At 39.9% G+C, this 57,671-nt stretch carries 57 protein-coding genes, 2 pseudogenes and 2 riboswitches (2 of these 61 cut by a window edge); of the genes and pseudogenes, 50 read left to right on the forward strand and 9 right to left on the reverse strand.

What is annotated here, in order from left to right; translation table 11 throughout:
- The 7 genes and pseudogenes from DFO73_RS16685 to DFO73_RS16715 all read left to right on the forward strand — a co-directional run.
- On the forward strand, nucleotides 1–2,758 hold the 3' portion of the coding sequence (locus tag DFO73_RS16685; RefSeq protein ID WP_110065855.1) for a hypothetical protein. 1,706 nt of this gene lie to the left of the window's left edge; only the last 2,758 of its 4,464 coding nucleotides appear in the window; its start codon lies off the left edge, out of view; its stop codon occupies nucleotides 2,756–2,758.
- A gap of 291 nt (nucleotides 2,759–3,049) precedes the next feature.
- A riboswitch (cobalamin riboswitch) is annotated at nucleotides 3,050–3,228 on the forward strand.
- A gap of 180 nt (nucleotides 3,229–3,408) precedes the next feature.
- A pseudogene (locus DFO73_RS16690) lies at nucleotides 3,409–3,639 on the forward strand (nitroreductase family protein); the annotation flags it as partial.
- A gap of 12 nt (nucleotides 3,640–3,651) precedes the next feature.
- Nucleotides 3,652–4,191: a cob(I)yrinic acid a,c-diamide adenosyltransferase gene (locus tag DFO73_RS16695; RefSeq protein ID WP_110065856.1), complete on the forward strand. Its 540-nt coding sequence runs from the start codon at nucleotides 3,652–3,654 to the stop codon at nucleotides 4,189–4,191.
- Nucleotides 4,192–4,255: 64 nt separating this feature from the next.
- Complete coding sequence (locus DFO73_RS16700) at nucleotides 4,256–5,092, forward strand: class I SAM-dependent methyltransferase (protein ID WP_110065857.1); 837 nt, start codon at nucleotides 4,256–4,258, stop codon at nucleotides 5,090–5,092.
- Entirely contained in the window at nucleotides 5,089–6,129 is a 1,041-nt protein-coding gene (locus DFO73_RS16705) for a FecCD family ABC transporter permease (RefSeq protein WP_110065858.1), read from the forward strand. Before DFO73_RS16700 ends, DFO73_RS16705 begins: the two co-directional genes overlap by 4 nt.
- Nucleotides 6,130–6,131: 2 nt before the next feature.
- Complete coding sequence (locus tag DFO73_RS16710; protein ID WP_110065859.1) at nucleotides 6,132–6,896, forward strand: ABC transporter ATP-binding protein; 765 nt, start codon at nucleotides 6,132–6,134, stop codon at nucleotides 6,894–6,896.
- A 23-nt stretch (nucleotides 6,897–6,919) separates the two neighbouring features.
- Nucleotides 6,920–7,906 (forward strand): ABC transporter substrate-binding protein, encoded by a 987-nt coding sequence (locus DFO73_RS16715; RefSeq protein ID WP_110065860.1) that lies wholly within the window; start codon nucleotides 6,920–6,922, stop codon nucleotides 7,904–7,906.
- A gap of 276 nt (nucleotides 7,907–8,182) precedes the next feature.
- Here the strand turns inward: DFO73_RS16715 and sufU are convergent, their stop codons facing one another.
- The 4 genes from sufU to DFO73_RS16735 form a co-directional block, all read right to left on the reverse strand.
- Nucleotides 8,183–8,542: a Fe-S cluster assembly sulfur transfer protein SufU gene (gene sufU, locus DFO73_RS16720; RefSeq protein ID WP_309043626.1), complete on the reverse strand. Its 360-nt coding sequence runs from the start codon at nucleotides 8,540–8,542 to the stop codon at nucleotides 8,183–8,185.
- Nucleotides 8,543–8,662: 120 nt separating this feature from the next.
- Nucleotides 8,663–9,652, reverse strand: coding sequence for a CobW family GTP-binding protein (locus tag DFO73_RS16725; protein WP_110065861.1), 990 nt, complete (start codon nucleotides 9,650–9,652; stop codon nucleotides 8,663–8,665).
- Nucleotides 9,653–9,665: 13 nt separating this feature from the next.
- Nucleotides 9,666–10,058: a (2Fe-2S) ferredoxin domain-containing protein gene (locus DFO73_RS16730; protein ID WP_110065862.1), complete on the reverse strand. Its 393-nt coding sequence runs from the start codon at nucleotides 10,056–10,058 to the stop codon at nucleotides 9,666–9,668.
- Between the two features lie 173 nt (nucleotides 10,059–10,231).
- On the reverse strand, nucleotides 10,232–11,179 hold the full coding sequence (locus DFO73_RS16735) for a CobW family GTP-binding protein (protein ID WP_110065863.1): 948 nt from the start codon (nucleotides 11,177–11,179) through the stop codon (nucleotides 10,232–10,234).
- Between the two features lie 253 nt (nucleotides 11,180–11,432).
- Here DFO73_RS16735 and dcd point away from each other — a divergent pair, with 253 nt between their 5' ends.
- On the forward strand, nucleotides 11,433–12,005 hold the full coding sequence (gene dcd, locus DFO73_RS16740; RefSeq protein ID WP_110065864.1) for a dCTP deaminase: 573 nt from the start codon (nucleotides 11,433–11,435) through the stop codon (nucleotides 12,003–12,005).
- A gap of 103 nt (nucleotides 12,006–12,108) precedes the next feature.
- The gene (folE2, locus tag DFO73_RS16745; protein WP_110065865.1) at nucleotides 12,109–12,999 is read left to right on the forward strand and encodes a GTP cyclohydrolase FolE2; all 891 of its coding nucleotides are present in this window, start codon (nucleotides 12,109–12,111) and stop codon (nucleotides 12,997–12,999) included.
- A gap of 39 nt (nucleotides 13,000–13,038) precedes the next feature.
- Here folE2 and DFO73_RS16750 read toward each other — a convergent pair whose 3' ends face one another.
- On the reverse strand, nucleotides 13,039–13,986 hold the full coding sequence (locus DFO73_RS16750) for a CobW family GTP-binding protein (protein WP_110065866.1): 948 nt from the start codon (nucleotides 13,984–13,986) through the stop codon (nucleotides 13,039–13,041).
- A gap of 353 nt (nucleotides 13,987–14,339) precedes the next feature.
- Between DFO73_RS16750 and rpsN the strand changes: the two genes are divergently transcribed.
- The 13 genes from rpsN to DFO73_RS16815 all read left to right on the forward strand — a co-directional run bounded on the left by rpsN (nucleotide 14,340) and on the right by DFO73_RS16815 (nucleotide 25,148).
- A complete protein-coding gene (rpsN, locus tag DFO73_RS16755; protein ID WP_110065867.1) occupies nucleotides 14,340–14,609 on the forward strand; it encodes a 30S ribosomal protein S14 in 270 nt (89 codons plus the stop codon).
- A gap of 23 nt (nucleotides 14,610–14,632) precedes the next feature.
- Complete coding sequence (locus DFO73_RS16760; RefSeq protein ID WP_110065868.1) at nucleotides 14,633–14,884, forward strand: type B 50S ribosomal protein L31; 252 nt, start codon at nucleotides 14,633–14,635, stop codon at nucleotides 14,882–14,884.
- A gap of 32 nt (nucleotides 14,885–14,916) precedes the next feature.
- Entirely contained in the window at nucleotides 14,917–15,276 is a 360-nt protein-coding gene (locus DFO73_RS16765; protein ID WP_110065869.1) for a hypothetical protein, read from the forward strand.
- Between the two features lie 55 nt (nucleotides 15,277–15,331).
- On the forward strand, nucleotides 15,332–16,498 hold the full coding sequence (locus DFO73_RS16770) for an FAD/NAD(P)-binding protein (protein WP_110065870.1): 1,167 nt from the start codon (nucleotides 15,332–15,334) through the stop codon (nucleotides 16,496–16,498).
- Between the two features lie 26 nt (nucleotides 16,499–16,524).
- A complete protein-coding gene (gene rpmG / locus DFO73_RS16775) occupies nucleotides 16,525–16,674 on the forward strand; it encodes a 50S ribosomal protein L33 (RefSeq protein ID WP_095312352.1) in 150 nt (49 codons plus the stop codon).
- Between the two features lie 353 nt (nucleotides 16,675–17,027).
- The gene (gene cntA, locus DFO73_RS16780) at nucleotides 17,028–18,647 is read left to right on the forward strand and encodes a staphylopine-dependent metal ABC transporter substrate-binding lipoprotein (protein ID WP_110065871.1); all 1,620 of its coding nucleotides are present in this window, start codon (nucleotides 17,028–17,030) and stop codon (nucleotides 18,645–18,647) included.
- Between the two features lie 71 nt (nucleotides 18,648–18,718).
- Nucleotides 18,719–19,651, forward strand: a complete 933-nt coding sequence (gene opp1B, locus DFO73_RS16785; RefSeq protein ID WP_110065872.1) for a nickel/cobalt ABC transporter permease — start codon at nucleotides 18,719–18,721, stop codon at nucleotides 19,649–19,651.
- Entirely contained in the window at nucleotides 19,652–20,548 is an 897-nt protein-coding gene (gene cntC / locus DFO73_RS16790) for a staphylopine uptake ABC transporter permease subunit CntC (protein ID WP_110065873.1), read from the forward strand.
- Nucleotides 20,549–20,551: 3 nt separating this feature from the next.
- On the forward strand, nucleotides 20,552–21,358 hold the full coding sequence (gene cntD, locus DFO73_RS16795) for a staphylopine uptake ABC transporter ATP-binding protein CntD (protein ID WP_110065874.1): 807 nt from the start codon (nucleotides 20,552–20,554) through the stop codon (nucleotides 21,356–21,358).
- A gap of 2 nt (nucleotides 21,359–21,360) precedes the next feature.
- Entirely contained in the window at nucleotides 21,361–22,107 is a 747-nt protein-coding gene (locus tag DFO73_RS16800; protein WP_110065875.1) for an ABC transporter ATP-binding protein, read from the forward strand.
- Between the two features lie 45 nt (nucleotides 22,108–22,152).
- Nucleotides 22,153–23,331: a staphylopine family metallophore export MFS transporter CntE gene (gene cntE, locus DFO73_RS16805; RefSeq protein ID WP_110065876.1), complete on the forward strand. Its 1,179-nt coding sequence runs from the start codon at nucleotides 22,153–22,155 to the stop codon at nucleotides 23,329–23,331.
- Between the two features lie 298 nt (nucleotides 23,332–23,629).
- Nucleotides 23,630–23,736, forward strand: a riboswitch (SAM riboswitch).
- 153 nt (nucleotides 23,737–23,889) lie between these two features.
- Entirely contained in the window at nucleotides 23,890–24,726 is an 837-nt protein-coding gene (locus DFO73_RS16810) for an O-methyltransferase (RefSeq protein ID WP_258309552.1), read from the forward strand.
- A 38-nt stretch (nucleotides 24,727–24,764) separates the two neighbouring features.
- Complete coding sequence (locus tag DFO73_RS16815) at nucleotides 24,765–25,148, forward strand: PH domain-containing protein (RefSeq protein ID WP_110065877.1); 384 nt, start codon at nucleotides 24,765–24,767, stop codon at nucleotides 25,146–25,148.
- Between the two features lie 98 nt (nucleotides 25,149–25,246).
- Here the strand turns inward: DFO73_RS16815 and pdxR are convergent, their stop codons facing one another.
- The gene (gene pdxR / locus DFO73_RS16820) at nucleotides 25,247–26,617 is read right to left on the reverse strand and encodes a MocR-like pyridoxine biosynthesis transcription factor PdxR (RefSeq protein ID WP_110065878.1); all 1,371 of its coding nucleotides are present in this window, start codon (nucleotides 26,615–26,617) and stop codon (nucleotides 25,247–25,249) included.
- Between the two features lie 92 nt (nucleotides 26,618–26,709).
- Between pdxR and DFO73_RS16825 the strand changes: the two genes are divergently transcribed.
- The 3 genes from DFO73_RS16825 to DFO73_RS16835 all read left to right on the forward strand — a co-directional run bounded on the left by DFO73_RS16825 (nucleotide 26,710) and on the right by DFO73_RS16835 (nucleotide 29,670).
- Nucleotides 26,710–27,282 carry a GNAT family N-acetyltransferase gene (locus tag DFO73_RS16825; protein ID WP_110065879.1) on the forward strand — a complete coding sequence of 191 codons (573 nt, stop codon included), beginning with the start codon at nucleotides 26,710–26,712 and terminating at the stop codon, nucleotides 27,280–27,282.
- A 414-nt stretch (nucleotides 27,283–27,696) separates the two neighbouring features.
- A complete protein-coding gene (locus tag DFO73_RS16830) occupies nucleotides 27,697–28,899 on the forward strand; it encodes an aminotransferase-like domain-containing protein (protein WP_110065880.1) in 1,203 nt (400 codons plus the stop codon).
- A gap of 117 nt (nucleotides 28,900–29,016) precedes the next feature.
- Nucleotides 29,017–29,670 carry a DUF1801 domain-containing protein gene (locus tag DFO73_RS16835; RefSeq protein WP_110065881.1) on the forward strand — a complete coding sequence of 218 codons (654 nt, stop codon included), beginning with the start codon at nucleotides 29,017–29,019 and terminating at the stop codon, nucleotides 29,668–29,670.
- Between the two features lie 594 nt (nucleotides 29,671–30,264).
- Here the strand turns inward: DFO73_RS16835 and guaC are convergent.
- Nucleotides 30,265–31,254 carry a GMP reductase gene (guaC, locus tag DFO73_RS16840; RefSeq protein WP_110065882.1) on the reverse strand — a complete coding sequence of 330 codons (990 nt, stop codon included), beginning with the start codon at nucleotides 31,252–31,254 and terminating at the stop codon, nucleotides 30,265–30,267.
- 708 nt (nucleotides 31,255–31,962) lie between these two features.
- On the opposite strand from guaC, the gene nikA reads away from it, so the two are divergent.
- From nikA to DFO73_RS16870, 6 genes are read left to right on the forward strand one after another with little or no spacing between them, the layout of a single operon-like run.
- The gene (gene nikA, locus DFO73_RS16845; protein WP_110066026.1) at nucleotides 31,963–33,459 is read left to right on the forward strand and encodes a nickel ABC transporter substrate-binding protein; all 1,497 of its coding nucleotides are present in this window, start codon (nucleotides 31,963–31,965) and stop codon (nucleotides 33,457–33,459) included.
- On the forward strand, nucleotides 33,456–34,397 hold the full coding sequence (nikB, locus tag DFO73_RS16850) for a nickel ABC transporter permease (protein WP_110065883.1): 942 nt from the start codon (nucleotides 33,456–33,458) through the stop codon (nucleotides 34,395–34,397). The genes nikA and nikB overlap by 4 nt, the downstream gene beginning before the upstream one ends.
- Complete coding sequence (nikC, locus tag DFO73_RS16855) at nucleotides 34,394–35,215, forward strand: nickel transporter permease (protein ID WP_110065884.1); 822 nt, start codon at nucleotides 34,394–34,396, stop codon at nucleotides 35,213–35,215. The genes nikB and nikC overlap by 4 nt, the downstream gene beginning before the upstream one ends.
- Nucleotides 35,215–36,012: an ABC transporter ATP-binding protein gene (locus DFO73_RS16860; protein WP_110065885.1), complete on the forward strand. Its 798-nt coding sequence runs from the start codon at nucleotides 35,215–35,217 to the stop codon at nucleotides 36,010–36,012. The genes nikC and DFO73_RS16860 overlap by 1 nt, the downstream gene beginning before the upstream one ends.
- A gap of 26 nt (nucleotides 36,013–36,038) precedes the next feature.
- Nucleotides 36,039–36,824, forward strand: coding sequence for an ABC transporter ATP-binding protein (locus DFO73_RS16865; protein ID WP_110065886.1), 786 nt, complete (start codon nucleotides 36,039–36,041; stop codon nucleotides 36,822–36,824).
- A gap of 12 nt (nucleotides 36,825–36,836) precedes the next feature.
- Nucleotides 36,837–38,192, forward strand: coding sequence for an MATE family efflux transporter (locus tag DFO73_RS16870; RefSeq protein ID WP_110065887.1), 1,356 nt, complete (start codon nucleotides 36,837–36,839; stop codon nucleotides 38,190–38,192).
- Between the two features lie 88 nt (nucleotides 38,193–38,280).
- Here the strand turns inward: DFO73_RS16870 and DFO73_RS16875 are convergent, their stop codons facing one another.
- Nucleotides 38,281–38,679: a nuclear transport factor 2 family protein gene (locus DFO73_RS16875; RefSeq protein WP_110065888.1), complete on the reverse strand. Its 399-nt coding sequence runs from the start codon at nucleotides 38,677–38,679 to the stop codon at nucleotides 38,281–38,283.
- 311 nt (nucleotides 38,680–38,990) lie between these two features.
- On the opposite strand from DFO73_RS16875, the gene DFO73_RS16880 reads away from it, so the two are divergent.
- Nucleotides 38,991–39,305 carry an alpha/beta fold hydrolase gene (locus tag DFO73_RS16880; protein WP_309043545.1) on the forward strand — a complete coding sequence of 105 codons (315 nt, stop codon included), beginning with the start codon at nucleotides 38,991–38,993 and terminating at the stop codon, nucleotides 39,303–39,305.
- Nucleotides 39,306–40,079: 774 nt separating this feature from the next.
- On the forward strand, nucleotides 40,080–41,522 hold the full coding sequence (locus DFO73_RS16890; protein WP_110065890.1) for an alkaline phosphatase PhoX: 1,443 nt from the start codon (nucleotides 40,080–40,082) through the stop codon (nucleotides 41,520–41,522).
- Nucleotides 41,523–41,755: 233 nt separating this feature from the next.
- Here DFO73_RS16890 and DFO73_RS16895 read toward each other — a convergent pair whose 3' ends face one another.
- Nucleotides 41,756–42,364 (reverse strand): TetR/AcrR family transcriptional regulator, encoded by a 609-nt coding sequence (locus DFO73_RS16895; protein ID WP_110065891.1) that lies wholly within the window; start codon nucleotides 42,362–42,364, stop codon nucleotides 41,756–41,758.
- Between the two features lie 176 nt (nucleotides 42,365–42,540).
- Between DFO73_RS16895 and DFO73_RS16900 the strand changes: the two genes are divergently transcribed.
- The 17 genes and pseudogenes from DFO73_RS16900 to DFO73_RS16980 all read left to right on the forward strand — a co-directional run.
- Nucleotides 42,541–43,278: an SDR family NAD(P)-dependent oxidoreductase gene (locus tag DFO73_RS16900; protein ID WP_110065892.1), complete on the forward strand. Its 738-nt coding sequence runs from the start codon at nucleotides 42,541–42,543 to the stop codon at nucleotides 43,276–43,278.
- A 188-nt stretch (nucleotides 43,279–43,466) separates the two neighbouring features.
- Entirely contained in the window at nucleotides 43,467–44,252 is a 786-nt protein-coding gene (locus DFO73_RS16905; RefSeq protein ID WP_110065893.1) for an SDR family oxidoreductase, read from the forward strand.
- Between the two features lie 356 nt (nucleotides 44,253–44,608).
- Nucleotides 44,609–44,716, forward strand: a pseudogene (locus DFO73_RS16910) (dihydrodipicolinate synthase family protein); the annotation flags it as partial.
- Nucleotides 44,717–44,827: 111 nt separating this feature from the next.
- Nucleotides 44,828–45,877, forward strand: a complete 1,050-nt coding sequence (locus DFO73_RS16915; protein WP_110065894.1) for a LacI family DNA-binding transcriptional regulator — start codon at nucleotides 44,828–44,830, stop codon at nucleotides 45,875–45,877.
- Nucleotides 45,878–45,963: 86 nt separating this feature from the next.
- Nucleotides 45,964–47,238, forward strand: coding sequence for a Gfo/Idh/MocA family protein (locus DFO73_RS16920; RefSeq protein WP_110065895.1), 1,275 nt, complete (start codon nucleotides 45,964–45,966; stop codon nucleotides 47,236–47,238).
- 215 nt (nucleotides 47,239–47,453) lie between these two features.
- Complete coding sequence (locus DFO73_RS16925) at nucleotides 47,454–48,704, forward strand: ABC transporter substrate-binding protein (RefSeq protein WP_110065896.1); 1,251 nt, start codon at nucleotides 47,454–47,456, stop codon at nucleotides 48,702–48,704.
- A gap of 105 nt (nucleotides 48,705–48,809) precedes the next feature.
- Entirely contained in the window at nucleotides 48,810–49,712 is a 903-nt protein-coding gene (locus DFO73_RS16930) for a carbohydrate ABC transporter permease (protein WP_181396044.1), read from the forward strand.
- A gap of 14 nt (nucleotides 49,713–49,726) precedes the next feature.
- Nucleotides 49,727–50,560 (forward strand): carbohydrate ABC transporter permease, encoded by an 834-nt coding sequence (locus tag DFO73_RS16935; RefSeq protein ID WP_110065898.1) that lies wholly within the window; start codon nucleotides 49,727–49,729, stop codon nucleotides 50,558–50,560.
- Nucleotides 50,561–50,888: 328 nt separating this feature from the next.
- A complete protein-coding gene (locus DFO73_RS16940) occupies nucleotides 50,889–51,620 on the forward strand; it encodes a GntR family transcriptional regulator (RefSeq protein WP_110065899.1) in 732 nt (243 codons plus the stop codon).
- 143 nt (nucleotides 51,621–51,763) lie between these two features.
- Nucleotides 51,764–52,690, forward strand: coding sequence for an ROK family protein (locus tag DFO73_RS16945; protein ID WP_110065900.1), 927 nt, complete (start codon nucleotides 51,764–51,766; stop codon nucleotides 52,688–52,690).
- A gap of 20 nt (nucleotides 52,691–52,710) precedes the next feature.
- Nucleotides 52,711–53,886 carry an SIS domain-containing protein gene (locus DFO73_RS16950; RefSeq protein ID WP_110065901.1) on the forward strand — a complete coding sequence of 392 codons (1,176 nt, stop codon included), beginning with the start codon at nucleotides 52,711–52,713 and terminating at the stop codon, nucleotides 53,884–53,886.
- Between the two features lie 12 nt (nucleotides 53,887–53,898).
- Complete coding sequence (gene agaV / locus DFO73_RS16955) at nucleotides 53,899–54,372, forward strand: PTS N-acetylgalactosamine transporter subunit IIB (RefSeq protein WP_110065902.1); 474 nt, start codon at nucleotides 53,899–53,901, stop codon at nucleotides 54,370–54,372.
- 20 nt (nucleotides 54,373–54,392) lie between these two features.
- Nucleotides 54,393–55,169: a PTS N-acetylgalactosamine transporter subunit IIC gene (gene agaW, locus DFO73_RS16960; protein ID WP_110065903.1), complete on the forward strand. Its 777-nt coding sequence runs from the start codon at nucleotides 54,393–54,395 to the stop codon at nucleotides 55,167–55,169.
- Complete coding sequence (locus DFO73_RS16965) at nucleotides 55,159–56,034, forward strand: PTS system mannose/fructose/sorbose family transporter subunit IID (protein WP_110065904.1); 876 nt, start codon at nucleotides 55,159–55,161, stop codon at nucleotides 56,032–56,034. The genes agaW and DFO73_RS16965 overlap by 11 nt, the downstream gene beginning before the upstream one ends.
- Nucleotides 56,035–56,053: 19 nt before the next feature.
- Nucleotides 56,054–56,476 (forward strand): PTS galactosamine/N-acetylgalactosamine transporter subunit IIA, encoded by a 423-nt coding sequence (gene agaF / locus DFO73_RS16970; RefSeq protein WP_110065905.1) that lies wholly within the window; start codon nucleotides 56,054–56,056, stop codon nucleotides 56,474–56,476.
- Nucleotides 56,476–57,648, forward strand: coding sequence for an N-acetylglucosamine-6-phosphate deacetylase (nagA, locus tag DFO73_RS16975; RefSeq protein ID WP_110065906.1), 1,173 nt, complete (start codon nucleotides 56,476–56,478; stop codon nucleotides 57,646–57,648). Before agaF ends, nagA begins: the two co-directional genes overlap by 1 nt.
- Nucleotides 57,627–57,671 carry the 5' portion of a tagatose bisphosphate family class II aldolase gene (locus tag DFO73_RS16980; RefSeq protein ID WP_110065907.1) on the forward strand. The gene runs 819 nt beyond the window's last position, so only the first 45 of its 864 coding nucleotides appear in the window; it begins with the start codon at nucleotides 57,627–57,629; the stop codon falls past the right edge of the window. The genes nagA and DFO73_RS16980 overlap by 22 nt, the downstream gene beginning before the upstream one ends.

A 57,671-nucleotide genomic window follows, 5' to 3' on the forward strand; every position in this document is an offset into this window, starting at 1 on the left:
GTTAAAGATCAAATATGAAGAGCAAAAGCAAAAAGAAGCGAAGCTGGCCGATAAACTTCATGCTTTATTGGATGATGTGACGGCACCGTTCACGAACGCTCTTTTATCAAAGTATGCTTTACAAATCGAAGAGCTCCTTGTTCAAAATCGGGAACAGGGGGAAGGAATCAAAAAAGAGCTTTGGGAAACACAGCTGGATTATGCCTTGAATGATGAACATTTCTGGATTGCGAACAATGATGTAAAGGAAATGAAGGAGTGGATTGATGAGAAGACGGGAATTGACGTGTTTTACGGGTCCCAATATCTCCAATCTTTAAGACATGAGGAAATGGCGAACCATTTGCTTACGCATCCGCTCCTTCCTTACGGTTTAGTCGTCAGCAAGCCGCAATGGGAGAAAATTAATCAGCAGGTTTTGGCAGGAAGAATGTTTAAGAGTCCGGTACCGATTTTTATGCGGGAAGAAATGACGAGCGAAAATCAGCAGGGTTCCTTTGTGATGATCACCGGTACGGAGAAGGAACTGCTGACGGATAAAAATCAATTCACGAACTGGAAAATTAAGATTACGAAACAAATAGAAGAAAAGAAAGATACACTTGCAGAGATCGAAAAAACGGAAACATCTTTACGCCGAATTTTAAAAGAAATCGACCGCTTCCTGGCCAATGACCTTGCCAGTGATATCGATCGGGCACTGAATCAGGAACAGGAAGCGATGATTGCCAAGAAAACTGAATTACAGGCAATCATCGTGCGAGAGCAAAAAGAAAAAGAATTACAGCTGGGACTTAGAGAACAGCTGGAGAAGACTAAAGAAAAGATTGAAAAACTATCAAAAGATGTGGAAACACTTGAGGAATTTGACCGTGAAAAGTCGCTGTATAAGGAAAATAAACGTGTAAAGCTAGAAAAAGAGAAACAAAAGGATACATTCGCAGCCGCCCAGCAGGAGATTGCCAGCGAGCACCAAACCATCGTCGATCTGCAGGAAAAGTGGAGTCAAACGTATCTGGAATGGAAGCTATCAACCGAGCAAAATATTAAGGAAATTAGCTTCTTTATTGAAAGTGCGGCTTTTCCTGCATCTAATAAAGCTGAAGCTTCTGAAGAGGTCCCGCGTTTATCATCGCAGATTTTAGAAGAGGTCAACGGAAACATCGATGAACTGAAACAGCTTCAAAAATCGAAAGAAGAACAAGCCAGTGAATTGCTGGCGATTCAAGCGACAAGAGAATCCGAACAGAAGCAGCAAAAGAAGCTGGAGAAAAAACTTACTGCTCTAAACGAAGAGTGGAAGGAAGCTTCGGAACCAGATGAACCAATGAGTATTTTAGAAAACATGGTACAGACGGCTGCAAGGGAAACAAAGGGAGCTGAGAAAGAGGAACGCGAACAGGGAACGGCCGTAACCGTTGCTGAAACGTCTTTAAAGCATGCGATTGATCAGCGTAAAAAGTCAGCAAAAAAAGTGGACAAGCATGACAAACAGCCGGAAGAATGGGAAGACTTTGATTTGGAAGTAAAGACCGTTGAAATTACTGACCAGACAAAACAAACGAATGCCGAGATCAAGCAAACGGAACAGCGCAAAAAAGAAACCGAACAAAACATAGCTGGTTTTGAAGGCGATCTGTTAACTCTATCCGTTATCCTGAAAGAGGAAGCGGCTGCCTTTACGGAAGAAGATGTTGAGAAAATTAAGAGTCATGGAAGGCAAAGTATCATATCCTGGAGTGAAAAACATCAAGATATTCAGGAAGAAGGCCAGGAGAAGCACGCGAAAATTGAACAATCCCTACGTAATTTAAAGCTTAATATTGAAGGAAAGGATTGGGAGGTCCGTTTTAAGAATGAAGTCTTAACTACGCTCGATCACATGGATACAAGGCATTATGCGCATATTCAAAGTGTCGTTCAAAACATGAAGCGCTTTTCACAGAGTGGTCTGGAGCAATTGGAACGTGACAAAGAACGGGCAGAAAAAGCGCAAAACTTCTGGGCCAGCCGTGCAAGCATGAAGGTGATGAGCATTTCAGAGGCGATTCGCTCCATGATTGCGAAAATGAAGCTGAAGAATGAAAGGGGATCTTTCCCGCTTGTTCAGCTAAAAGAAGATATCCTGCCTAAAAAAGCGGAAGAGGTTGAACCGCTGCTGAAGCAGCATTTTGTTTCAGCGATAAACAAAATTACGAAGCGTTTTGAGATGATTGATGACAATAATCTGGAGCTGGATCGGGAAATCAAGCAGCTCATCAGTGATGAGCAGATTTTATTTGTTTCCCTCAGAAATCGCTACCCAGAGCTTTTGGTTTATAACATGCGAACAGACAATGCCTTCATGTACGGAAAACCGCAGCGCGAGCATTATTCAACCTGGCAGACGATCAATCAGGGTTCGAAGACGAAATCCGATGGCAGTGGAGGCCAAAAGCTATCTGCTCGTATGGTCATGATGATGATGCTCTTATCCGTTAAAAGTGAAACCGACCAAAGCTGGGTTCCGTTAGTCTGTGATAACCCGTTTGGACAAGCAGCATCAGCCCATGTGCTTGACCCGATCTTCGCCGTAGCCGATAAACTAAAGTTCCAATTCATCGTCGTCACCCCGCCTGAACTGGTGAAAACAGAAATCAGCCAGAGGTTTGATGCGTATTATAAATTGGATTTTTTTCGGGAAAAAGGGAAAGAGATTGTGTCGGATACAATTGTTCCGGCGTTTCGGATTTATCAGGGGGAAGAGGTTGTTCAATAAGAGGATTTAAACGTAAAACTATCCACTATCCACTAATTAACTTGAAATGTTCTCTTGAGGGGATATGGTGGATTGTAGATAGGGCATTAGTCTGTGAGCTCCAGCTGTAGGAACACAAAGGACATCTATCATCCATCTCTATTAAGCTATTCTAGCACCCAATATTCAGTTATTTTTCTTTATAAGTGAGTGTCTGTTCCTCAAGGTAAACGGTTTATTGAATCTTCTCTATAATTTTTCAAAAAAATAATATGACAAATTTGAAAATGATATGTTATAGTAGAAAAAAATAATAGATCAATTTAAATAAGTGCTCACATTAGGTGAGGTAAAAGGGAAACTAGTGAAAATCTAGTACAGCCCCCGCTACTGTAAGAGCTGATGAAATTACAATGCCACTGAGAAATCGGGAAGGCATAAGAGTAGGATGAAGCTTAAGTCAGGAAACCTGCTTATTTAAACGACACTTGCTTTTCGGAGGGAGAAGCATAGGCCGGACAATTGATGCCAATTGTTTTTGAGTTTCAGTATGTATGCTTATTTTATACTGTCATTTCATATGCCTGTATTCCTTTGAAAAGGAGTGCGGGCATTTTTTATTTGGTAAGTAAGCAGAACGATGAGAACTGTCTAGCGCAAGCGCATTGGATGCAGTAGGCAGTGCCATCATATCGATGTGGCTGATGGCCGAACAGCTGGGTTTAGGCATGGTATGGCGTACACGAGGTGTTGGCTTGGTGCATGATACAGCACAGCATGATTTTATTGGTGCATCGGAGCAAGAGCAATTAGTGGGGACGCTATGCATCGGCTACCTGGCAGAAGAAATCACTTCCGAGAAGAAGCGTACACCATTTGCTGAAAAGACAACTTGGCTTTAAGGAGGATTGTTCATGGCACAAAAAGGGATGCTGTTAGTTTATACAGGCGATGGCAAAGGAAAAACAACTGCCTCGCTTGGTGTCGCATTAAGGGCAATTGGCCGGGGCATGAAGGTGAAATACTACCAATTTATTAAATCACCGGAACGTACATATGGTGAACAGCTGGCCCTCAGGAAACTGGGTGTTGAAACCGTGCAGCTGGGAATCGGGTTTACATGGACGAAAACAGCGGAGGAGCACCGTGAAGCACTTGCGACCGCCTGGCAGACAGTAAAAGAAGAATTAAAAGATGAAACAACAGATGTCTTAGTGCTTGATGAACTGAATAATGCTTTGGCTATCACACGATTTCCCATTGACGATGTGCTGCCATTACCTGAAGTGCTGGATGCCATTCAAAACCGTCCAAAAACGATGCATCTGGTGATCACAGGGCGTTCTTCAAACCCTGCCATTCTCGAATTAGCCGATCTAGTGTCTACCATTGATGCCACTAAACATTATTATGCCGAACAGGATGTTAAAGCCATGAAGGGGCTGGAGTTTTAAGCAGCCCTCCCGAGTATTTAGGATCCTGCATCTATTTAGGTTTTGGAAATTGAGGAGAATTTTAATGATAAAAGAATCCCCTTTGCTATACGATTTTGAGAAGCTCTGGAAGGAAGGCATGCTGGATTGGCATGGCAAGATTCCGGAGCGAATGGTAGATGATGAGCTGGAGGAAGCCTTTTGGATGCAGTCCATGAGGAAAAAGAAATACAAGCAGACAGATGAGTATGCCAAAAGGATCTACGAAAAAATGAAGAAGCATATCCCGGAAGACTCAAGCTGTATTGAATTCGGTCCGGGATGGGGCAACTATACCTTTCCGCTCAGCCAGGATGTCAGAAGTTTAACACTGGTGGATGGTTCAAAGAGTGTGCTTGCTTATTTAAAGCAGTACTTTGAAGAGGAGGCCCCTATCCAATTTGTCCACAGTAAATGGGAAGAAGCACAATTGGAGCCGCATGATGTCGTGGTTGGGGTGAACTGCTTTTATCGAATGTATGAAATGAATGAAGCACTGAAGAAAATGAACAGGCTGGCAGCAAAGCGTGCCATAATCGGCTTAACGACTGGCCCTATTCAGCCGCATTACGTCCTATTGGATGAGCAGTTTGGCTATGACATTAAATACCCGCGCCGGGATTATATCATGATCGTCAACATGCTGTACCAGTTAGGCATTTATGCAGATTGTGAAATGATAAAGCTTGAGCGGGAGCATCGATATGATACATGGCAGCAGTTAATTGATGCCGGGAGCAAGAAAATCTTATCTCCCCGGTTTGAACAAGCAAATGTGGAAGCTTCATTGGAACGATTTATTTCCAAAGAGGACGGCCAGTTTGTGTACCGTTATCCTTTCCATGCGGCAATCATCAGCTGGGAGCCTGTGAATCATATATGACTAGGCCCCGTTTTATATTACTGATAGCTGTATTGGCCGCGGGGCTGCTTGCTTCGATGACTTTTGCCGTGATGGTAGGATCTGTGGACATTACCCCACGCCTTATTTGGGAAGTACTCTTCTCAAAGCTGGGTATATTCATAGTAACAGATGCTTCTAAGGCACAGATGGTTATTATTTGGGATATACGATTCCCCCGAATTGTACTTGCGGCCATTGTAGGTGCCGCACTGGCCATTTGCGGGGCAGCCATTCAAGCTTTAGTAAAGAATTCAATCGCAGATCCTTACATTCTGGGTGTATCTTCAGGTGCTTCTGTCGGAGCTGCATCTGTTATTTTACTCGGTGCATTCAGCGTTCTGGGGGAGTATGCTATATCCTTGGCCGCATTTTTAGGGGCTATCCTTTCGGTCATGATCGTGTTTTTTCTAGCGCGTGTCAATGGACGCATCTCTGTCATTCGTCTGCTTTTGGCAGGGATTGCCGTTTCGATGGTGTTATCCGCCATTACCAATTTTATTCTGATGATGTCCAAGCAGCAGGGCGGTATTCAAGCGGTCATGTATTGGATGCTCGGCAGTCTGGCAGGCGCAAAATGGTCCAATCTGGGCATCCCATTTTTTTCACTTCTGCTGGTTTTTATTCTGCTGCTCATGAATTATCGGCAGCTTAATGCTTTATTGCTTGGAGAGGAAACGGCCGCGACACTTGGCGTTAATCTGGACCGGTTTCGAATTTTTATCATTCTCTTTGTATCTCTTCTGACTGGTGTGGTCGTCGCAGTCAGCGGAAGCATTGGCTTTGTCGGACTGATTATTCCTCACATCGTGCGGATGATGGCAGGGTCTAATTACAAAATGGTTCTCCCGATAAGCGCCCTCACGGGTGCCATTTTCTTAGTTTGGGCGGATATGGCCGCACGTATGGTGCTGGCGCCCGAAGAAATGCCAATCGGGATTATTACTGCCATTTGCGGAAGCCCATTCTTTATTTGGATGCTTAGGCGAAAACGTTATTCTTTTGGGGACGGTGAATAAGGATGCTCCAAGTCAAAAATATGGCCTTTTCAATGTCAGACAAGCAAATCTTAAACAATATCACTTTTTCCGTTAAACAAGGAAAATTTGTCGGCATCATTGGACCGAATGGAAGCGGAAAATCGACGATGCTAAAAATCATTTATCGTCATTTAAAACAATCGAGTGGTATAGTGACGCTATATGAAAAAGAGATCGGACTTATCCCGCAGAAAAAACTTGCTCAGGAAATAGCGGTTGTGAGTCAGGAAACACCAGTACTCTTTGATTTTACCGTAAAAGATTTAGTCATGATGGGGCGGACACCGTACAAAAAATGGCTTGCCGCTGATAACCACGAAGACGTTGCCATCGTCGAAGAAAGCATGCTGCTTGCAAACGTGCTTCACTTAGAAGACCGCACCTTTAGCCAATTATCCGGCGGCGAGAAGAAACGGGTGATGCTCGCACGCGCTCTTGCACAGCAGGCAAACATTTTAATTTTGGATGAACCGACCAATCACCTGGATATTGAACATCAATATCAATTAATGGATTTAGTAAAGGATCTGCCGATAACCATTGTGGCAGCCCTCCATGATTTAAACTTGGCAGCTGGGTATTGTGATGAACTGCTTGTCATGAAAGATGGGGCTCTTTATATGGAAGGAACACCGGAGCAGGTCCTGACAGAAGAGACATTGAAGGAAGTCTTCCATATGCAGGCTGGTGTTACGAAAAACCCATTTACCCAAAAACTTCATTTATTTTTTTACACAAACGATTAAATTGAATTGAGGGACCTATTAACATGAAAAATAGCAGAATTTGGGCTTTCCTGTTCTTAACTGCAGCACTATTATTAGCCGCATGCTCAGCAGAAGAGGCAAACACGGCAAAGGTGAATAGTGAACAAGCGGAGCAAACGGAGAAAGTAGTTATTGAAAATGAAGGATTTGTGAATGAATACGAAGAAGCGCCAAAGCGTGCTATATCATTAAATCAGCATGTGACTGAAATCATGCTGGCACTTGGTTTAGAAGATTCAATGGCTGGTACAGCATTTTTGGATAACGAGATTTATGAGCCATTACAGGAGGCATACGACAAAGTTCCCGTATTAGCAGAAAAGTATCCATCAAAAGAGCAAGTCATATCAGAGGAAGCAGACTTTCTATATGGCGGCTGGGAAAGTGCCTTCAATGAGAAAAACATTGCAACACGTGAAGAACTAAAGGAATTAGGCATTAACAGCTACTTACAATCTTCATCTGTTAAAGTGGCACCCACCCTGGAAGATATCTATAGTGACATCCGCAATATCGCAACCATTTTCCGGGTGGAAGAACGCGGAGAAAAACTAGTTGCTCAAATGAACCAAGAGATTGAAGCCATTACATCACAATTGCCTGATGTAAAAGAGCCGCTGGATGTTCTGGTTTACGACAGCGGTGAAACAGATGTATTCACAGCGACACAAAACTTCATGAATACACTTGTCACAATGGCAGGCGGCCACAATGTCTTTGGAGATGTAAAAGGAAACTGGGCGACCGTCTCAAAAGAAGATGCAGTAGAACGCCAGCCTGATGTCATTGTAGTGATTGATTATGGTTCCACAACTGCAGAACAAAAAATTGAGTTCCTTAAAAAAGACCCGGCCTTAAGCCAGACACCTGCCGTACAAAACGAACGCTTTGTCATCCTGCCTTTATCAGCAGCATCTGAAGGAGTTCGTGTCGGGGAAGCGCTGGAGGTTTTGGCAAAAGGTTTTTATCCGGAAGCTTTTAAAAATTAGGTTGTCTGTAAGGGTTTAGATTTCAAAATAGATTTATCCGCTGAGCTGATTGGAGCGGAGGGCACTTGATCCTCGAAAATACATTCGCATTTTCTTCGTGCGGTGTTGATTCAGGGAAGATTATTCAATGTCCTGCGGGAGGAGAGGGAGCGGGAGACCCCGCAGGTGAAGCCGAGGAGGCTCCCGTTCCTCCCCGGGGAAAGCAACAGCTAATTTAAATTTTCCTATTTGAAAAGAAAAACTATTCGTTTCCATACGTCCCCCTGAAGTGTGTATTCACAAAAAGTTTGTATACTCCTGGTGATCCTTTAATACGCGATCTAATGCTTGCCAAGTCATCAAAGCGCAATTATGTCTGGCTCTCAATGCATGAACTCCTTGTAATGCCATACTGTCTCCTAAATCTATGGATTCAGGTATGTGGCCTCGTCGAATTAAATTTTCCATGGCTTTTCTATAAGAAGCTGCTTCAGTAAGCGTTTTATTTTTTAACAGTTCTGTCATCATGGATGCTGAGGCCATACTAATGCTGCAGCCCTCACCGCGAAATGCTGCTTTCTTTATGGTTCCGTTGTCCACTTGTAAATATAAATTCATTACATCTCCACAGGTAGGGTTTTTATAGTGGACTTTTATTACATCCTCCCCCTAGAGCTCTTCAAAATTCTTTCTATTTTTATAATGATCAATGATGACTTGACGGTACAGATTGTCAAGCATAGGGCTGCATTCCTCCCTTGTGGAACAGATTTTGTATTAATTGGCAATACAGTTTTTGAATTGCCGTTCTAATTCCTCTTTATTTAAGTCCTTTCCAATAAACACGAGCTCACTCATTTTGCTTTCGTTTTCCTTCCATTTCCGGTCGGGAAATCCTGAGAACAGCATGTGTATGCCTTGAAAAACAACCCGTTTTTCTAAGCCTTTGATATGGAGAATCCCTTTATATCGGAGCAGGTCTTCGCCCTTTTCCTGAACAAGATAGCTCATCCATTGGTCTACCTTGTTCATATCAAGAGGTCTTTCCTCCCGAAAAGCGATGGAAGAAACCTTATCGTCATGGTGGTGATGATGATGGTCTTCAAGGAAATGAGGGTCGATTTCAAGCTTGCGGCTCACATCAAAAGTATGTATTCCCAGTATATCGGCCAAATTTATTTTGCAATTCTTACTATACAGCCTTTTAGCAGCAGGGTTCATATTTGCGATTCTGCCCTCTAGTACAGCCAGCTCATCCTCTGAAACCAGATCTGTTTTGTTTAAGATAATTACATCAGCGAAAGCAATCTGTTCCTGTGCTTCATCATGTCCATCCAAATGACGGGTGATGTGTTTGCTGTCAATCACCGTAACAATGCTATCAACCTGGAATTTTTCCGATAAGAGGTCATCCATAAAGAACGTTTGGGCAACAGGTGCAGGGTCAGCCAGACCGGTCGTTTCAATTACGACACGGTCAAACTTTACATGACCTTCTTCCATCGAAAAAACAAGCGTTCTTAAAATACGGATTAAATCTCCGCGGACTGTACAGCAAATACAGCCATTGTTCATCTCCAATATTTCTTCATCAGAGTTAACCACCAGCTGGTTGTCAATTCCAACTTCGCCATACTCATTCACGATGACAGCCACTCTCTGACTATGCTTCTCTGTTAGAATGCGGTTTAATAATGTGGTTTTTCCAGCCCCTAAATAGCCGGTTAGAATGGTTACGGGTATTTTTTTGTCTTGCAGGAAATTCATGTTTTTCCCTCACTTATAAAATTTTTGAAGCCTTTTTTACTTTTTCCTTATCCTTTGACACGCCTCTATTGGTGCCTGAACTCCGAACAAAACCCTCAAGCGTAAACGTATGGCTAACTTTTTCTGTATAATCCTCTTCCTCGAGAATTGAATCAATGAAGGGAGAAGTATCTTCAGCTTTCAAGTCTTTGTACCATGTTCCTTTTGGGTAATGAATGGAGACACATTTATCATGGCAGCGGCCGTTGCATCGCGTACGAGTGGTATGGATGACATCATCAAGGTCTCTTTTTTGAATTTCGTTCCGGATCGCTTGGGTCAGTTCTTCTGCTCCGGCTTTGTTGCAGCTGCTTCCATTGCAGATAAGAAGGTGATGCTTTGTATTGCTTAAATCCCAAGTTGCCATTTTTAAATACCTCCCAATGTTAATTGATGCGAAATTTTTTGAGCAACGAAGATTTCTTGGCATTTTCCAGCCATCCGTCCCAAAAACAAATCGTAATGATTACGGTTTATGGTGTAATTTTATATGCTTTTTATTTTAAAAGCAAATAGAAAAGAAAAATGACAATCGGCAAGTCACATTTGGCGGGGGGCATGTTCAAGCTGTAATAACGATTTTCTCAGTACTTCATGCTCCAATTCATCACCGATAAAAACCAGCAATTCCTTCATCTTTATTCCAGCGTTTGTATGATAGGGAACTCCATAAGCATACTGAAAGAGGAAAGTAGCTGGATCTCCTTCAAATCGTATGTAGCCCTTGATCCGATAAATGTTCTCTGGTATATTTCTCAGGAATTCTTCAAATCGATTTTTATTGACCGGATTTTCAAAGGTATGGACATATGTTTTTATATGGAGGTGCTCGGTTGCATGAACTTTTTCTCTTGCCGCATCCTTTGATGTTTTTCTTACTGTCATGCTATCAATATCAATATTCGTAAATTCAGCTGTCACTATTTTGCCTGTTTGATTTAAAGCATGCAGCTCATTCATGATTTCTTCCTGTTTTTCATCTGAAATGAGATCTACTTTGTTTATCACAATTACATCCGCATGTTTGGCTTGTTCGGTTATTAATTTTTGCAGCGGACGCTTAAAGCTATGGCGATTGGACCAGCCTGAAGCATCTATGACACTAATAATTGTTCCTATGTTTAACTTGTCTGCAAGAAGAGGGGACAAACAAGCATCCAAAACCTCCAGAGGATGAGCCACGCCTGTTGTTTCAATATAAACCACATCAAGATTATGGTTTTCCAATAAATCATACATTTGGACTTCCAGTTTGTCTGATAGCGTGCAGCAGACACAGCCATTCAATAGTTCTTTTAAAGGAGTGTCCTTTGGCACTGTGGCCGAATCAATTGAAACCTGGCCAATTTCATTCATGACCACTCCCACTTTTCTTTTCCGTTTCTCTTCATTTTTTAATAACCGCTGGAGAAGTGTGGTTTTCCCGGAGCCAAGAAATCCGGATAGTATATTTATTTCTGTTTTTTTTCCTTGCTCATGTTCAATCATTCCTTTCGCTTAAATAGTAATTATTACGATTTAGTATAAAAATAATCAGTAATCTGCACAAGCGATACAACTAAAAAAAATTGCTGCTTGTTTCCACATAAAATTGATGGTAAATTAACTATAAAAAACCAAATCGTATTCATTACGATTTATCCGGTGTTAAGGAGTTTATTTTCAGATGATATTACAACGCACATGGAGTCAGTCTTATAAGAGTTGAAAAGGATTAAAACTGTAAAGGAGCAATATACAGATGATTTTATCTCGAAAAACCATTGAAAAGAAGATAAGAAAGCGAGAGCTTATTATAGAACCCATAACCTCCGGACAGCTTCAGCCTGCTTCAGTAGATCTACGCATCGGAAGTCACTTTTTGCAGCTGGATGAATATGCAACTTCCTTCATTTCTTTTGAAAAACCTGCAGTTTATAAGGATATTTATAAGGATCGCATCCTTATACCTCCAAATGCATTTGTATTGGCTACAACTATGGAATATATTCAGCTGCCAAACAATATTACTGCCTTTGTGGAAGGGAGGAGCTCGATTGGCAGGCTAGGACTTTTTATTCAAAATGCAGGCTGGGTTGATCCTGGGTTTGAGGGACATATCACATTAGAGCTTTATAATGCAAATAGAGTACCAATTGAACTTATTTCAGGAAGAAGGATTTGCCAGCTGGTCTTTGCTGCCTTAGATCAAGAAAGTGTGCCTTATAAAGGAAAATACAATGGCCAGGAAAAATCTACGAGAAGCAAAATTTATGAGGATGCTGATACAGAGCAAATACATAATCAAATCAACAAGTTTAAAATTTTTGATTAATAGATTAGAGCTTTGTAATGCTTTTTACGGAAAAGGCGGCTCAGTAAAAATGGTTAACTGAGTAATACGTATTGAAATTAAACGAAAAAATAAGGATGAGTTTATGAACTTAAAATTACCTTCAAAACAAGAGCGGCATAAGCTGTTTGGGTCGGTTCAGCCCGGGGAGAAGCTGAAGCCTGCAATTAAAGATGAAATGGTTGATTTACAGAGCCAGAAAAATGATTTTTTGTTTAATATTGATAGCGTTGGTATAAGCAATGTTAAAATTCCAGTAACCATTAATAGCTTTCTTGAACCTGTTAAACAAGGAACCATCGCTGCCTTTACGCTGACTTCTAGCATACCCGGTAATCAGAAGGGGACAAATATGAGCAGGTTTATTGAACAGCTGGAGGAGTACAGGTTACGGGGATTTACAATGGAGCAAGAACAGCTGTATCAGTTTGTCAGTGATCTTTCAGCACGGCTAGGGCAAAAGAATGTCAGATTAGAAGTCGAATTTCCTTGGTTTTATGAGAGAAAGGGCCCTTCTTCAGAGCTTTCCGGACTGAATCATGCAACTGTCAGAATGACAGTTCAACAGGATTCTGATAAAAATTATAAAATAAGCGGTGAATTGTCATGCGCGGTTACGACACTTTGTCCATGCTCAAAGGAAATCTCAGAGTACAGTGCACATAACCAAAGAGGGATTGTAAAGATTTCTGTTGATCCAACAGTGTTGAGTGAGAATTGGAAAGAACAATTACTTTATGCCGCAGAATCGAATGCCAGCGCTTGTATACATCCACTGTTAAAAAGAACTGATGAGAAGATTGTGACAGAAACAGCATATGAAAACCCAAGATTTGTTGAAGATATGGTTAGGCTTGTAGCAGCAGACTTATATGAGAAGGAATGGATAAATGGATTTACAGTCGAATGCAGAAACGAAGAATCAATCCACCTTCATGATGCAATTGCGACATTGACCTATAAAAAAGAAAATTAAAGTTGAACAGCCCGACAAAAAAAATCGGGCTGGTGTCATTTAGTTAACAAGTTTTCGTCTGTCGACTTTTTCTATGAAATCTTCTTTTAAATCTTCTATTTTTGTTCCATTTCCAATTAGTACGATGATAGGTTCTCTATTAAATCTTACGGGACTGATAGCCAGTTGGTTGGCTGCATACTGAAATGAATAAAACTGTTTATCCTCCTTAAAAGTAATAATCCCTTTTGCTCTTAAGAGATCAGGCTGATTATTAAACCAATCTATGAAAGTCTGCCTCTCAATGTTTTTAATCCCTTTTAACTGGACAGCTTTAATTCCAGAATGGTGTACGGGATGTTTAATCTCATTTTCATTCCCTTTATCTGTTTTAAGTCTCAGAATCGTCGATAAAGGAATAGCCGCGTGTGTGGTTTTATGAATTATCGCACTGGATTGTACATCTTCATTTAATTTAGCTATTACTTTATCCAACTTGACTTGCTTTACTAAATCTGTTTTGTTTACACAGATTAAATCCGCAGAAATGATTTGCTGCCGCATTAATTCACGTTCATTTTTACTTGTCCATAAGATGCTCTTAAAATCTAAAAAATCGCTTGCATCAACTAAAGTGACAAGCGAATGAAATTCAAAGTACTTTTTGAACTCATCCCTTATGACAACATTTTTTAATTCTAAAGGATTAGCAACACCTGTCCCTTCTATAAACAAGATGTCAATAGGGGTGTGTGCTTGCTTAGTCAAAAGCTCCTCGAAAACCTGTTTTAAGGAACTTTTCAACGTGCAGCAAATACATCCGCCTAAAATTTCATATAATGGATTCCCACTAAACAAATGATCCTCTACATTTTCTTCACTTAATTCGTTCAACACCACTCCAGGCTTAAGCTTGTTTTCAATGCATTGTTCAATCATAATTTGCAGAAATGAGGTTTTGCCGCTTCCTAAAAAGCCGCTAACAATAACAACAGGAATTTTTTTCATTCGATCCTCTCCTTTACTGTTATATTAGAACGTAATCATTACGATTTAATTACGATATTAACTATATGAATATGAGATTCAAAGATATTACTTACTTTTTATATACTGTCTTTTATTAAAGGTTGTAAGTAATCCAGGAAACGTATATTAACTAATCGGAAGGAAAATGCAAAACGATTTTCAAAAACCTCATGTGAAATGACCCTTCATGAGTTTGTGCTATTTAAGAAGCGAATCTAATGTTTTTTGATCAGACAGGATTGTTGCATAAATAAAATATTTGTGATTTAATAGCTTTATTCAACAAACAAATCGTAATTGTTACGATTTAAAATAAAAGAGGAGTGAATTCATTGGCAAAAAAATCAAAAGTAGCAAAGGAAATAAAACGTCAAGAGCTTGTATTAAAGTATGCAGAATTACGGAAGGAATTGAAGGCAAAAGGGGATTATGATGCTTTAAGGAAGCTGCCAAGGGACTCTTCACCTACACGTTTGAAAAATCGCTGCCAGGTGACCGGAAGACCTCGGGGATATCTCCGTAAATTTAAAATGTCCCGAATCGCTTTCCGGGAATTTGCACATAAAGGACAAATTCCAGGAGTAAAAAAATCCAGCTGGTAAAATAAAATTTGGAGGTAACGAGAATGAAGGAAAATACTCATCCAGATTATCATAAAGTTGTATTCATGGATATGAACAGCGGCTTTAAATTCTTGACAGGATCCACAAAGACAGCCAGTGAAACAATTGAGTGGGAAGATGGAAACACATATCCGTTAATCAAAGTTGAAGTAAGCTCAGATACTCATCCGTTTTACACAGGGGTTCAGAAATTCACAGATCGCGGTGGCCGCGCAGAACGTTTTATGAAGAGATATAACATGAAGAAAAAGTAAGGTTCTTCCACTTAGCAAGGTGAGGTAAAAGGATGAATTCGCATCTGATGGAAATTATTTCAAGGGAGATCATAAAATCACTTCCTCCAAAGCAAAGGGAGATTTATGAATTTGTCATTGGGCTGGAAGATGAATTGGCTCAAAAGGCTTCGACAACAGAAGAATTTATGGCTCTTCTTGTGAAGCATTCACCTCATAGGCAGGCCGCAAAGCATTTTAACCTTTCATTTGGACAGCTAATGATGACCATGCATGAAATTGAGGACATTATAAACAGGCAGCTTGAGAAGAAATTAAAAGATGTAACATGGGTCGAATTAACAGACAGTGCCCGAGCAAGAAAGAAAAATAATAAAATAAAATACTTTTATTTCTCCATAAACGATCGTTAAAAATTTTTTAACTTTTAAATCGTAATGATTCCGTATTAAAAAGCAGGAGGCATATATGGACTATGAGTGGGTCGTGGTAGGAGGCGGCATTCAGGGCAGTACCATTGCAGCCTTCTTAGTAAAGAATAATAAGGTATCACCAGATAAACTGCGCATTATTGATCCGCATGAAATGCCATTATTTAAGTGGACCAAAAGTACAGAACGGATTGGCATGAAATTTTTACGCTCACCCTTTGTGCATCACCTCGATGTCGATCCGTTTAGCTTAAGAAATTATGCGGTGAACCACCATAGGAAGAAAAGTGAGTTCTATGGTGTCTATAAAAGGCCTTCGCTGGAGATTTTCAATGAGCACAGTCAATCACTGTTTCAAGATCTCGGCTTAGAGGCAAGCTGGCATCAAGGATATGTAAACGGAATCGATAGGGAGAACGAAATGTGGTGTATCAGCACAGACAGCGGAGAACGTCTAGAAGCAAATAATGTCGTATTGGCGCTAGGCATAAACGATCAGCTAAATGTACCTGAATGGGCAGATTCTATTAAGCTTGGCCAAAATCAGCTGTTTCATATTTTTGATGATGCCGCAAATATTTCGAAATTGCGGCCGCCAGTTGCCGTTATTGGAGGAGGAATTACAGCAGCACATTCAGTAATCAAGCTTTCAGCACTCTACCCGGGTCAAGTCACTTTAATAAAAAGGCATCCCTTTAGGGTTTGTGACTTTGACAGTGATCCAGGGTGGCTGGGACCCAAATATCAAAAATCTTACCTGCGAATCATGGATTATTCCGAACGAAGAGAAGTAATCAAAAAGGCAAGAAACCGGGGATCTTTGCCGTCAGAATTATTTCATAAGCTTAAGAAACTTGAAAATAATCAAACGATAAAGGTGGTAGATGGGGAAATCTCCTCCGCAAAGGAAGAGGAAAACCAGGAAATGATCCTTTCAGTGGACACGCAAGAAGTCAAAGTGCATTCGGTTGTTTTTGCGACGGGGTTCAGGCCATCAAGACCTGGCGGAAGCTGGCTTGAAAAAGCAATTGAAAAGTTTGGCCTTCCTTGTGCAAATTGCGGATACCCGATTGTCAGCCAATCTCTCGAATGGTGTCCTCATCTATATGTAACAGGTCCTCTGGCAGAATTGGAAATTGGGCCGATTGCCCGAAATATTTCAGGGGCACGCCAGGCTGCAGAAAGAATTGTCCGAAGTGTTTAAGAACTAAATATCAGGAGGAGTTTAAAATGAGAGTAAAGATCACACTTGCTTGTACAGAGACAGGGGACAGGAATTATATTACCACCAAAAATAAGCGGAACAATCCTGACCGGATTGAATTAATGAAGTATTCACCACGTTTAAAGAAACATACTTTGCACCGTGAAACAAAGTAAGGATTACATTGATTTATATTCTTAACGCTTTTTAGAAGTTAAAAGGTAAGGGTGGGGGTGTTTGAGGTGAAGCCCCTAAACTCTTCCACCCTTAAAATGATGCTGAGGTTACTGAAATAAATAGGAAAACATGTATGCCGATTGGTTCCTTTCTTCGGGGGCAGAAATCGGCTGCTTTTCTTTAAAGAGTCTTATAGAGTCTAGTTTTATATAACTGCGTTTGAGCTGTTTCCCTATGGTTCAGGAACACAAAATAAATCGTAATGGTTTCGCATTTTTGGAAGGGAGTGTTCAAAATGTAATTACATAAATGTTTCAAGAGATCCGTACATATCCAAAATGGGGGAATGAATATGAAATTTAAAAAAGTGAACTTACTTGCCTTAATGCTCATTTTAATGCTAATGCTTGCAGCCTGTTCAGGTGACAAGAAACAAGTCAGCAATACTCAAGATTACAAGACTGCAAATCAAAACGAACTAATTTATGCTGCATCAAAGGATATTAATGATATGAATCCCCATTTATATCCGGGCTCTATGCCGGCTCAAGGTGTGGTATATGAATCTTTGGTCGAAAATACTGAAGAAGGAATTAAGCCATTGTTAGCTGAATCCTGGGAGATATCAGAAGATGGGAAGGTATATACATTTAAGCTAAGAAAAGGTGTAAAGTTCCATGATGGAGAACCCTTTAACGCCGAGGCAGTAAAAAAGAATATCGAAGCTATCCAGGAAAATGCAGAAAAGCATGCTTGGATTAAACTATCAACCAAAATTAAAGAGGTCCATGCAATCGATGAATACACAGTGGAATTAGTTCTAACAGATGTATATAATCCTGCGCTGGTTGAACTTTCGATGACAAGGCCATATGTGTTTATCTCTCCTAAAGATTTTAAAGATGGCGGCACAAAAGATGGTGTGAATGGCTATCATGGAACAGGGCCTTACATACTGAAAGAGCATAAGACCGATGAGTATGCCGTTTTTGAGGCTAACAATCAATATTGGGGCGGCTCTCCTGATATTAAGAAGATCACCGCCAAAGTTCTTCCAGCTGGGGAAACCACATTTCTAGCAATGCAAAAAGGAGAAGTGAACTTTGCATTTACTGATGATCGGGGTGCAGACAGTATTGATGTAGAATCAATTAATTTACTAGTTGAATCTGGTGATTTTCAATTGGTGAGAAGCGCACCAATGAACACGAAAATGATTGTTGCAAACAGCAGCAAAGCTGATAATCCTGCCAGTGAGACTGCCGTGCGTGAAGCAATATGGCACTCTATTGACAGGGAGACCATAACAAAAGATATCTTAGGCGGCACCGAGACAGTGGCCAACTCATTGTTCTCATCTAATGTGAATTATGCAGATGTTGACTTAAAGAAGCGTAGTTACGACTTGGAAAAAGCAAAGGAACTATTAGAAAAAGCAGGATGGAGATTAGAAAATGGTTCTAAGGTTAGAGCAAAGAATGGAAAGAAACTAACGATGGCACTCTACTATGATAGCAATTCCTCCTCACAAAAAACACAGGCTGAATTCATCCAATATTCATTAAAGGAAATCGGAGCTGAGCTGAAGATTATTGGTGAGGAATCTACTTCTATTGCCAATAGAAGATCTACGGGTGAATATGATTTATTATTCAACCAGACATGGGGACTGGCTTATGATCCTCAAAGTACTATTAATGCCTTTACATCTGACTCATCTTACTTACATACAACAAAGGGAATTGCAGAAGCAGATGAACTTTATAAAAAGATTGCTGATGTCATGGTTTCTAAAAATGAGAATGATAGAAAGTCGCAGTATGCTGATATATTAACCATTGTTCACGACGAGGCAGTATTTATTCCAATTTCGAATGGAAACGTCACAGTCATTGCGCCTAAGAATTTAGCGGGTATCGGCTTTAAGCAAACTCAATATGAGCTGCCATTTGAAAAAATGCACTTTGAATAAAACTGTAAAAAAAGGGGGGTGTCCCCCTTTTTTTAAACAATGTAAATAGCATTACCTTAAAGGAGATCGATATGGGAAGTTATATTATTAAAAGGCTCATCACATCCATCCCTTTACTGTTGATTATTTCACTAATAACGTTTGCATTAATTAATCTCTCTCCTATGGATCCGGCTAAAGTGGTATTAGAGGCGCAGGGGGTCCCAAAGATAACAGAGGAATTAATTGCTCAGACGAAAGCAAATTTGGGGATGGATAAGCCATTTATCATTCGCTACTTTGATTGGGTGGTCGCATACCTGCACCTTGACTTTGGAATTTCATATGTAACAGGCAAACCTGTTTGGTCATTATTAGGGCCAGCTTTTCTGAATACATTGAAGCTGACAATGGTTTCATCTGCAGCCATTATCGTTTTATCTATCCTGTTGGGTGTCGCTTGCGCTTTGACGGCAGGTAGATTAATAGATAAGTCGGTAAGAGGATTATCATTTTTTCTAACTGCTATGCCGTCCTATTGGCTTGCTTCACTTTTGATTTGGTATTTTTCTGTTCATCTTGATTTTTTGCCTACTAGTGGTATGGAATCATTTGAACATTACATATTACCGGTTACGGTCATTACAGTCAGCTACGCGGGGATTTATTTTCGATTTGTCAGAAGTTCGATGCTGAGCAATTTGAATGAAGACTATGTTCTATATGGTAGAGCATGTGGATTATCAGAGTGGAAAGTCACGATGCATATATTGAGAAACTCACTGCAGGTAGCCATTTCTATTTTCTGTATGGCTATACCAATCATATTGGGAAGCACAGTCGTAATCGAAAATGTTTTTGCCTGGCCAGGGCTTGGCAGTTTAAGCGTCAGGTCCATACTTAACAGAGATTTCCCAATCATTCAAGCTTATGTTCTTATCTTGGCAGCAGCTTTTGTTTTGTTTAATACAATTTCTGACATCATTAACGCTGCAATGAATCCTAAATTGAGGAATGGTCTGTAAATGAAAATTTTAATTAGCTTATGCAAAGATAAACTGGCAATGGTATCGCTGGTGTTTATTGCAGTTCTAATCACCGCTGGCATATTTGCTCCTGTATTTGCCCCGCATAGTCCTGAGGAAGTAAATATGAGTCTCAGGTATGCAGGGCCGTCTTGGGAGTATATTTTAGGAAATGATCATTTGGGACGGTGTGTCTTATCCAGATTAATTTATGGAATCCGCCCCAGTATTTTATGGGTTTTTGCAGCATTACTTATATCTGTATTGATCGGAGCAATTTTAGGCTTTATTGCCGGTTATTTTCGAGGAAAAACGGATTCCGTCATCATGAAGATTTGTGACGTCTTACTTTCTTTTCCTGGCTATGTAATGGCTTTGGCGCTTGTCGGCATCCTAGGGGTTGGACTTGAAAACATCCTGATTGCGTTTATCTTGATTAAGTGGGCATGGTTTGCCAGGGTAATAAGAACATCTGTTATGCAGTATGCCGAATTAGACTATGTTAAATTCGCAAAAGCATCTGGAATAAGCCATGGAAAGATTATTTGGAAACACATTGTGCCTGTTACATTCTCAGATATAACGGTCATCTCAAGCAGTTCGATGGGGACCATGATTCTGCAGATTTCAGGATTCTCTTTTCTTGGGCTCGGCGTTCAAGCCCCTCAAGCTGAATGGGGAATGATGCTGAATGAAGCCAGAGAAGTGATGTTTACAAGGCCGGAGCTAATGGTAGCCCCAGGCTTAGCGATTGTGCTGGCTGTAATGGCTTTAAATTTTTTATCCGATGCACTTCAAGTAGCCTTGGATCCCAGACTGTTAAACTCGAATATTAAGAATCAGGTTAAGGCACCAGTTTCAAAAGTAAAGATTAAAGAAAGAGAGGTGTCGAGCTAAAAGATGAATTTTCTAGAAGTGAAAAACTTGAAAATCTGGGATTCTCAAACTGGTAAAGCGATTATTTCTAATAGTTCATTCGAATTAAAGCAGGGAAGCTGTCTGGCAATAGTGGGAGAAAGCGGCAGCGGAAAGTCTGTCACTTGCAGGTCTATTATGAGGTTAAACAAACCGACATTGCGCCAATCCGGAAATATTTTATTTAAAGGTGAAAATCTAAACACTTTTACCGAAAAAGAGATGAGAAGAAAAAGAGGGAAAAATCTTTGTATGATTTTGCAAAGCGGGATGAGTGCATTTGATCCCTCTTGTGTCATCGGAGTTCACTTGCATGAAACATTATCAGAGCACTTTGGCTGGAATAAAGCTCAAGTGGTGGAAAAAATGGGACATGCCATGAGAAGTGTTATGCTGAAAAACCCTTTGGAAATGATGAACAAATATCCCCATCAGCTTTCTGGCGGCATGCTCCAGCGGACGATGATTGCACTCTCAATTGTTTTAGAGCCTGACATCATCATTGCTGATGAGCCAACAACAGCCCTTGATGCCATCTCTCAATTTGAGGTTGTTGATCAATTTGTCAAATTGAGAAAGCAGATGGGCAGTTCAATCATTTTTGTTTCCCACGATTTAGGTACAGTGAAAAAAATGGCTGATGAAGTTTTAGTTATGAAGGATGGAGAAATTGTTGATAGGGGAGATATTCAGTCCATCTTTTCAGAATCACAACATGAATATACTAGATATTTAGTTTCTACCAGAATGGCCTTGAGCAGGAATTTTAATAATCTTATGAGGAGAGTTTAAAATTGCTGATTGTGAACAATGTTGAGAAATCCTATAAAACCGGGGGACTTATTTCAAAAAAAACACAGAAAATTTTAAAAGGTGTCAGCTTTGATTGTCAACGGGGAGAAAGTCTGGGGATTATTGGAGAAAGCGGAAGTGGTAAATCTACACTCGGCCGTTTAATAGTTGGAATTGAAAGGCCAGATGCGGGTACCGTTTTATTTGAACAAAAGAATATAACAGACAGCAGTGTGAGATTAGGCAATATTAGTGCCGTTTTCCAAGACTATAAATCATCAATTAATCCATTTTATACTGTTGAAAAAGCTATTATGGAGACTTTAATCATTCAAAATAAGAGAAGAAAAGAAATGCAGGCGAAAATTGATCAATTGTTAATCCAAGTAGGGCTGGACACTTCCTATAAAACCAAATATCCTCATGAACTCTCAGGCGGAGAAGTTCAGAGGGTATGTATTGCAAGGGCAATTGCAGCAGAGCCAAAATGTATTTTATTTGACGAAGCCATCAGTTCTTTAGACGTTTCTGTGCAAACACAGGTCCTTGATTTATTGAAGGAATTAAAGAAAATCTATAACATAAGCTATATTTTTATCACGCATGATATTCAGGCTGCGGCTTATATATGCGATAGGGTGATTATTTTTAGAGATGGTCAGATTGAAGAAACAGCGGATGTACATCAATTAAGGCATGTTCAATCAGCATATGCAAAAAAGTTATTAGGGGCAATCATAACTTTTTAATGTTCAGCAAATGAATAATTTAATAGGCTCTGGGAGGGAAACCGTGTGGTTGGAGCTTTATCTTGGCCATTTATGAAATTGTATGTTTTAGTTCTTCTTTATTTTAGTGCAAACTCTATCCTTAATGTTTTAATTCCATTACAGGGAGAAACTTTAGGGGCCAGCAATACAGAAATAGGTATCATCATGGGAGCTTATTTGTTCACAACCATGTTCTTTCGGCCGTGGGCTGGGTATATTATTCAAAAGCATGGACCGATAAAAGTGTTACGCATTATTCTTTTTATCAATGGCTTTGCTTTAATCTTATATACGATAACCGGGCTAGGCGGTTACTTACTTGCGCGTATGTTACAAGGGGTATCTACCGCTTTTTTTTCAATGGCGCTGCAGATAGGAATTATAGATGCATTGCCAGAAAAAGATCGTTCTCAGGGCATTTCACTTTATTCTTTATTTTCTTATATACCAGGTATTGTTGGTCCTTTATTGGCATTAGGAATTTGGCAAGGTGGAATGGAATACTTTCCAATCGTAATGATCGCAATGGCCATTTCTACCGGGGTGTTTGGGTATAGCACCAAAATGAATAAGGCCGAAGCCCAGGATATGACAAAAGAGGCTAAACAGGGTATCAATATGTTTCATTCATTTGGTCAGATCGTGAAAAATCAGCATTTGTTTAAATGTAGTGTTTTAATGCTAGTATGCTCTATTGTATTTGGAGCCATAACTGTGTTTGTACCTCTATATGCTGCACAGTTAAAAAACGGAAACGCTGGAATTTATCTAATGCTTATGGCAGGAACAGTTGTACTTTCTCGATTTACCCTCAGAAAAAGAATTCCTTCCGACGGGAAATGGCATTCCCCTTTTATAATGGGGACAATACTCCTATTAACAATGGGGGTACAATGCGTAAGCTATTCTTTAACTGGCGGAGCCGTCTTTTTTTACCTTGGTGCTATATTATTAGGGATAGCTCAGGCTCTTTTATACCCAACATTAACAACATATTTAAGTTTTGTCTTACCTCAGATGAATCGAAATGTATTATTGGGCTTATTTATCGCAATGGCTGATTTGGGTGTGTCTCTAGGTGGTATTATAATGGGCCCAGTAGCTGACATCTTCTCATACTCAACCATGTATCAGCTATGTGCGATCTTAGGGGTGGCAATGTTCCTATTTGTCTTTAAGCGACGTGAAGTATATTCATCGTAAACCAAGAAAACTGTTTCCAGAGACTGAACCATTTAAAAATGACAAAAATAAAACACTTAAGAGCTCCTTAATGTAATGAAGGAGCTCTTTTTTTAGCAGCGTTATGGATGGGGTTTCACATCAGTCTCGCTGTTTAGCAGGACCTCTGAGTACTTAGCAGCTTTTTTATAGTAACTTTGTATTCATGATTTCGGACTTGCAAAAAAAGGAAAGATTTTATAAAGGAACAGATTTAAGTTGCCATTTTTCTGAAACTATGCAATACTTATTCGAAAATAAACATAATTCCATAATCAAATTCTTATCCAGAGAGGTGGAGGGACTGGCCCTGCGAAGCCTCAGCAACCCCTGATTATTTCAGGAAGGTGCTAATTCCAACAGAGTTAACGCTCTGGGAGATAAGAGGTCGTTTTTGATAATAAAGGCCTCTTATGTTAAGAGGCCTTTTTTTGTTGCCTTTTTAAAGAAGGCTGTATTCGTAAAGTTTGTTGCTTTTGAGTGGTTAGCTGAGTTTAGCCATTGAGTTGATTGGAGCGGAGGGCACTTGACTCCTTGGAAATGCATCCGCATTTTCTTCGTGCGGGTGTATATTCATGGATGTTTATTCAATGTCCTGCGGGAGGAGAGGGGGTAAGAGACCCCACAGGCGAAGCCGAGGAGGCTCTCATTCCTCCCCGTGGAAAGCAAGTTCCAGCAGCGGAAATCAACGGGCATCATTTACAAGCTAAACAACAATCTATGAGAAAACAGCTTAAAAAAAGAATGGGATTTAATGGATGTAAAGATACGATCCATGTAATAGGAGGAATTAGCATAATGGAAAGCGGCGTTATACAGATACCGGAAGCTTACGTGAGGATATTACAAGAATCAGAACTGCTCGGCTTCCAGCAGTCATGTGATAGAAAAACAGGATTTTTACTGAAGGGATTGACTGCCTCAAAACCAGGAGGAACCTTTTTAGAGCTGGGAACAGGTACAGGAGCATCTGCCTCATGGATCATCGATGGAATGGATGAAGGCAGCACACTTACAACAGTTGACATTGATTCGAGCTTGCAATCTATTGCAAGAAAATATCTTGAAGATGATAAAAGGGTATCATTTTGCTGCGAGGACGGAGCAGCTTTTATACAAAACTTGACTGAAAGGTTTGATTTTATCTTTGCAGATACGTGGCCGGGGAAATTCGAGCTGCTAGATAAAACCTTGGACCATTTAAATATTGGAGGTTTTTATGTGATCCATGATGTGTTTCCGCAATCGAAATTGCCTGAAGAATTTAGGATCAAAGCAACTAAACTCCTGAAAACTCTGCAAGACAGACCTGATCTGGACATAACAGAATTAGATTGGTCTACTGGGCTGATACTTGCAGTGAAGACTGCGGTTTGATAGATGAAATTGTTCATTGGAACTGAGGGGGATCGTTCATGAATCTTGTAAAAAATCAGGTTGAACATGTACTGCATGAAGAGGAAAACATTATTGAATGTTTAACCTGTTCATTAGTAGCACATTACTGTCTATCTCCGCAGGCAGGCTTCTTTGCGGCAACGAACAAAAGGCTGCTATTCTATGGAATCCCGGTATCAGAAACAAACAAGGAATTTGTTAAAGTATTTGCATATAGGAATATTACTTCCATTAAAGAGAAAAGAGGAATCACTGGTAAGCATATTCATCTGTACTATAACCAAGACTTGTATAAATTCCAGCAAATTCAGGGAATGAATATGTTTGAGTTTATGGTGGCTGTTAAGGAAAAGATGTGCTTGTTTTCCACTTCAACAAAAGAGCGTTATCCTGTAAGATAAGCGCTCTTTCATCTTAGGTCGTTTGTTTTAATAGATTAAAAAGGGCCAAAATAATTGAATATATGCCTTGAGGGTTATGATAAGAATAGGATGAAATTCTAATTTGTTAAGTACTTTTTCCATGCATTAGCGAGTAAATGGACCCCTCTCTGAATTTCGTTCATAGAGGGTCCGCCATAACCAAGCATGATTTGATGGTTTGGCTTGTGAAGCTGATACATAGGTGAAACAGCATCAATTTCAACACCGGCTGACTTCGCCAGTTGAATTGCTTTAGATTCATTCAATCCTTCGGGTAATGTCATGATGATATGCAAGCCTGCTGTATCGCCAATGATTTCAAATTTCTCTCCCAAATGTTTTGACAGGCTTTCTATTAAACAGCTTCTTTTGGCTCGGTATAAAGTTCTCATTTTTGCAATATGCGATGTATAAAGTCCTTCTTGCATAAAATTTGCAGCAACCTGCTGGTCGATCCTTGAAACAGTCGATTTTTGGTAAGTATTAAACTTTTCAAAGTCTTGTTGAAGAGATGCTGGCATAATTAGATAACTTATACGAAGGGATGGCAGCAATGTTTTTGAAAAGGTACCAAAGTAAAGCACCCGGCCTGTTGAATCCAGATGGGATAATGTTGGGATTGGTGCCCCTTTGTAACGAAATTCAGAATCATAGTCATCCTCGATAATGTAAGCATCCTGTTTTAGTGCCCAATTTAATAGCTCAACCCTTCTGGCAATAGACATAATGGTACCGGTAGGATATTGATGAGCTGGTGTCGTATATAATAATGTTAATGGCTCATCAGGCACACAGCATCCTTCCTCATCCACAGAAACCGGATGACATGGCAGCTGTAATTGCTCAAAAACAGATTTTGCCCGAATAAAACCTGGATCTTCTGTTCCGATGGCTCTCCGGTTAAAAAACAAACATATATTTATTAACTGCTGCTGAAATCCGCTAAATATATATACTTGCTCCGGCTGACAGGCTAGCCCTCTAGCTTGTTGAAGGTATTTTGCAATTTGTACACGCAATGAATATTCTCCCTGCCACGGTGCATTACTTCCATTGGATTCATTAAGCTCTTTTCGGTATAGTCTGTTCCATTGTTTGTAGGGGAAGGCAGAGGCATCAATCTGCCCATTTCTAAAATTAATAACATACTCATGCTGAACCTTTTTCTTCAAAATAGTTGTATTATTCCCGGTAAAGTGCCATTCATCTTGAATTTCCGAAACAAAATATCCTTTTCGTTCAACTGAATAACAGTATCCTTCACTCTGCAGTTGTTCATAAGCCATTTGAACAGTCATGATACTTAAGTTTAGTTGTTCAGCTAAACGTCGTTTTGGAGGAAGTTTAGCATGAGCTAACAGTTTTTTATCTAAAATCGCTATTCGTAATTGTTCATAAATTTGCTTATATTTAGTTTTGTTATCCGAAAGCAGAATTTGAAGTTCCATCAAATCATCCCTTGGTATTATATTAAAATTCATTTTTGGTTATTTTTATCATACCAGAAATAGGTTTTAATAGATGCCAGGAGGGTGATAACATGCAAAAATTAGAAAACAATGTTGTACAGTTAATTCCCATGGAGCTTGAGCATGTTGAAGGAATTTATGAAGCGGCTCAGGATAAACGCATATGGGAGCATATGTCTGTCGATTTAAATGAGAAAAGCTGTGTACTTCAATATGTCCAAGATGCTTTACAAAAACGCGAGCAAGGTACCGATTTTGCTTATGTAATTATAAATAAAAAAACAGAGAACATAATTGGAGCTACCTGGTTTCTCGATATATCAAAACAGCATAAGCGGCTTGAAATCGGTTCAACTTGGATGAACCCTATTCATTGGCGGTCAAATATTAATACAAATTGTAAATATTTATTGTTAAAATATTGCTTTGAAGAACTGTCACTTAACCGTGTACAAATCAAAACAGGGCATGAAAACCTCCGTTCGCAAAAAGCAATAGAACGAATCGGTGCGGTAAAAGAAGGAATTCTTCGAAATCACATGATACGAAAAGAAGGGATCCTTCGTCATACTGTCCTTTATAGTGTGATAAAGGAAGATTGGGGCAAAGTAAAAAAATCCTTCGAAGAACACTTACTTTATTAACTTTTAATTAAGAAAGATAATGATATCATAATCAATTAGGAGATAATCTACAATAACGAACTATATAACTGCTGAGTACGGTTTTCAATTAATGGCGCATTTCTGATAAAAAAAGCTTCTTTCTTCTGAAAAGGGCTATATTTCCGCAGAATGAAATCCCAATGTCTTATTTATTACTGAGATATTGGGATTTTTAATACGCGAATAAGATATAAAATGATACTCAATAAACTTTTATTGTTCGATAGATGAAGAAGAGGATGGCCGCCAAAAAAACCTTAAAGTTTTCATCCCAAACTATTTGTATACTGAATAATTTCGAAACTTTATTGAGGCTTTGGTGGAGCATCTCAGTTGAGAAGCTTATAATTAATAGTAATAACTAATACATCTAATGGAAAGGAGTAGATAGAAGTGAATGCTGCTTCTTTTTTTTCTGAGAACATCAAATTAGCTCTTAAAAATAATCCACCTGGGGATTGGATTCCGAAGCTTCCGGATGATTGTATTCGTCTCCATTGCGGCTATCCCGCACCTGCGCTTGTGCCGGTTGAGGAGGTAAAGGCAGCTGTTAGCAGTCTATTAGAAGAGGAGCAGGATTTACCACTTCATTATATTGGAAGCCCCAAAATTTTAGAGCTAAAGGAACAGGTCATAAAAAGATTGGAAGAGCGGGATATATCTGTTTCGGAAGAAGAGCTTTTGATAACCTCTGGCGCTTGTCAGGCGATCGATTTGATTGCTCGCATTCTCCTGGATGAGGAGTCAATCGTCGCAGTAGAGTCTCCCTCCTATATGGAGGCTTTAGAGATTATTCAAAATTATACGAAGCGTCTGATCAGTATTCCTGTAGATAAGCATGGACTTCAAACTGATGTTTTGGAAGGAATTTTAGCCGAAAGGAAGCGAAATGGGCTTGCCCAGCCGCGTTTTCTATATACTATACCAACTTTTCAAAATCCAACAGGGACGACTATGACAGCAGAACGCAGGCAGCATCTATTGGAGCTGGCCGACAGCTATAATTTCTTAATAGTAGAGGATGATGCGTATGGGGAATTATCATTTTATAAGAATCTGCCAACACTGAAAGCGATGGATAAAATGTCCAGAGTTCTGCATATTGGTTCATTATCCAAGATAGTGGCACCAGGAATGCGTATTGGATGGATAGCAGGAGCAAGGGAAATCATTCATGCATCCGCCTGGTTTAAAAAAGATCTGAACCACCCGTTTGCGCAAGCTACCATGGCTGTATATTTAGCAAACACCGATTTTGAGGCAAAGCTCATAACCTTGAGAGACACATACCGGGGCAAATGTGCCGTTCTACTCTCGGCACTTGAACAGTACCTGCCTGAATCAGCTTCCTGGTATGTGCCAGAAGGCGGTTACTTCGTGTGGATGAAAATTCCTGGTGTCGATACATCGGAAATGTTAACACAAGCGCTATCGGAGGGGGTATCTTTTATTCCTGGTAAATACTTTTTCATGGATCAAACAAATGGAACGGAATTTCTTCGCCTTTCCTTCAGTTATGAGGATGAAAAGGAAATAGTAGAGGGGATTCGCAGACTGGGGAGCGTCGTTGCTTGCCAAGCGGGTCATGGAAAATGATTCAAAGTTGATGAATATTTAAATAAAGCAAAAAAAGTGACAGAAAGAGTTGAAGAAATTGAGAATAATCATTCTTGACTGTCAGCTGATCGAAAAATTAAAGAGGGGTGTTCCTTGATGACAAATAGCAGAATGAATCCCAAGGTTGATGAATTTTTAAGTAAAGCCAAACAGTGGCAGGAAGAATTTAAGAAATTGAGAGATATTGTTCTTGACTGTGAGCTGACAGAAGAATTTAAGTGGATGCATCCATGTTACACGTTTAAGAGTAAAAACATCGTTTTAATCCATGGATTTAAAGAATATTGTGCGCTCCTGTTTCACAAAGGTGCCTTGTTAAAGGATGCCCATGGGATTCTAATCCAGCAAACGGAGAATGTACAGGCGGCACGCCAGATTCGGTTCACCAATGTTCAAGAAATAGCTGAAATGGAAACCATCCTGAAAGTCTATATTAATGAAGCCATTGAAGTTGAAAAAAACGGTTTGGAAATTATACCTAAGGAGCATAAAGAATACATAATTCCCAAAGAACTTGAACATAAATTCGCTGAAATCCCTGCTTTGAAAACTGCTTTTGAAGCATTGACGCCAGGACGGCAAAGAGCATACATTCTTCATTTTTCTCAACCCAAACAATCCAAAACGCGAGAATCAAGGATTGAAAAATGTATGCCGAAAATTCTCGATGGAAAGGGATTAAATGATTGCACTTGTGGATTATCTCAAAAAAAGCCAAACTGTGACGGCTCGCACAAGAACATTCGATAAAAAAAATCAATTATTCAAACTCCAAGGATATTACCTCACTTTGCGTTCATTCACACTTCTTTTTAGATGCAGGTAATATTCAAAATGAAAAAATAAAAGAATGGTATTGCAGTAAAGTGTAACCGGGAAATTATATAGTTGAATTCAGGAAGGAGGAATCAAGTGGAAACAAGTATGAGTGTGGATGAAGTTTATCCGGGATCTCTGAACTTATGGAATCAGAAGGGCAGCCGCCTCGAAAGAAGCAAGTGAAAAAATTAAATTCAGAGCTAATGAAAAATGCATTGTATTATTTTCCGAGCTGGGAAAATGCAGTAGATCAGTCTATAGGATCTTAACCTCAAAGTGTGCATAAAATATTTGCTTTTTATTTACTTGTTCTGCGAAAGTGTTTGTTCAAATGATAAAAAACCACCGAAGGCGTCTGCCTGATACACCTTCGGTGGTTTTTATATAAAGGCTGAATTTTTAGTTCTTGATAAGGTTTAAATGATTGTAATGAAATAGAATGGTGACAAAAATATTACGCCTTAATATTTACAAAATAAAAGATGAGCAAGTCTAATGATTCTTGCTCACCTGGTAATGAAAATTTTAAAATCCCCTGTCCCCATTGAAAATTGAATTTTTAACAATGACGTAATCAACATGGCGGATGGCGTCCAGCTTGTTGCCGCCTGCATATGAAATGGAGGATTGAAGATCCTGCTCCATTTCTTTGAGCGTATCTGCTAATGATCCTTTGTGCTCGACTAAAATTCTCTTGCCTTCAACATTTTTCTTTTCGCCTTTTTGAAATTCTGAGGCTGAACCAAAGTATTCTTTATAAAGCTTTCCGTCTTTCTCATTCTCGATGGTTTTGCCAGGTGACTCCTCATGTCCTGCAAATAAGGAACCGATCATCACCATTGCTGCACCAAATCGAATCGATTTAGCAATATCACCATGTGTGCGAAGACCTCCATCAGCTATTATCGGCTTGCTTGCTGCCTTTGCACACCAGCGAAGTGCAGCTAATTGCCAGCCGCCCGTTCCAAATCCAGTCTTAATCTTTGTGATACATACCTTACCAGGTCCAATTCCAACTTTTGTGGCATCAGCACCAGCATTCTCTAATTCTCTGACTGCTTCCGGGGTTCCGACATTACCAGCAATCACAAAGCTTTGAGGAAGGTATTTCTTAATATGCTGAATCATTTGGATGACAGCATTGGAATGCCCATGAGCGATATCAATGGTAATGTATTCCGGTGACAGATTTTCATCAGCTATTTGCTGGATAAACCCATACTCGCCTTCCTTCACGCCAACACTGATCGAAGCGTATAATCCGCGTGCCTTCATTTCTTTCATAAAAGAAATTCGCTTCTCTGGTTCGAATCGATGCATGATATAGAAATACCCATTCTCCGCTAAGTATATGGCAATTTTCTCATCTACAATCGTCTGCATATTGGCAGGCACCACAGGCAGCTTAAACGCACGTTCCCCTAAAATTACCGTTGTATCACATTCAGATCGGCTATTGACGATACTTTTTGCCGGAATTAATTGAATATCTTCATAATCGAATACATTTTCCATCGTAATCCTCCTAATAAAAACGAAGCTGAATAAGTTATACGCCCATTGTATGAATAGGTTTTTCGGTTTCAATCGATTCTATACAAAAAGGAAGGAAAGCATCATGCAATGCACCAGAGTGCTTTCAATTGGAGTTCATCCGCTAATAAAAAAGAGCTTAGAAAACTCCTAAGCTCAATGGATAATAGGGGGTCGACTTGTGATAGATCGACCAATTACATTTTATACAATTCAGAATGATGTTTCAACCTATTAAAGTAAAAACGCATAAAAGTGATAATGTGTTAAAATAACATTTTTCTTTTATCGCACAATTCCAACTATATACTAAACTACTCTTTATTTTGTAAATGGATTTATGAATCTTTTATTCTTGGAAACTTTTTAATATATGTGAAAGGACATTTGGAGTATTTTAATAAAAAAACTTGCATTTGAGAAAAAGATTGATTAATATTTTAATCGTAATTGTTTCGATTTAATAATAGATAGAAGCATAGCTGGCTAAGCTGTAAATTCCTTAAATCAGGGGAATACATAGAGAAGAAGCAATAAAAGATCTTCTATATTCTTTAAATCGTAATGATTTTGATTTATTGAAGAGTAACCATCCCGCTGCAGGGCAGTGGGGTTAAAAATGATTTTAATCGAGGGGGAAGATCATTGAATAAGAAAATTCGTATTAGCTTAGTACTAATAGTATTTTTGATGCTGCTTACAGCTTGTTCTGCGGAAAACTCCAATTCATCTGCAGAAAGAAATGGTGAAGAAAAAAAGAAAGAGATAACGTTCCTTTCCAATTTTCCAAGTGAAACGCTTGATCCGCATCTGAACTATACGGCTGTCAGGGCAGGAGTAACTGAAACACTGGTGAGAGTCAATCAGGACCAAGAGCTTGAAGCATGGCTTGCGGAAAGCTGGGATACAAGTGATGGGGGACAGACATGGACCTTTCAAATTAGAAAAAATATCACCTTCCAAAATGGGAAGAAAGTAGATGCAGCAGCTGTAAAAGCTTCTTTAGAACGAAACATACAAGTGAGCGAAGCCATGAAAACGGCATTAAAGATTAAGACTATGGAAGCGGAAGGACAAACCCTGATCATTACAACTGAAAAGAAATTGCCACAGTTTCCTTCCGAGCTTGTTCATCCAAACACCGCTATAGTGGATAGTTCCGTGGAGAACATGGAACAAAAACCAATCGGAACTGGCCCTTTCAAAGTTGTTTCTTTTGAACCGAACAGCAAGCTGGAGCTGGAAAAGTATGGAGGTTACTGGGACGGGGAGGTTAAGCTTGATCGGGCAACGATGACCTTCAACGAGGATGCCAATGCCCGGACAACGGCGCTTCAGTCGGGAGATGCAGATATTGTTTACCGCCCGGCTATAGAAAGCATTGAAGTTCTCAAAAGTGATCAATCGATCAAAACGGATGTGGTCTCCAGTCTGCGCACGCACCTTCTAATGTACAACTCAGGTAAAGAAACATTTAAGGACCCTAATGTGAGAAAAGCATTTGATGCCTTGATTGACCGTCAAGTGGTCGCGGACGAGATTATGGCGGGGCAAGCGACGGTGGCTGAAGGACCTTTCCTGGCAGACTCGCCGTTCTCACCAGACTATGAAAAGAAGCTATATAGCATCAAGAAGGCAAAAAAGCATTTAAAAGAAGCAGGATATGAGATAAAAGACGGAAAGATGGTAAAGGACGGCAAAGGGCTTACTCTTAAACTCATGACCTATTCCTATCGTCCTGAACTGCCGTTAATATCACAATTACTGCAATCCAATGCAAAAGAACTGGGAATTGCCATTGAAATTCAGCAAGTTGAAAATATAGACGAGTATTTGGCAGAGAAAACGGACTGGGATCTAGCCACTTACAGCTTGATTACTGCTCCAAGAGGAGATGCGAGCTATTTCCTTAATTCTGCGTATATGGCAGGGGGAGCAATTAATCCAGGGCAAATTCAGAATGATCAGCTTACAGAGCTAATAGAAGGGCTGAATCAAACGTCTGATAATGAAAAACGGAATGAAATATCGAAAGAAGCAATCAAAATCATTGATCAGGAAAAACTGCACTCCTTTCTTGTTCATCCCAATAATTTTGTTGCATATAAGGATTACGTCCTAAATTGGCAGACCAGTACAAGTGAATACTACGCATTAACCAAGGATCTAGATGTGAGGACAAAATGAGACAGGCTGGTAAAAGACTATTTGAGCTTGTGATTTTCCTATTTGTATTATCCTTTATAAGTTTTGTGTTTATGAAAGCTGCCCCGGGGGATCCTGTAAGATACATGCTGAATATAGATGACGTTTCGATTACAGATGAACAGGTTGAAGAACTTAGAAATGAGTTGGGTTTTAATGAACCCATTTATGTCCAGTATTGGAATTGGCTGATCCGATTCTTTCAGTTTGATCTGGGGGAATCTTATATGACGAAACAGCCAGTTTTGAAGGAGCTGCTTAACAAAGTTCCTGACACACTTGCCTTAACCTTTTCCTCAATGGCAGTTATGATGCTGATAGCTGTACCGATTGGAACTCTTGCTGCCTTATATAAGAATAAATGGATTGATCACCTCAGCAGGATTTTTGCTTTAATAGGTGCTTCAATCCCCAGCTTCTGGCTGGGGCTGCTTTTTATGCAGCTGTTTTCTGTGAAACTGGGAATTCTGCCTGCTATGGGAAAGGGAACTTTTCTTCATTTGCTGCTGCCTTCTTTAACATTAGGAATTGCGATGGCTGCTGTCTATGTGCGGCTGTTGAGATCCAGTCTGCTGGAAAGTCTGGGACAGGATTTTATCAGGTCAGCGAGGGCACGAGGGCTTTCACAAACAAGAATTTTTTTCTTCCATGCCTTTCGCCACTGCCTTACCCCGGTTATTACCATCTTTGGGGTAAGTCTCGGGAGTTTGCTTGGCGGAACAGTCATTATTGAAGTTCTTTTTGCATATCCTGGGGTTGGCAAACTGGTGGTAGAAGCAATCGTTAGAAGGGATTATCCGATTATCCAGGGGTATATTCTTTTCATGGGGCTGTTTGTCGTGTTGATTAATTTATTGGTTGATCTTTCGTATCGATACCTGAATCCGGAAATCCGATTGAGGGGTGGAGACAAGGAATGATTAATCGTTTGCGAACAACAAATTCGGTCATTTTACTAATGGGTCTTTTTCTTATTGCCATCATCATTGCTCCTTTTATTGCCCCATTTGACCCGAATCAGGTGAATATGGCGGACCGGTTAAAACCAGTGAGTTTGGAACATTTTTTGGGAACTGACCATTTAGGGAGAGATGTTTTTTCCAGAATATTGGCTGGTGCCCAAACGACGGTTGGTACAAGTTTTCTGGTCTTGGCCATTTCACTGATTCTTGGTGTTCCAATTGGCCTGGTCTCTGGATTTGTCGGAGGGAGATTAGACCGTATTCTTATGAGGGTTGTTGATGCCTTTATGGCGTTCCCTGATTATATTGCCGCGATTATTTTGAGCGGGCTGCTGGGACCGGGGATAGTCAATTTGGTCTTTGCCATTGTAATGGTGAAATGGGTCGGGTATGCCAGATTAGCCAGGAGTACCGTTCTGACTGAAAAACAAAAGGATTATATATTAATAGCTAAAGTCAATGGGGTAGGCTCCATGAATATATTGCGCAGGCATATGATTCCTCATGTTTTAGGGAATGTAATGGTTCTTGCGACCTTGGATGCCGGAAAAATCATTTTAATGATCGCCTCACTTTCCTATATTGGTTTAGGGGCTCAGCCTCCGACTCCAGAATGGGGAGCTATGCTGAACGAGGCGAAGGCATTCTTTTATAATGCCCCGCATTTAATGCTCATTCCCGGTTTAGCCATTATGGTAATTGTCCTTGTTTTTAATTTGTTTGGTGATTATTTAAGAGATTACTATGATGTGAAAAATCAGAACGGAGGCAGATGATGTCTGTTTTAACCATTTCGGATTTAACCATAAAACATAGGGAAGAAACCCTGGTACAAAATATCGGGTTATCCATCAAAGAAGGGGATTGGCTGGCCCTTGTCGGTGAGAGCGGAAGCGGGAAAAGTGTAACAGCTTCCTCCATTGGAGGCTTGCTGCCGCGTGAGCTCATCATTTCGTCTGGCAGCATCCATCTTGGCGGCGTAAATCTCTCCAGCTTAAAGGAAAAAGAATGGCGGACCTATCGCGGGAAAGCCATTTCCTATATTTTTCAGGATTATCAGGGAGCTTTCACCCCATTTTTGACCATCGGCGCTCAATTCGATGAAATGCTAAAAACACATTTGAATGATTCGAAACAACTAAGAAAATCAAGGGCTTTGGAGTGTTTAAACAATGTAAATCTGCCTGGAGAAAGGGTCTATAAAAGCTATCCATTTCAGCTAAGCGGAGGGCAGCTGCAAAGGGCTGCCATTGCCATGGCGACGATACTGAAACCGAAATTGCTCATTGCAGATGAGCCGACAACCGCTCTTGACAGCATCACTGCAGCCCATGTTCTTCAGCTGCTTGACGATCTGCAAAAACAAACAAGCTGCGCAGTTTTATTTATTACTCACGATTTACGGCATGTACAGAAATTCGCCAATAAGATGGCTGTCATGCGAAAGGGAGAGATTGTCGAGTCCGGAATCAAAACGGCGGTACTAAAGCATCCCAAACATGCCTATACGAAAGCATTGATAGCTGCCATTCCTTCTTTGAAGGAGACGAAGGACAGACTGGTAACCATATAAAATGATTAAAAAAAGCGGGTGATTACATGAGTACGGCTGGACTTGAGGTGCTGGTTTCAAAAAATATTACGAAGCAGTATTCGTCTGGACAAATTGCGGTCGATCAAGTATCTCTAGTCATAAAGAAAGACGAATGTCTGGGCATTGTTGGGGAGAGCGGGAGCGGGAAAAGCACATTAGCGAGGTGTCTCCTTGCATTGGAAAAAGTGGATCAAGGTGAAATCTGGTTTAAGAACAAGGCGCTGCATACGGCTGGTAAAGAGGACCTTCGCTCAATTAGAAGGGGAATCCAGGCAGTCTTTCAAAACCCTGCCGCCTCACTGAATCCGAAACTAAAAATCATCGATTCGTTGATGGAACCACTGGATTTTCAAAAAAATATCCAGCCAGCTTTTATAATAGGAACTCGGCATCAGCGGGAAAAGACAGCAGAGCATCTGCTTGAGATGGTGGAGCTTCCATCCAAGTATCTTACCTGTTATCCCCATGAATTAAGCGGGGGCGAAAAGCAGAGGGTCACGATCGCCCGGGCCATAAGTATTGAGCCATCGCTTATCATTCTTGATGAACCCACAGCGAGTCTTGATGTTTCGGTTCAGGCAAAAATATTGAACCTTTTAAAAGACCTCCAGCAGCATTTAGGAGTTTCCTATCTATTTATTTCGCATGATTTGGCCGCAGTGAACTTTATGAGCGACCGGATCATGGTGATGAAACAAGGGCAAATAGTAGATCAATTCAGCAAATATGATTTGTTTTCAGTGAAAAGAAATCCATATACTAAGGAATTGCTGCATGTCTTTGAAGGTTAAGGGGGGATCTTCATGAATCATAAGGCATATCTCGCTTTGGCCATTCCACTTATTATTTCAACCATAACCACTCCCTTATTGGGGGCGGTTGATACAGCGGTGGTGGGCCAGATGCAGGATCCTTCATATATTGCTGCAGTTGCAGTAGGAACGATTATTTTTAATACAATGTATTGGCTGTTTGGATTTTTGCGGGTCAGCACATCCGGATTTGCCGCACAAGCTCATGGTGCAAAGGACGCGGAAGGCGGAATGCTGGCAATTGCCCGTCCTATCCTTATCGCTGTTATAGCAGGAACTAGTTTGATTGCCCTTCAGTTGCCCATTATGCAAGTGTTCTTGCCGCTGTTAAGCCCGGACCATCATGTACAGTCACTCGCCGAGGATTATTTGCAGATCAGGATTTGGGGTGCGCCATTTGCTCTCTTAAACTATGTCATTCTGGGCTGGCTGATGGGAATGTCTATGATCAAAATCTCGCTGTTATTGCAAGTGTTGATGAACCTCATGAACATCGTCCTGGATATCCTCTTTGTATTTGGATTTTCCTGGGGTGTTTCAGGTGTGGCAGCAGCGACTTTACTGTCAGAAATAACGGTTTTTGCCATCGGATTAGCGATTGTTTTGAAAGCTTGTCCATTCAAAGGAATATTTCCATCTTTTCATAAAGTGATAGATCCGTCATCGTTCAAGAAAATGATGAAAGTGAATAGGGATTTGTTTATTCGGACGGTTTGTTTGTTAACTGTTTTTAATTTATTTACTGCCAAGGGTGGTTCCTTTGGAACAGAAACATTGGCTGCCAATGCAATCCTGCTTCAAATCCATTACATCATGGCTTATTTTTATGATGGATTTGCCAATGCCTCCAGTATTATGACAGGAAAAGCAATTGGCTCAAAAGATAAAGCACTGTATCAGCAGACACTCAAGTTATCCATGCAGTGGGCAATATATTCCTCGGTTATGATAGCCAGTGTCTACTATTTGCTGAATGATTATATCCTCAGGTTGTTTACAAATATTCCAAGGATCATAGAAACGGCCCAAAGCTATGAAATTTGGATAATCGTGTTTCCCCTAACGATAAGTTTTGGTATTATCCTTTATGGAGTTTTTACCGGTGCAACCGAAGCCGCCCCCATTCGGGATTCTATGCTTCTCGCATTGTCCATTTTTTTACTTGTATATTTTCTTGTGGTGCCGATCGCCGGAAATCATGGATTATGGCTGTCCTTTCTGATCTTCAGTGCAGGGCGTTCCGTCTTTTTATCAATGTTTGTCCCCCGGTTAACGAGAAAACTGTTTCCTGAGACTGGACCATTTAATAATGAAGAAAATAAAACACTTAAGAGCTCCTTATTATAATGAAGGAGCTCTTTTTTTAATGCAATTAGGTATGGTCACGTCTCTGTAATTGTATGCCGGCTGATTTTTTTCCCTTTTGGTCAGTACCTTAAAACATCCCATTCTTATTAGGAGAATCTTCAGGTATAGGCTGCCCTACATCCCAAAGTTCAACAATCTGGTCATCTTGAAAACGAAAGATATGTACAACTGCTCCTCCAAGATCCTCGGGATTCTGCTTCACATGAGAATAAACAGCAACAGTGTCATTTTCTTGGATAGCCTTTTTGATCTTTAATATTTTGTTTGGGTTTTGGACCGCATTCTCTTCCATCGCAAGCATGAGTGAATCTGCATCGCCACGGAAAAAGGGATTGTGGTGAGAAAAATCTGGACCGATGTAACGCTGGTATGCTTCACGAACATTCCCTGAAGCTACGAGCTGCAGAAAAGAAACTGCTTTCTCTTTATGGGGGAGGTTTGATGTAAACTGTTGTTCCGTCCCCATCTTAATCATCCTTTCATTTCAAGAATTGTTATGGAATTTAATAGAAGTATAAGATATATATAAATCAATGACAATTAGATAAAGTCTAGATATGATTATTTTAAGTGTGTATATAAGTATTTTTATTCGTTAACAATTCTTAAGTGGTATTTTTTAGAAAGGCTCTTTTCTCCTAAATTGTTGTTTTAGTTCCGCCAATGGGTCAAAGCATACTGGATCACCACGCGAAGAGAAGTTCTATTGATTGGTCAAATCAGGAGGAGGTCATTCCCTATCTTGCGGAGGGATGGAGATTATTAGGCGGTTCTAAAATGTTTGAGCAGAAAAGAATTTATAATCTGGCTGAGAGAGAGGCGGCACGGGCCAAACAGCTGTTAAGTCGATTTAATCATGCCATGCTGCAAGGCGGGGACGAATATTACGATAGGATGGGAGAAATCAGCGTACCTGTGCTCATTATTCATGGAACAAAGGATCCAGCTCTTCCATTTCAACATGGGCTTGCCCTTAAGAAAGCCATCCCTCATGCTGAGTTTATGAGGCTGGAAGGGTCAGGTCATGAGATCCATAGCGAAGATTGGGATCAAATTATAGGTTCAGGTAAGGTTAAGTTCATAAAGTGGTGAAGAGCAGGTCCTTAAAAGACAGGTACCTGCCCCCGACTGCGGTAGAATCTGACTGTTATTTATACGATGACGATTTAAGCACCCCAAGGAGTGCTTTTTTCTTTATTCTATTTGAATACCTTTGGTGCTACTAATAAATTTATTTAATTCACGTAAAAAACATCTAATTCAGCATCTGATCGAAGTTTAAAAGCATACCCATAGCAAATCTGCTCATTACCAGTGTGCTCTCTTTTAGGAAATTCTAGGAAAGCTGTATTATGATTTAACCCCATAGATTTTTCCTGCAGTTCTTTATTTGATTCAACTGTTTTTTAAACTAAAACAATAGTAATCTCTTTATTTGGAAGTAAATAAATTACTTCATCTTTACAAAATTTTTAAATTCAACAGCTTTTGAAGTTTGTTTGAAAAGTTTAATCCAAAAGTATTTTGTATCAAAAGACGCGTATTGGCCATAAAATGGGGGCTTGTCGAATTCGTTTTAAAATTTATTAAGAATTTGTAAAATTATTGCTTTCTTTAAAAAATATCCCATTTATACTAGTCATCAAAAAAAGAGTCGGTCTTTTTACCTGCTTTTATTAAAAATATATTATTTTAGGCGGTCACAGGCTCCTTTCTTTGATCCAGCTGGAAAGCTCAAACTTAAATCCTATTTTTTTGTTAATTCATATTTTACAAAAGGTTAACTTACCCTTAAGAATAGTCTGTTAACTTATTTAATAGAAAAGCTTACGTGCATGATGCTGCAAAAAAATAGGAGGTATTTTTATGTTATTAGGAAGCAAGGAGCTTAACAGAAGAGATTTTTTAAAAGCTGGCGGAATGAGTACGCTGGCGATCACGCTGGGGTCAACTGGACTTTTTTCAATGGGTGGAGCCTCCAGCGCACTGGCTTCAGTTCAAAACCCAACAAGCGGCTTCGGAGGTTACGGTCCCTTAGTAAAAGATCCGGATGGAATTTTAGATCTTCCCCGGGGATTTAAATACAAAATCATTTCCAAAACAGGAGATCGAATGTCTAACGGAGATTTAGTTCCAGGCAATCTTGATGGAATGGCTGCCTTTCAAGGGCCAAAAAATACAACGATCCTTGTAAGGAATCATGAACTCGGAACGAATGCCGAGTTTCCTGTAAACGGAAAGAATCCATGGAGCAAAGGGGCTGCTGGCGGAACAACGGCTCTGATTGTTGGACAAAATAACGAGGTACTTAGCGAGTATGTGACTAATTCAGGAAACATCAGGAACTGTGCAGGCGGCCCTTCCACATGGGGAACATGGTTAACATGTGAGGAGACCCGGGAACTTGGGCATGGTTTTGTTTTTGAAGTAAATCCGCATGAACCTGAAAATGAAATGTCAAAAACACCCATTCGGGATATGGGTTACTTTTCTCATGAAGCATGTGCAGTCGATCCAGCCACAGGCATCTGGTACTTAACGGAGGATAGCAATCCAAGCTTTTTATATCGTTTTACTCCAAATGACCGCAGTCAAAAACTTGGTTCTCTGCAAAAAGGCGGAATTCTTGAAGCGGCAGCCATTGATGAATTGCCTGCTTCATCAGCCAGCACCTTCAGCAATGGACAAAGGTTTGGGATCGTCTGGAAGCAAATTAATCCAGAGCGTGCAAAAGAAGATGCCCGTGATATGGGATGCATTCGCTTTAGCCGCCTAGAAGGAGCGTGGTTTGCGGCAGGAACACTTTGGTTCGACGATACCAGTGCAGGCACAGGAAAACTTGGCCGTGTCTACCGCTACTATCCGGCAACCAATACGCTAGAGCTGTTCTATGAATCTGCAGCTTCAAATGACCTGGAAATGCCAGATAATATAACGATTACTCCTTGGGGAGACCTATGGATTGCCGAAGATGGAAGCGGAAACGACCGAATTATTGGCCTTACTCCTGAAGGGAATGTATACCCGTTTGCAGAGAATACCCTAAACGGTTCTGAATTTGCAGGACCTGCATTTTCACCAGATGGCAACACTCTCTTCGTTAATATACAAAGCCCAGGCATAACTTTTGCGATTACCGGTCCTTTTGCACGAAGAAATGCTGCTCGCCAGCGTGCAATGAGTTACGCAGCTCCTCCAGCTTCCTTCGCGCCTGCTGTTTCAGATAAGCTGGCTGCATTCGCTGAAAAACAGGGGATGTCTATCCTGGAAGCCGCTGCATTAGAACGCCATGGAATGCCCATTATTTAATTGAGGGATAAGGCAACAAGCTGAAATCTTGATCCAGAGAAAGTCGAATTTACTTATAAAAGGTTCCTGTCTCCTTTTCTTTAATGAATGAGGGGACAGGGACTTTTTTAAATCTTCTTATTAAGATAGAGAAATATCATTTATATTCGATCTATACATCAGCTCATTCTTGCCTTCCAAATGAACTGGGAAATACCTCTTTACATACCCCTTCCTTAATAAAGGTCAGTAGCTTATTTGTTACTTCCAATATACTTAAGAGAGTAAATATGCGTTTTCGTTAAATCAATGACTTCTTGGATAAATTCCTCCTGGGACACTTTAAATCCATGTTGAATCCAATTCTGAAGGAGTCCGTAAAAGCCATAGGCTGTATAACGTTTAAAGTAATCCATATTGACCGGGATATTGTTAATAGTCTCGAATATAAATTGTTCTTTATAGATTTTTAAGATTGTTTGAGGGAACTGTGTGTGTAAGCCTGGTAAGGTGTCATCGTAATTAATAAGTTCAAAAAAATTCCGGTTTTTGTAGATATAAGAAACGATATTAAAAGATGGCGCATTGAGCTTGGCTGTATAGACTTTGTGTCCAGGTATGTATGGTTTGCCTACCGAAGCTTGAAGCCCTTGAAGCATCGAAACTCGTAAATCTTCAGCTAGTTCAATTTTATCCGCGTAATGGATATAAAAGGTGCTCCGATTATAGGAGGCATAATCAACAATGTTTTTTACAGTAACGGAATGGTAGCCTTTTTCTTTTATGAGATCAATTAATGCTTGCTTTAAATGTTCTTTTGTTCGATTTTGACGTTGAGATGTTGTATTTTGTTCGCTATTCATGAAAAAACCTCCCTCGAAATAGACAGATTGTTCATAAATGTCTATTTAATAGACACTTAATCATATCTTATTGATTGTTTAAAGTGAACAAAGGAGTACAATTAAATTGTAAGCAAAATAGTCCAGATTATCATTTTGTCTAGCCTAAAGAAATTTTATCACTAGGAGGATGTAAAATGGCAAAATTACAAGACAAAGTAGCTGTGATTACCGGTGGAGCATCTGGTATTGGAGCAGCAACAGCACGCTTATTCGTTTCAGAAGGAGCCAAAGTGGTTCTTGTTGATTTAAATGAAGAAAAAGGGAAAGCTTTTGAGGCAGAGTTGAAAGCGCTTAATGCTAAAGCTCTTTTTATAAAAGCAAATATTACGAGTGAAGAAGAAGTAGTAAATATCTTTAAACAAACTATTGAAACGTTTGGAAAAGTGGATGTTGTCTTCAACAACGCGGGTATCGGCCGTGTTCATCCCTCACATGAATTAGAGTACTCAGAATGGCGTAAAACCGTAAATGTTGACTTAGATGGTGTCTTCTTAGTAGCACGTGAATCCATCCGTGAAATGCTAAAAACAGGCAGTGGTGCAATTGTTAATACGGCATCTATGTATGGTTTCGTGGGGTCTCCTGGTTCAGCAGCCTATAACGCTGCAAAAGGTGGCGTGATTAATTTAACTCGCTCCCTTGCACTTGAATATGCAGAACATAATATCCGCATCAACGCATTATGCCCCGGTTTTATTGATACACCAATTATTCCTGAAGAAAGCAAGCAAGCCTTAGTTGCTGCTACTCCTGTAAAGCGCCTTGGCACAGCAGAAGAAATGGCAAAAGCAGTATTATTCCTGGCTTCTGATGATTCTTCATTCATGACTGGGAGCAGCTTAACGGTAGATGGCGGCTATACGGCTCAATAAATCCTTAACAGTTCTTTTACAGGGTTGATTCTTATACCCCTGGGGACTAAACAGATAAAGGGAACTTTGTGATCATTTATCTTTAACTAGAGATATTTTAGTTAAAGGTAAATAAAGGGAGATATAAAAGCATTATATATGTATCATTTCTCTAAAGATGTTTAACAAAAATGAGGAGGTTATTTACAATGAGCAATCGATTTGACAGCAAAGTAATTTTGATTACAGGTGCAGGGTCAGGTTTGGGTCAAGCTTCTGCCTTACAAGTAGCAAAAGAAGGGGCAAAGCTTTCACTCGTAGATTTAAACGGTGCTTCATTAGAAGAAACAAAAAGTAAAGTGTTAGAAGTTGCACCAAACGCAGAAATACTGCTTATCACTGCAAATGTGGCAGAGGAAAAAGCAGTTGAAAACTATGTAAATGAAACAGTTGAGAAATTTGGGAAAATCGATGGTTTCTTCAACAACGCAGGGATCGAAGGAAAACAAAACCTAACAGAGGATTTTGGCATTGATGAATTCCAAAAAGTAGTAAGTGTCAATTTAAATGGTGTTTTTTATGGTTTAAAACACGTATTGAAAGTGATGCGAGAACAAGGTTTTGGCTCTATTGTTAACACGGCGTCTGTTGGTGGTATCCGTGGGGTAGGAAACCAATCTGGTTATGCAGCTAGTAAACACGGCGTGGTCGGATTAACAAGAAACTCTGGCATTGAATACGGTCAATACGGAATCAGCATCAAAGCTATTGCTCCAGGTGCAATCATGACACCAATGGTCGAAGGTTCATTAAAACAAATCGATCCAGACAACTGGGAAGAAGTAGGAAAACAATTTGTTGAGCCAAATCCAATGAAACGTTTCGGTAAACCAGAAGAAGTGGGTTATTTGGTGGCATTCCTGCTGTCTGAACAAGCCAGCTTTATCAACGCAGTTGTTATTCCAATCGATGGCGGACAATCTTATAAATACTAAGCAGATGCAGGTGGCTCATTAAAATTCCTTTTTCCTATAACTGATAATTCATATCCAATGAAACACGGGGATCGTCTTCTCTTTGCGTATCAGGAACGAATTTAGGGAGGGTTATTGATCCCTGCTTGCGTTAAAGCACTAGTAATAAATATTAAAAACCGTACGGAAATGTTTACCCGTGCGGTTTTATTCTTTGTCTATTTACTTACCTTAAATTTAAATAACTCAGTTAAAACCTGGCTATAAGTTGACCCAACTTTCTTGAATACGTCCTCACAACGGTAAATTCCGGTACAACTTATGCAGTCATACTTTCTGAAAAAGATAAAGTAGACGGTCTTTATGTGAATGGCAGCACCGGGTTTGATGAAATGCTTCTTCCGGCCACTGTTCTCGGCATAGACGGTGCAATTGGCAGTACATTTAATATAAATGGACACCGGACCAAACAAATTTTTGTCCTAAATCTTAGTATACAAGCTATTGACTTTAAATTGTAAGAGGTGCTATAGTCTATTTAAATTCAAAAAATTCCGGCGATTGCTGCAGGAAGTTACAGCCTAGAGGTGTGTTTTGTGGTTAGATTAAAGGATATTGCTGAGTATGTTGGCGTTTCTATTTCTACTGTTTCTAGAGTTATTCAGAATGACCAAACACGAAATGTTAACCAGGAAACAAAAAATAAAATTTGGCAGGCTGTTAAGGAGTTAGGGTATACACCCAATCAGCATGCAAGAAATTTGGTTAGCAACAGACAAAATAAGAGTGATGCCAGAACAATGAAAATTGGCTGGGTTGCCAATCCTAAACAGGCTGAAATAAATCCATACTTTTCCAATATCTATACAGGTATTCGTGATACTTTAGCAAATAATGATTATACATTAATAAGTATTACTAAGGATGAGATTGAAAATGAGGCACTTCTTCTCAAGACAATTCATGATCTCGGGATTGAAGGACTTTTGCTGATCGACAGAATTGATGAGAGCTTAATTGACTACATACAGCAAACGATTCCTGTTGTGGGACTTGATTTCTATTATTCTGATAAAGAAATTGCGATTATTGATTATAACCGTGAGGCGGCAATAGAAAAGGTTGTTCAGCATTTAGTGAGTCTAGGTCATCGTGATATTGGGTTTATCGGCGGAGGAATTAATGAATCCTTTCAGGACTTAAATGAAGAACCACGATTTAAAGGTTATCAATCTGCAATGAAAGAAGCAGAACTTTCTATTCGAGATGAATGGGTTATCAATACTAGATGGAAAATGGAAAACAGTTATGAGGGAATGAATCAACTCATTAAAAACAGTTCTGGATACTTGCCAACAGCTATGGTTTGTGCAAGTGATTTAATGGCACTGGCTGCGATGAGAGCAGTTATAGAAAATCAGCTAAGAATCCCCGAGGATATTGCTTTCTTTGGAGTGGATAATATTGAAATGGGGAAATATTCATCACCGCCGCTTTCAACCGTGGAAATCCCCAAATATGAAATGGGAAAAATGGCCGCGAAAACGATTATGGAAATGGTAGAGGAAAAAGTCGTTCTTCCAATAAAAATTATTTTACCATTTGAGTTAGTCATTCGTGAATCATCTTCTAAAAAACGGACCTAAGCGGTTCTTTTTTTAAAAACGTTTGGAAAACGTTTGGATAAAAACCGGAAAATTTTCCGGTAATTTTTTAGAAAGGAGAAAGTTACATGAAGACAATGACAGCACTCCTTATAGGAGCTGGGGACAGAGGGGCAAGAGCATACGCACCGTATGCATTGGATTATCCGCATGAATTAAAAATTGTTGCTGTTGCAGAACCGAATAAGGAAAGGAGAGGGAGAATCCAGCAAGAACATCAAATTCTCAATGAAAATTGCTATGAATCATGGGAAGAGATCTCACAGCTGGACAAACAAATTGCTGATATTGCCATTATCTGTACCCTTGATAGAAATCACTTCAAAGTGACCATGAGAGCTTTAGAGCAAGGGTATCATGTCCTCCTTGAAAAACCAATGTCTCCAGACCCGCTTGAATGTATTTTAATGGAACAGCAAGCCAAAACATATAACCGGCAGCTGACCATCTGCCATGTCCTCAGATATACGGACTTTTGGTCCGCCATTAAAAAGGTAATTTCCAGAGGGGAAATAGGTGAAGTTGTATCTCTTCAATTAAATGAAAATGTTGAAGTCATGCATATGTCACACAGCTTTGTAAGAGGTAATTGGAGTAATAAAGAAAATTCGAGTCCAATGATCCTCCAGAAGTCTTGCCATGACATGGATATCATTTCATATGTTATGGGAAAAGCATGTAAACAAGTAAGTTCGTATGGGTCGCTGATGCATTTTAAAGGGGAAAATGCCCCGGAAGGAGCCCCATTACGATGCTTGGATGGCTGTCCTGCCGAGCTTGAGTGTCCTTTCCATGCGGGAAGATATTATCTTGGTGACGGAAGAGGGTGGGCAAAAAAATTTACAGAAGACTATACAAATGAAGGCATTATTAAAGCCTTGAATAAAACCCCTTATGGGAAGTGTGTATATCGTTCAGATAATAATGTCGTTGACCATCAGGTCGTCAATATGGAGTTCGAGGGCGGAGCGACCGCCACCTTCAGCATGTGCGGATTTACAAGAGAACAAACTCGAATCGTTCAAATTATGGGAACCAAAGGTGAAATCCGCGGAAACATGGAAGAAAATGAAATCTCTATTTTTGATTTCTTAACCAGGCAGGAAACAGTGATTCATTTTGATCAGCCAGTTGGCGGGCACGGCGGTGGAGACCGCGGAATTATGAGACTATTCCTGGAAGAAGTCCGGAATGGAAATAAAGAGGATAGTGTTTCTTCTGTTTCCGCATCTGTAAGAAGTCATCTTATGGCATTTGCGGCGGAAGAGTCACGGTTAAACCAGGGTCAATCTATCAATATAGGTGAATATTATCATAGGTTAGTTAAGAATATTCAAGTTTAAAAGATTGTAAACACAGCTCTTTATGCAGTGTTGCAATATATTTTACCAGTTAAGATTAAATCTTAATGGAGAAACATGATTATTTGGAAAACGTTATCCTAGGAGGTGGTAAACGTTATAAATACCTACATTATCAATAACATTTTTATTCATCTAGAGAAAACCCCTTATGTTTTGAGTTAGTCAAAAAAACTTTAGGAAAGAAGGGAAATGGGATGAAGAAATGGATCATCATGCTTTTAACCGTTGTATTAGGTGTGCTGAGCCTTACTGGCTGCAGTGATAGTGATACAGCATCCGGCGGAGAGAAAGATGGCAAGGTTGAGATTACTTATGGATTATGGGATAAAAAACAGGTTCCTGCGATTGAAGAAATTATTAAGTTATTTAATGAAAAATATCCGAATATTGAAGTGAAAACAGAAATTACTCCATATGGCCAATATTTTCAAAAGCTTGAAACGGCAGCAACTGGCGGTGCTTTGCCAGACGTTTTATGGATGAATGGTGCTCATGTTGTTCAGTATGCAGAAGGGAAGGTCATTCTTCCTTTAAGCGAACTGGCTAAAAAAGATAACTATAGCTTAACTAATTATCCGGAGTCTTTAATTGATCTGTATACGGTTGACGGGGAAATATATGGGATTCCCAAAGACTACGATACGACTGGGTTATGGTATAACAAGAAAATATTTGATGAAGCAGGTATACCATATCCGGATGAAACGTGGGACTGGGAGAAATTAAAGGAAGTCGCTGGACAGCTGACTGACAAAGAAAAAGGAATTTGGGGCTATGCCGCATTAATGGGCAATCAAGGCGGATATTATGATTTCATCTGGCAGAATGGGGGTTATATCATTTCTGAGGATGGCAAGTCTGTGGGGTTCGACAAACCAGAAGCTATCGAGGCATTAGAATACAATGTCAGCTTTATTAAGGAAGGATTATCTCCTACGCAAGCGCAAATGACCGAAACGGCTGCTTCTGAATTATTCTCTTCTGGAAAGATAGCGATGATGTTTGATGGTCCTTGGATGGTTCCTGAATATAAGAAAAATCCTGATTTAAATGTGGCTGTGGTTCCACAAGGAAAAAAACGGGCAGTTTCTATTCACGGGCTTTCTAATGTAATATCTTCGAATACAAAACATAAAGAAGAAGCTTGGAAGTTTGTTCAATTCCTTGGTTCTAAAGAAGCAGCTGAAGTCTTTGCCAAAACTGGAACGGTTATACCTGCTTATAACGGTACACAGGAAGCTTGGAAAGAATCTGTCCCCAATTTAAATCTTCAGGCTTTTATTGATGGTGCAGACTATTCAGTTCCATTGCCAAGTGTGAAAAACACCGGGGAGATCTGGCAGTACGAAACAGATGTACTTAAAAAGGCCTGGAGTGAGGAAATAAGTATTGAAGAGGCCGCAGAAGAGCTGGCAAAGAAAGCAAATGAGGCATTGGCCAAGTAATAAAACAGAAGAGAAGAATTTTGATATTCTTCTCTTCCATTCATAAAAGGAGGGAAGACTTTGAAGGAAGTACCTCTTCAGACAGAAGTAAAATCAGCAAAAAGGATAAAGATTTCGAGCCTCGCAAAGACAAGGAAGCGGTCAGATTATTTTTGGGCTTATCTTATGATTGCGCCTACAATGCTAGGGCTGTTTATTTTTTATCTGTGGCCTATTGTTCAGAATTTTTACTTTAGTTTTACCGAATGGGGAGCATTTGGACAGTATGAGTGGACAGGTTTAGACAATTATAAGAGATTGCTAGAGGATGCAATTCTCGTACAAGCATTTAAGAACACAATCATGTATATCATATTTACTGTGCCAATTGGAATTTTCCTATCCATTATTGTGGCGGTTCTTTTAAACCAGAATATAAAAGGTAAATCCATTTATCGAACTTTGTTCTTTTTACCTGTAATCACCATGCCTGCTGCAATAGCGATGGTTTGGAAATGGCTTTATAACGCCGATTACGGGATGTTAAATTATTTGTTATCTTTGGTTGGAATTAAAGGCCCACAGTGGGTAAGTGATCCCAATATTGCTTTATATTCAATTATTGCCGTGGCGATTTGGAGCGGTATTGGCTACAATATGGTCATTTTCCTATCAGGGCTGCAAGGCATTCCAAAGATGTATTATGAGGCAGCAGAAATTGACGGAGCGGGTCCTGTCACCGTATTTTTTAAAATCACACTGCCGCTTCTTTCGCCAGTTATTTTCTTTGTGACCATAATGTCACTAATTGGTGCTTTTCAAGTATTCGACTTAATTTTCATGATGATTGGAAAAAGCAGCACAGCGCTGGAAAGTACACAGTCCATTGTCTATTTGTTCTATCAGCATGCCTTTGTATTAAATGATAAAGGATATGCTGCGGCTATTGCAGTTCTTTTATTAGCGGTCATTTTGATTATTACAGCAATTCAGATGGTCCTGCAGAAAAAGTGGGTTCATTATGATTAAAGGGAGTGGTGCCGATGGATAGAACACTTAAGCTTTTTACAAGTAAAACATTCCTTTTCCATTTCATCCTGATTGTTGGGGCGGCAGCAATGGTTCTGCCTTTCTTATGGATGATCCTTACCTCGTTAAAGACGTATACGGAGTCGATTCAAGTACCGCCGGTTTTGATTCCGGAAGATTTTCAATGGGGGAACTATAAAGAAGTATTTGGACTTCTGCCCTTTTTCAAATTTATGTACAACACCGTTATTATTACGGTCCTGAGGACTGTCGGCCAATTGTTCCTATGTTCATTAGCGGCTTATGCTTTTGCCAGAATTGAATTCCCAGGGAGAAACATCTTATTTTTGTTAGCGCTTACTGTATTAATGGTGCCTGGACAAGTATTCCTGCTGCCTCAATATATGATTATGGTTAAATTAGGCTGGCTTAATTCCCTGCAGGCAGTCATTGTCCCAGGTTTGTTTAGTGCATTTGGCACTTTTCTATTGCGCCAGTTTTTCATGGGACTTCCAAAGGAATTGGAAGAGGCTGCAAGACTTGATGGCTGCAACCATTTCCAAATCTATTGGAAAGTAATGCTCCCTCTTGCAAAACCGGGATTAATCGCTCTTGGGATTTTTACAACTCTCTGGAGCTGGAATGAATTGATGTGGCCGATGATTGTTAATAGTTCTCCTGAGTCTATGACTCTATCAGTGGGATTATCTTCACTTCAGGGTCAATATTTAACCAATTACCCAATTCTAATGGCTGGATCTTTTTTAGCTATCCTGCCAATGCTGATTTTGTTTATCTTCCTGCAGAAGCAGTTTATTCAAGGAATTGCTGTGACGGGGGGGAAATAAAGGGTATTGATGAGCAAGCATATTGGTTATAACACCTCAGAGTCAATGAGGTTTTCTTTAAAATCACTTATCCCAACAACCCATCCTTGAGTATTTAATCTTTGAGGATGGGTACTGGATCTTGTTTGGTAAAATGTGCTTTTGGTCGATAGTGCAGTCTGTCTAATCTGTTATTGTATGTAGAAAAATACTATCAAGTTATTGTCGAAAAGGTTTAATTAATAAAAAGGGTTGTTGGGTTGACACGTTAACATTTAATGGTATAATTTAAGTAAATTTTCAAACAATAGACTTTACTTAAAGCACAAACACGGAGGAATTTATCTAAATGAAACATTTGCAGCACGATAGTATAATCCCGCTTTACCATCAGCTTAAAGAAATATTAAAGGAATCGGTTGACAATGGCAGCTGGAATACAGGAGACAAAGTTCCTTCTGAAAATCAATTAATGGATGAGTATGGAGTAAGTAGGAATACAGTTAAAAAAGCGATCGAAGAACTTGTTCAGGATGGGGTTTTGTACAGAATCCAAGGTAAAGGCACGTTTGTATCAAAGCCAAAATTTCAGCAGCCATTAATGGGTTTCTATAGTTTTAGCAAAGTTCTCAAAGAACATGGAATGAACCCTAGAGATATTATTTTAGATATCCGTGAAGTTAAGCCTACTGCAAAAATCAAAGAAGGGCTGCAAATGAAAAATAACGAAAGTGTCATTGAATTAAAACGCTTGCGATGTGCGAATAATGAACCCATTATCCTTGAATCGTCCTTTTTTACAAAAAAAACTGTCCCTGATATGTCCAAGTTAAATGAAATTGGTACAATTTCCTTATATGATTTGCTCGAACAGCAATTCAATGTTGTAGTTACACGTGCCAAAGAAGCTTTTGAGCCAGTTTTAATCCGTGCTGATGAGAGCGAGTATCTTCAGACCAAGGAAGGTCTTCCGGCTTTATTGTTGGAAAGGACAGCATTTGATAAGGAAGGTAACCCTGTAGAATTTTGCCGATCCATTGTACGCGGAGACCGTTGCCGTTTTTATACAGAACTAACATAATAGATAACACTTACTCATAGTTTCGAGGCTATGAGTTAAATATTCTTTTAACTTGTACCAACAACCCAACTACCCGTTGTCTGTTAATAATCAATGCCAAAGCCCTAAATAGACGCTATATACATATTGAAGGGAGAAAGAGTATGACAGCATTAGTAGCCGACATAGGCGGTACAAAAATTGCAGCTGCCTTTGTTTCTGATAAAGAAAAGACTATAAAACAACGAATTCAGGCTGATAGTGTCTCACACGATTCAGAAGCATTATTTAATCGTGTACTCGCCTTGTTTTTTCAAATATTGGAATCAGAAAAAACAAAACCTGAAGAAATCAAGTTCATTGGATTAGGCATACCGGGAAAAGTGGATTCAGTACATGGGCTGGCAGTTTATCAAAATAATCTGCCATGGAGAAATTTCCCCCTAAGAGAAAATCTTAATAAATATTTTCCTAATGCAGAAGTTGTGATGGATAACGATGTGTATATGGCAGCTTTTGGCGAATGGACCGAATGGAAGATGGAAAAGGAGACCTTTGCCTATGTAACGGTTAGCACTGGTGTTTCCGCATGCCTGCTATCAGAAGGTAAATTTCTCCGCGGAGCAGGAATTGCGGGCGAGGTAGGATTCACACTTTTGGAATATGGTGATGAACTCAAAAGTTTAGAGAATCTTGCATCTGGAACCGCTATTGAGGAAAGTGCGAAGAAATTGTTCAATCCGCAAATAACCGTAGCTGGTGTTATGGAACTTTATTATCGGAAAGACCCTCAGGCAGAGAAGATAATTCAAAGAGCTGCAAAGTGCATTGCAAGAGGATTACATCAAATTTTTACCTTAATCGATCCTCATTTAGTAGTGATGGGAGGAGGAGTTATTATTAACCAGCCTGAATTCTTTGCTCTTATAAAACAGGAACTAAAACACATGGTGCAAAATCCCCTCCAGAAGGGGATTGAAGAAAGGGTTCAATTAAGCAAGTTAAATGGTGATGCTGGATTATTTGGATGTTTGTATACAGCTGAGAAACAAAAATCGAAAAAGACCCATCATAACAAAATTAATAAATAACAAGAGTGGAGTGAAAAACTATGGGTTTTGTGAAAAGTTTATATGAAGAAGAAATAAAAGGCGCGAAACACACTGTAAAAGAGATTCATCAACAGCCTGAACTATGGCTTCAGACAGTAGGGACTATTGAAAAACAAAAAGTGGCGATTCAGAATTTTATCACCCAAAAGATATTTGCCAAACAGGCACGGATTATTTTTACTGGTGCAGGGACATCGGCCTATGTAGGAGATACTTTAACGCCTCAGTTGAGAAAAGCACTTCCTTATCAAATTGACTCGATCTCGACTACCGATATTGTTACAAACCCTTTGAATTATTTTAAGGCAGAAGTTCCTACCGTACTTGTCTCCTTTGCGAGAAGTGGAAATAGCCCTGAATCATTGGCTACCTACACTTTAGCTAATAAACTGATCAACAATATTAGCCAGATTATCATCACATGCAATCCTGAAGGACAGCTTGCAAAAGAAGCCGGAAAAGATGAAAATACCTTTCTCCTTCTAATGCCGGAAGATTCGAATGACCAGGGCTTTGCAATGACCAGCTCTTTCAGCTGTATGTACCTATCCGCTCTCCTGATTTTCCAGTTAGATCGATTGGAAGAGCTGAAGAGAAAAATAGAAGTAGTTTCTAAGAATGCAGACAGAATTTTAACCCAGCAATATAAATCGATTAAGAATCTTGTCAGCCTCAACAAGAAAAGAGTTGTCTACCTGGGTTCATCAACCTTAAAAGGTTTGGCACAGGAAGCAAGCTTAAAGCATCTTGAACTTACATCCGGAAAAATACCAACTTTTCATGAATCTGTTCTCGGGTTTAGACATGGGCCCAAATCGTTGATTGATGACGAAACGCTGATTTTCGTTTTTATATCCAATGATCCTTATACAAGAAAATATGAGATTGATTTATTACAAGAATTAAAAAAAGACGGCGGCAGTAAAACTGTGGTGGCGGTTGCAAATACCAATGAAAAAGAAATTGCGGAAATATGCGACAGCGCTTTTTTAATTCCTGAGCAGGAGAATATATATCTGGAAGATCATCTGATTGCCCTGAATTATTTGATTGTCGGACAGCTATTTGCGCTGTTCAATTCCATCCACCTGGGTGTAACACCTGATAACCCTAGTCCAACCGGAATGGTTAATAGGGTGGTTAAAGGAGTTAACATATACAATTTTAAAAAATAGGGGGAGTACAAAGTGCCAAATATTTTGTTGACTCGAATTGATAACCGTCTTGTGCACGGTCAGGTAGGTGTTACCTGGGTTAATCACCTTGGAGCTAACCTAATTGTTGTAGCCAATGATGAAGTAGCTGAAGATGAAGTCCAGCAAGACTTAATGGAAATGGTAGTTCCAGAAGCAATCGGTGTCCGCTTTTTCTCGATACAGACAACTGCAGATATTATTCATGATGCCTCTGAAGATCAATTGATCTTTTTGGTTGTTAAAACTCCACAAGATGTCCTGCGGCTTGTCCAAGGAGGTGTTCCGATCGACAAAGTGAATATCGGAAATATGCACTATTCTGAAGGGAAGACACAAATTTACTCGACTGTTTCAGTTGATGATGCTGACAAATTATCTTTCCGCAAGCTAAAAGAACATGGTGTAAAACTCGAAGTGCGCCGTGTTCCCGATGAAAGGCCAGATGATATTTATAAATTCTTATAAGGGAAAGGATGGTATGACTGGTGGATCAGGAAATTTTGCTTCAGGCATTGCTAATTGCTATTTGGGCTGGCATTGCCGGCATCGACTTGTTTAACGGTTTGTTTCACATTCACCGACCAATTGTAACAGGAGTCATTGTTGGCTTAATCCTAGGCGACTTGCCTACGGGTGTGATGACTGGAGCGGCAATTGAATTAGTATGGGCTGGAATGGTACCGCTTGCAGGAGCACAGCCACCAAACGTAGTTATTGGCGGAATAATTGGTACAGCATTTGCCATTTTGACCGGACAAGAGCCTCAGGTTGCGATAGGAGTTGCTGTTCCATTTGCCGTTGCAGTCCAGGCATGTATCACATTAATGTTTACTGCTTTTTCACCTGTCATGCATAAAGCAGATAAGTATGCCGAAGAAGCAAATACAAAAGGCATCGACAAGATTAATTACCTGGGAATATTAACTCTGTTTGTATTCTATTTTGTTGTTGCATTCCTTCCAATCTATTTTGGTGCTGATGCAGCCAAGAATGTAGTGGAATCACTTCCGGCTTGGATCATTGCAGGTCTCGGCACCGCTGGCGGTATGATGGCAGCCATTGGTTTTGCTATGCTTTTGAAAATTATGCTAAAAAAACAATATATTGCCTATTTTATCGGCGGATTCATCCTTGTTACCTATTTGCAAATGCCGATTATTGCTGTCGCGCTAATCGGTCTGGCAATTGCTATGTATGATTTTTATAAAACATCTGGCGGCCAGGGAGCTGCTATGAGGGGAGCGAGAGGCCGTGGCATCTGAAAATGCAGCCATTGAACCGGAAATTCCAGCTCAGGCAAACAATCCTGAGTTTTATGAAAATTCTTCAACCGAACAACTGATTACAAAAAAAGACCTTAACAAAATGGTCTGGCGTTCTTTATTGCTGCAAGCATCTTTCAACTATGAAAGGATGCAGGCGGCTGGCTGGCTATATTCTATTCTTCCTGGACTAAAGAAGATCCACAAGAACAAGCATGACCTAAGCGAATCAATGAAAAGCCATATGGAATTTTTTAATACTCACCCTTTTTTAGTGAATATCATTATGGGAATTGTCCTTGCAATGGAAGAAAAGAAGCAGAATCGAAATACCATTCGGGCTATCCGCGTAGCCATGATGGGGCCGTTGGGTGGTATTGGAGATGCATTGTTTTGGCTAACACTTCTGCCTATTTGTGTTGGTATAGGTGCTTCGCTCGGTGCAGATGGCAATCCAATGGGTGCACTTGTGTTCCTTATTATATTCAATGTCGTCCATTTTGGACTGCGCTTCGGCCTTATGCGATATGGCTATAATACTGGTACCAATGCCATCAGCTCCTTAAAAGAAAACACGAAGAAAGTTTCTCATGCTGCCTCGATCGTTGGCTTGACAGTGGTAGGCGGGCTGATAGCATCTTTTGTGCAATTAAAGGCAAACCTTGTCATTCATGCAGGCAAAGCTGAAATTGCCCTCCAGGAAGACTTGCTTGATAAGATCATGCCAAACTTGCTTCCACTAGGCTATACATTATTAATGTACTACATGCTGAAAAGAGGCTTGTCCCCTGTCATTTTAATTTTGATTACAGTCGTTATTGGCATTTTTGGCAAGATACCATTCCCATTTGGCACTATTCTTTAAACGGGGTCAGGAGGAAAAAATGAACGGATTAATTGTTTCAGGGCATGGATCCTTTGCAACAGGTCTTCACTCTTCAGTGAAATTAATTGCAGGGGAACAGCCACGTATAGAGTATGTTGATTTCTTAGAATCAGATTCTACATCAGACCTGGAAATAAAGATTAAAGCAGCTTTGGCAAACTTAGAGGGCTGCAATGGGATACTCGTTCTGTGCGATCTTGTGGGAGGTTCCCCGTTTAAAACCGCTGTTTCTCTAACAAACAATCAACAGGATGCTGCTGTTATTGGCGGTGCAAATCTGGCAATGGTTATTGAAACAGCAATTATGAAAGATAATGTATCCATAGGCGAACTAAAAGAAATGGCCATTACTTCTGGAAGAGAAGCGATAAAATGTTTCCAGAAATCAGAGCGCCTCAAGAGAGATGGAGCAGGTATTTAATGGAGGCTATTTTTGCAGACACAATCTATATTCCTAACCGCCGAATATATTCGCGATATGTTATTTATGAGAATGGCTTGATCAAGGATATAACGGACGAGAAGCCAGACTGCCAGATACATGATTTCTCGGGATTTGCCGTTATTCCTGGGCTCATTGATATTCATATCCATGGGATTTCAGGGAAAGACACAATGGATGCAACGCCAGAAGCTTTGCAGGAGATTTCCCTATCTCTTGCAAAGCATGGTGTGACTTCTTTTTTGCCCACAACACTTACGGACGATTTTGAGAAAGTAAAAGCTGCCGTTAGAGAGATTGGCAGACAAATTGGAAAAACGGCTGGAGCAGAAATTATTGGTTCTTATGTTGAAGGACCCTATATAACCCCTGAGCACAGAGGGGCACATCCTTTGAAATTCATGCGTGAAATAACAATGGAAGAACTTGATGAGTTGATAAAAGCTTCGCAAAATACGATTAAAATTCTAACGCTGGCACCGGAGAAGGCTATGGCTTTAGAGGTTATTCCATATCTGAAGGATAAAGGAATCCTTATCTCGATGGGACATACAAATGCAGACTATGAAACTGCCAATATAGCTATTGAAAAAGGCGCTAGTATTTCAGTTCATACGTTTAACGGAATGCGCGGATTCAGCCACCGTGATCCGGGATGTCTGGGGGCATTCCTGACAGATGACGAGACTTTTTGCGAATTGATAGCTGATCTGGAACACGTACATCCAGCAGGAATTCATCTGCTATACAAAGCTAAAGGAGCAGACAAAATTTTATTAATAAGCGATAGCATGGCCGCTGCGGATTTAACGGATGGGGAGTATAAACTGGGAAGCCTATCTGTCACTGTAAAAGGCGGTATTGCCAGAACATTGGAGACTGGATCCCTGGCAGGCAGTACGACAAATTTAATGAGGTGTTTAAAAAACACCCAAGAAGTTCTTGGAATGCCGCTTGAGTGTATTTTACCAATGGCTACAATAAATCAAGCTAGTTTGCTCGGTATTGGGGAAGAAACCGGCACAATTGAAATTGGGAAGAAATTGAATGCTGCTGTAATCGATGACGCATTCAATGTAAAGGCCACCTTTGTTAATGGAAAAGTTGTTTTTATGGAGGAGAAAAGAAAATGGGCAATAATAGAATTGTAAGTACAGTTGAAATGTTCCAAAAA

The organism is Cytobacillus oceanisediminis (genome assembly GCF_003182355.1).
Taxonomy (GTDB): domain Bacteria; phylum Bacillota; class Bacilli; order Bacillales; family Cytobacillaceae; genus Cytobacillus; species Cytobacillus oceanisediminis_A.

Coding starts and splice junctions, on each gene's coding strand:
- DFO73_RS16695 (WP_110065856.1), top strand. CDS start 3,652: ATGGCACAAAAAGGGATGCTGTTAGTTTATACAGGCGATGGCAAAGGA.
- DFO73_RS16700 (WP_110065857.1), top strand. CDS start 4,256: ATGATAAAAGAATCCCCTTTGCTATACGATTTTGAGAAGCTCTGGAAG.
- DFO73_RS16705 (WP_110065858.1), top strand. CDS start 5,089: ATGACTAGGCCCCGTTTTATATTACTGATAGCTGTATTGGCCGCGGGG.
- DFO73_RS16710 (WP_110065859.1), top strand. CDS start 6,132: ATGCTCCAAGTCAAAAATATGGCCTTTTCAATGTCAGACAAGCAAATC.
- DFO73_RS16715 (WP_110065860.1), top strand. CDS start 6,920: ATGAAAAATAGCAGAATTTGGGCTTTCCTGTTCTTAACTGCAGCACTA.
- DFO73_RS16725 (WP_110065861.1), bottom strand. CDS start 9,652: ATGAATTTCCTGCAAGACAAAAAAATACCCGTAACCATTCTAACCGGC.
- DFO73_RS16730 (WP_110065862.1), bottom strand. CDS start 10,058: ATGGCAACTTGGGATTTAAGCAATACAAAGCATCACCTTCTTATCTGC.
- DFO73_RS16735 (WP_110065863.1), bottom strand. CDS start 11,179: ATGATTGAACATGAGCAAGGAAAAAAAACAGAAATAAATATACTATCC.
- dcd (WP_110065864.1), top strand. CDS start 11,433: ATGATTTTATCTCGAAAAACCATTGAAAAGAAGATAAGAAAGCGAGAG.
- folE2 (WP_110065865.1), top strand. CDS start 12,109: ATGAACTTAAAATTACCTTCAAAACAAGAGCGGCATAAGCTGTTTGGG.
- DFO73_RS16750 (WP_110065866.1), bottom strand. CDS start 13,986: ATGAAAAAAATTCCTGTTGTTATTGTTAGCGGCTTTTTAGGAAGCGGC.
- DFO73_RS16760 (WP_110065868.1), top strand. CDS start 14,633: ATGAAGGAAAATACTCATCCAGATTATCATAAAGTTGTATTCATGGAT.
- DFO73_RS16765 (WP_110065869.1), top strand. CDS start 14,917: ATGAATTCGCATCTGATGGAAATTATTTCAAGGGAGATCATAAAATCA.
- DFO73_RS16770 (WP_110065870.1), top strand. CDS start 15,332: ATGGACTATGAGTGGGTCGTGGTAGGAGGCGGCATTCAGGGCAGTACC.
- rpmG (WP_095312352.1), top strand. CDS start 16,525: ATGAGAGTAAAGATCACACTTGCTTGTACAGAGACAGGGGACAGGAAT.
- cntA (WP_110065871.1), top strand. CDS start 17,028: ATGAAATTTAAAAAAGTGAACTTACTTGCCTTAATGCTCATTTTAATG.
- opp1B (WP_110065872.1), top strand. CDS start 18,719: ATGGGAAGTTATATTATTAAAAGGCTCATCACATCCATCCCTTTACTG.
- cntC (WP_110065873.1), top strand. CDS start 19,652: ATGAAAATTTTAATTAGCTTATGCAAAGATAAACTGGCAATGGTATCG.
- cntD (WP_110065874.1), top strand. CDS start 20,552: ATGAATTTTCTAGAAGTGAAAAACTTGAAAATCTGGGATTCTCAAACT.
- DFO73_RS16810 (WP_258309552.1), top strand. CDS start 23,890: ATGCATCCGCATTTTCTTCGTGCGGGTGTATATTCATGGATGTTTATT.
- DFO73_RS16815 (WP_110065877.1), top strand. CDS start 24,765: ATGAATCTTGTAAAAAATCAGGTTGAACATGTACTGCATGAAGAGGAA.
- pdxR (WP_110065878.1), bottom strand. CDS start 26,617: ATGGAACTTCAAATTCTGCTTTCGGATAACAAAACTAAATATAAGCAA.
- DFO73_RS16825 (WP_110065879.1), top strand. CDS start 26,710: ATGCAAAAATTAGAAAACAATGTTGTACAGTTAATTCCCATGGAGCTT.
- DFO73_RS16835 (WP_110065881.1), top strand. CDS start 29,017: ATGACAAATAGCAGAATGAATCCCAAGGTTGATGAATTTTTAAGTAAA.
- guaC (WP_110065882.1), bottom strand. CDS start 31,254: ATGGAAAATGTATTCGATTATGAAGATATTCAATTAATTCCGGCAAAA.
- nikA (WP_110066026.1), top strand. CDS start 31,963: ATGCTGCTTACAGCTTGTTCTGCGGAAAACTCCAATTCATCTGCAGAA.
- nikB (WP_110065883.1), top strand. CDS start 33,456: ATGAGACAGGCTGGTAAAAGACTATTTGAGCTTGTGATTTTCCTATTT.
- nikC (WP_110065884.1), top strand. CDS start 34,394: ATGATTAATCGTTTGCGAACAACAAATTCGGTCATTTTACTAATGGGT.
- DFO73_RS16860 (WP_110065885.1), top strand. CDS start 35,215: ATGTCTGTTTTAACCATTTCGGATTTAACCATAAAACATAGGGAAGAA.
- DFO73_RS16865 (WP_110065886.1), top strand. CDS start 36,039: ATGAGTACGGCTGGACTTGAGGTGCTGGTTTCAAAAAATATTACGAAG.
- DFO73_RS16870 (WP_110065887.1), top strand. CDS start 36,837: ATGAATCATAAGGCATATCTCGCTTTGGCCATTCCACTTATTATTTCA.
- DFO73_RS16875 (WP_110065888.1), bottom strand. CDS start 38,679: ATGGGGACGGAACAACAGTTTACATCAAACCTCCCCCATAAAGAGAAA.
- DFO73_RS16880 (WP_309043545.1), top strand. CDS start 38,991: ATGTTTGAGCAGAAAAGAATTTATAATCTGGCTGAGAGAGAGGCGGCA.
- DFO73_RS16890 (WP_110065890.1), top strand. CDS start 40,080: ATGTTATTAGGAAGCAAGGAGCTTAACAGAAGAGATTTTTTAAAAGCT.
- DFO73_RS16895 (WP_110065891.1), bottom strand. CDS start 42,364: ATGAATAGCGAACAAAATACAACATCTCAACGTCAAAATCGAACAAAA.
- DFO73_RS16900 (WP_110065892.1), top strand. CDS start 42,541: ATGGCAAAATTACAAGACAAAGTAGCTGTGATTACCGGTGGAGCATCT.
- DFO73_RS16905 (WP_110065893.1), top strand. CDS start 43,467: ATGAGCAATCGATTTGACAGCAAAGTAATTTTGATTACAGGTGCAGGG.
- DFO73_RS16920 (WP_110065895.1), top strand. CDS start 45,964: ATGAAGACAATGACAGCACTCCTTATAGGAGCTGGGGACAGAGGGGCA.
- DFO73_RS16925 (WP_110065896.1), top strand. CDS start 47,454: ATGAAGAAATGGATCATCATGCTTTTAACCGTTGTATTAGGTGTGCTG.
- DFO73_RS16935 (WP_110065898.1), top strand. CDS start 49,727: ATGGATAGAACACTTAAGCTTTTTACAAGTAAAACATTCCTTTTCCAT.
- DFO73_RS16940 (WP_110065899.1), top strand. CDS start 50,889: ATGAAACATTTGCAGCACGATAGTATAATCCCGCTTTACCATCAGCTT.
- DFO73_RS16945 (WP_110065900.1), top strand. CDS start 51,764: ATGACAGCATTAGTAGCCGACATAGGCGGTACAAAAATTGCAGCTGCC.
- DFO73_RS16950 (WP_110065901.1), top strand. CDS start 52,711: ATGGGTTTTGTGAAAAGTTTATATGAAGAAGAAATAAAAGGCGCGAAA.
- agaF (WP_110065905.1), top strand. CDS start 56,054: ATGAACGGATTAATTGTTTCAGGGCATGGATCCTTTGCAACAGGTCTT.
- nagA (WP_110065906.1), top strand. CDS start 56,476: ATGGAGGCTATTTTTGCAGACACAATCTATATTCCTAACCGCCGAATA.